Origin of the sequence: Paenibacillus pasadenensis, from assembly GCF_002864175.1 — a bacterium.
GTDB classification, from domain to species: domain Bacteria; phylum Bacillota; class Bacilli; order Paenibacillales; family Paenibacillaceae; genus Paenibacillus_O; species Paenibacillus_O pasadenensis.
This window is the reverse complement of sequence record NZ_NFEZ01000002.1, coordinates 57672-114643: the sequence shown is the minus strand read 5'-3', so window position 1 is coordinate 114643 and position 56972 is coordinate 57672. Positions and strand designations below refer to the sequence as shown.

Below are 56972 nucleotides of genomic sequence, written 5' to 3'. Positions count from 1 at the left end.
TCGCCGTCTGGCGAACGAAGCTGCGCCGCTCGCCGAGCCGCGACTCCGGCAGGAACAGGTCGAAGACGATCCACTGGAGCTCGACGCCCTCGATCCCCTCCGGCTCCAGCCGCGGGGCTTCGCCGGGAGAGAGCAGCAGCGCCGAGTCGCCCTTCAGCCGCATGGGCGGCAGGCCGTCGTCCGGCTGCCAGAGCGCTTCGCCGCGCACGGCGGCGATGAGCGCGAAGTGGGAGAGCGGGTCGGAGGAGCCGGCCCAGTCCGGTACGGAAGCGGAGGAGCCGGCCTCCTCGATTTCATAGATGGCGCCTTTCAGAAACGATTTGCTCCATCGGGGAAGCATGGCTTGCACCTCCAGACGGCTTCGGCGAGCCGGATTCGTTGCTTCCATCTTAGCATATCGCATGCCCGCGAGCAGGCGGGCGCATGCCGCGTCCGGCGCGGAGCGGCCGGAGCCGGCGGCCGCGGACGAAACCGCTTCCGCCAATCTCCGATTTCTATCTGATTTTCGCTCCGATCCGTCCGGTAGGAAGCGCATTCTGTATGCGTTACCATTAGGGCATGAGGTTGGCGGATGAACGGAAACCGGTCGAGCGGCGCTTGCGATGAGCGCTTGTCGGGCGGCCGTCCGGCGAGCCGCGAAGCCTATGGAGCCAGCCGCCCGCGGCGCCGGTGTCCATCGGCATTCGCGCTTGCGTCACGCCAGCCAAGAGAGCCCGCTGGCGAGCCGAAACGGCACGCAGCAAGGAGGTCGAAAGCAGCCTTGGAAGCATACACAGACAAGACGCCCGGCAAGCAGACGGCTGCGGCCGCGGCCGAGCAGAGCGGACTCTCCCGCTTCTGGCGCAAGATGAAGTCGCAGAAGGTGCTTTATTTCATGGCGATCCCGTTCGTCCTCTGGGTGTTCGTGTTCAGCTACCTGCCCCTCTGGGGCTGGACGATGGCGTTCCAGGACTTCAAGCCGGGACGCACGTTCATGGAGCAGGACTGGGTCGGCTTCAAGCACTTCGCCGACCTGTTCACGGACGAGCGGTTCTACCTGGTCATGCGCAACACGCTGGCGATGAGCTTCATGGGGTTGATCGTCGGCTTCACGGTGCCGATCCTGTTCGCGGTGCTGCTCAGCGAGCTGCGGGGCAAGTACTTCAAGCGGACGGTGCAGACGGTGTCGTATCTGCCTCACTTCGTCTCCTGGGTCGTCGTCGCCGGCATCGTCACCAAGATGCTGTCCACCGAAGGCGGCGCGGTGAACGACCTGCTGCTCGGCCTGAACCTGATCGACCAGCCGATCCAGTTCCTCGCCAAGGGCGAATGGTTCTGGAGCATCGTCACCGCCTCCGACCTGTGGAAGGAGCTCGGCTGGAACGCGATCATCTACCTCGCCGCCATCTCCGGCATCGACCCGGAGCTGTACGAGGCGTCCCGCGTCGACGGGGCGAACCGGCTCAAGCAGATGTGGCATATCACGCTGCCGGGCATCCGCACGACGATCTCGGTGCTGCTCATCATGAGCATCGGCCATCTCATCAGCATCGGCTTCGAGAAGCAGTTCCTGCTCGGCAACAATCTGGTCATGGACTATTCCGAGGTGCTGGACCTGTACGCCTTGAACTACGGCCTCAACTTGGGCCGATTCAGCTTCGGCACGGCGATCGGCATTTTCAACTCGGTGGTCAGCATCCTGCTCCTGTTCGCCGCGAACGGCGTGCTGAAGAAGGTCGCCAAGGAAAGCATCATGTAAGGAGGGGTATCCATGGCAAGGGCAACGGCGGGCGGCTTCAACGCCACCCGCGGCGAAAAGACATTCGACGTCATCAACATCATCATCATGCTGATACTCCTCGTCATCACCCTCTATCCATTCCTGAACGTGCTGGCGATCTCGCTCAACAACTCCCAGGATACGGTGCGGGGAGGCATCACCATCCTCCCGAGGGAGTTCACCTTCGAGAACTACCGCGTCATCTTCGCCTACGAGGGGCTGCTGCAGGGCCTCCAGGTGTCGGTGCTGCGGACGGTGGTGGGCACCGTGCTCGGCCTCGCCAGCGCTTCGATGCTGGCGTTCACGCTCAGCCGCGTCGACTTCCAGGCGCGCCGCTTCGTCTCGGTGTTCCTGGCGCTGACGATGTACTTCTCCGGCGGACTCATTCCGGTGTACCTGCTCATGCGGGACCTGCATCTGATCGGCACGTTCTGGGTGTACGTCCTGCCCGGCATGGTCGGCGCGTTCAACGTGTTCATCATCCGCTCGTTCATCGACGGCCTGCCGTACGCGCTGCAGGAGTCGGCCAAGCTCGACGGCGCGAACGACTTCACGATCTACTGGCGCATCATCCTGCCGCTGTGCAAGCCGGCGCTCGCCACGATCGCGCTGTTCCTGGCGGTCGGGCAGTGGAACTCCTGGTTCGACACCTACCTGTACAACGGCTCGAACGAGACGTGGACGACGCTCCAGTACGAGCTGATGAAGGTGCTCCAGAGCACGCAGCAGGGCGGGGCGAACATGCGCGGCAGCAACGAGGACCTGTCCAAGCTGATGAACCAGGTGTCGCCGGAGTCGATCAAGATGGCGATCACGATCGTCGTCACCGTGCCGATCCTTGTCGTGTATCCGTTCCTGCAGCGGTACTTCGTCGGCGGCATGACGCTGGGCGCGGTCAAAGCATAGCCTGACGGTTAGCCGGGCCGCCTTACGCGGCCCTTCTAATAAAAGCAAGATTGTATGCGCTTCATCTTTGCAAGACGGCATGATCGCATCCGGTTAGGGTCATACAAAGAATGGGAGGCAACGACATGAAGGTATTGCAGATGAAAAAGACGCGGACGGCGGCGATGCTCGTGCTGGCCGGCGCGCTCGCCGTGACGGCGGGCTGCAGCGGCAGCGGCAACAACGGCAACGGCAACGCTCCGGCGGCGAACTCCGCCGCGAATGCGGGCACGGATGCGGGCGGAGAGGCGAAGGCCGATCCGATCACGTTCAGCTTCTTCGGAGCGGACGCGAGCCCGAACTGGAACAACATGCAGGACGAGGTCGGCAAAGCGATCACGGAGAAGACCGGCGTCACGATCAAGGCCGAATACGCGGTATCCGGCGGCGGCACCGACAAGATCGCCCTGATGGCGGCGAGCGGCCAGTATCCGGACATGGTGTTCGCCAAGGGCGACATCAACAAGCTCGTCGACGCCGGCGCGGTGCTCGACCTGACCGACCTTATCGAAGAGCATGCGCCGAACCTCAAGAAGGTGTACGGCAAGTACATGCAGCGCCTCAAGTACAGCAAGGAGGACCAGGCGATCTACGTGCTGCCGACCAACGATTCCATCGACCAGACGTACTTCGACGCCGGCGGCGGCTTCGAGCTGCAGCAGCGCGTGCTCAAGGAGCTCGGCTACCCGCAGATCAAGACGCTCGAGGACTACGAGAACGCGCTCAAGACGTATTATGCCAAGCATCCGACGACGGACGGACAGCCGACGATACCGCTGACGCTCGACGCCGACAACTGGCGGATCATGATTACGGTGACGAACCCGGCCTTCCTCGCGACGGGCTTGCCGGACGACGGCGAGTACTACATCAATCCCGAGACGTACGAGGCTTCCTTCCATATCAAGCGTCCCGAGGAGCGGGAATACATCCGCTGGCTGAACAAGATGTTCAACGAGGGACTGCTCGACAAGGAAGCGTTCGTCCAGAAGAGCGACCAGTACAAGGCCAAGATCGCCAGCGGCCGCGTGCTCGGCCTGATCGACCAGGAATGGGGCTACGCCGACGCGGAGAACGCGATCAAGACCAAGGAAGACGGCGCGTATACGTACGCCCATCTGCCGGTGACGATGTCCTCCGAGTTCAAGGACGCCAGCTTCGCGCCGACGGGCTTCATGGCCGGCTACGGCATCGCCATCACCGAGAGCTGCAAGGATCCGGTGCGCGCGATCAAGTTCCTGGACTGGCTCGCCTCCGATGAAGGCCAGGTGCTGCGCAACTGGGGCATCAAAGGAAAGCATTACGAGGTGCAGGACGGCAAGCGCGTCATTCCGGCCGACATCCAGAAGCAGAAGACGGAAGACAACGCCAACTTCACGAAATCGACGGGCATCGGGCTGTACTACGCGATGGGCCCTCACTACGGTGACGGCGTGAAGGATCCGTCCGGCAACTACTACACGACCAACTTCCCGGAGCAGATCATCGAGGGCTATACGCCGGCGGAGAAAGAGACGCTTCAAGCATACGGCGCGTCGACGTGGATCGACCTGTTCCCGAAACCGAGCGAGTTCAAGGAGCGTCCTTACGGCGCGGCGTGGAACATTCCGGCTCCGACCGATCCGGACTACAACGTCATCTTCAAGAAGGCCGAGGACATCATCTGGAAAAAGGTTCCGGAGGCGATTCTCGCCAAGCCGGAAGATTTCGACAAAGTCTTCGACGACATGCTGGCCCAGCTCGACAAGGTCAACCTCAAAAAAGCCGAGGAGATCTACACCCAGGCGGTCAAGGACCGCGTGGAGCAGTGGTCGGCGAAATAAGGCTTCCGCAAGGCAGCGCGACCGCGGCCTGAGGCAGGGCTTCCTGTTCCTTTCGGAACAGGGAGCCCTTGGCGATTGTGCGGCTGGAGCGGCTGTCTTACGATAGAGGAAAAGCTTGCGGGGCGTCGGGGCGGCGCGTCCGGCAAGCGGGCAGAGAGAAGGAACCGCATGCGCGCACTCGCATCCCGCATCATCCGGAGCTTCAACAACCTCCGGCTCAAAAACCAGCTGTTCATCGCGTTCCTCATCGTCGTGCTCGTGCCCGTCCTGATCGCGGGCCTGTTCCTGACGGCGGCGTATCGGAGCAACGTGCTCGAGCAGGCGACCCGGCAGACGACGAATAACGTGGACAAGATCGTGACGCAAGTGTCCGACGTCCTGCGCGTGCCGATCGACCTCTCCGACGACTACATGATCAGCGAGCCGCTCAAGGAGACGGTCGCGGGCAGGTACGAGACGGTGTACGAGGCGACCAAGGCGCTGTGGGACTTCACGAGCTTCACCGATGCGTCCAGCCTCTACCGCGAGGTGTCCGGCATCCGGATGTACCATTCGAACGAGACGCTGCTGAACAACGGGGAGTTCGTGCTGGAGACGCCGGAGATCCAGCGCCAGCCTTGGCATCGGGCCGCGGCGGAGAAGGACGGCATCCACTGGAGCTATGTCTCCGGCGAGTCCGTGCTGAGCGGCAGGCAACTCAGCCTCGTGCGGCGAATTCCGTTCCCGGAGTACCGCTCGAGCGGCATCCTCGTCATCGAGGTCAACTCCGACCTCTTCAATGCGATGCTGAAGCAGGAGCCGTACGACACGGTGATCGCGGACGCCGACGGCATGATCGTCGCGGCGCGCGACAGCGGCTGGGTCGGCCGCAACCTGCGGGAGCTGGACATGCCCGATCTGGCCGAGCTGGGCGCAGGAACGTACGAGCAGCAGATCGACGGCGCGGCGTACCGCGTCTTCATCGAGGATCTGCTGCCCCGCTCCAGCGTCAGCGGGCTGCGCATCGTCAGCCTGTTCCGCGTCGAGAGCATCGTCGGCGAGGCGAACCGCGTCGCCCTGCTCGGCCTCGGCGTGCTTGCCGCCAGCATGGGCGTCGGGCTCGTGCTCATCTGGATCGTGTCGAGCGTGCTGACGCGCCGCACGCTCGTGCTGTACCGCAACATGTCGCGCATCAGCAAGGGCGATTTCAACGTGTACTCCGACATCCAGGGCACGGACGAGATCGGCCTGCTGTCCCGCCAGTTCAACCTGATGGTCGCCAACATCCGCGAGCTGATGGCGGAGGTCGAGGAGTCGCACCGCCAGCGGGTCGACATGGAGCTGCGGCAGCGGGACATCAAGCTCAAGATGATGGCGAGCCAGATCAACCCGCATTTCCTGTTCAACGCGCTGGAGTCGATCCGGATGCGCATCCATATGAAAGGCGAGAAGGAGATCGCCTCGGTCGTGCGCATGCTCGGCCGGCTCATCCGCAACAACATCGAGATCGGCTCCCGGCATATCGCGCTCGCCGAGGAGCTGGAGATCGTCCGGTATTACTTGGAGATCCAGAAGTTCCGCTACGGCGGCGAGCGGCTCGCCTACGAGCTCGTCGCGGGCGAGGCGGCCGCAGCGATGCCCGTGCCGCCCCTGATCGTGCAGACGCTCGTCGAGAATGCCGTCGTGCACGGGCTCGAGGGCATCGGCGAGGGCGGCCGCGTCACCGTCCGCGCCAGGCTGACGGAGGACGGAGAGCTGGAGGTCGAGGTGGCCGACAACGGCGTCGGCATGGCGCCGGAGCGGCTGGAGCAGGTGCGGCAGGCGCTCGACGACGAGGCCGAGGACAAGGGCCACCGGATCGGCCTGCGCAACGTGCATCAGCGGCTCGCGCTCGGCTTCGGCCGCGAGAGCGGGCTGACGATCGAAAGCAAGGAGGGGGAGGGCACGCGCGTCTTCTTCCGCATCCGCGACAAGGAGGGATGAACATGTTCAAGCTGCTGATCGTCGACGACGAGCCGGCGATCCGGGAGGGGCTGCAGACGCTGGTCGATTGGGAAAGGCACGGCTTCCGCGTCGCCGGCCTCGGCGTGGACGGCGAGGACGGACTGCGCCTGTTCCGCGAGCTGGAGCCGGATCTGGTCGTCGTCGACATCCGCATGCCGAAGCGCAGCGGACTCGAGCTGGTCGAGGAGATCCGCCGCTCGGACCGTGCCTGCCGCGTGCTCGTGCTGAGCGGCCACGCCGACTTCGCCTACGCGCAGCAAGCGATCCGGCTCGGCATCGAGGGCTATCTGCTCAAGCCGGTCGACGAGGAGGAGCTCGAGGCTTACGCCGAGCGGATCTCGCAGTCGCTGCGGGAGGAGCGCCGGGAGACGGGCGGCGGGCCGGACGGGCCGGACCGCGAGGCCGCGCTGCTGGCGCTGCTGGACGGCTCCGCGGACGCTCCGGACGAGGCGGAGGCGGCGGAGCTTGCCGGCGGACCCGGTCCGTGGCGCGTGCTGCTCGTCGAGCCTCCGGAGGGCGACGCCGCCGGGGCGGAGCGGCTGCGCGAGCGGCTGTCCGCCCATGCGGCCGGCGCCGGGCTGGGCCCGGCCGTACGGTCCGCCGGAGCGGCGGCGCTGCTCGTGCCGGGCGGAGACGCGGGGCGGCGGCTGGCGCGCCGGCTGCTGGAGGCCGCGCTGCCGGAGGCCGGCTGCACCGCCGCGCTCGGCGCCGACGCCGGCGCTGCCGAGCTGGCCCGCTCCTGCCGCGAGGCGGCGGAGCTGCTGCGGCATCGATTCGCGCTGGAGCCGGATTTCGTCCACGAGCGGCTGCCGCAGCCGCTGGCGGCCCGGCTCGGCGCGGACGGAGCGGGCGGCGGCCCGCCGGGGCCGGAGGAGACGGCTCAGCTCGCCAAGCGGCTTGTCCAGTCGATCGAGACGGGCAATCGCGAGCGGCTGCGCGAGACGCTGGCGGAGGCGGCGTGGAGCTTCGCCGCGGCGGACAGCTCGCGGCCGGCGCTGGCCGGAGCGATGGCCGAGCTGTGCGGGCTGGCGCTGGCGGAGCTCGCCTCGGCGGTCGACGGCTTCGCCCCGGCGGCGCATGCGGGGCTCGCGGCGGGCGTCTACCGCCAGGCCCGGCTCGGCGGCCTGCTGGCCGAGCTGGAGCGGCAGCTCGCCGAGCTCTCCGCGAAGCTGGACGCCGGAGACAGCGGCTCCGTGATGCGGCGCATGCTCGCCTACATGGAGCGCCATTACGCCGAGCCGCTGCGGCTTGAGATGCTCGCCGGCCTGTACGGCTACAACAGCGGGTATCTCGGCAAGCTGTTCAAGAGCCATACCGGCCTGTCGTTCAACGCCTATCTCGACCAGCTGCGCATCGAGCGCGCGATCGCCATGCTCGAGGGCGGCATGAAGGTGCGCCAGGCCGCCGAGAAGGTCGGCTACGGCAACGTGGACTATTTCCATGCCAAATTCAAGAAAGCGACCGGAAAGCCGCCCTCCTCCTACAAGAAATCGTCCGGCGCCGACCCCGGCCTGTCCTGAGGGCCGCGAATTTGGTAGAATAGGTTCCGTCCGGGAAGCCGGGCGTCCCCGAGCGGGCGCCCGGCCTTCCCTTTTAATCGGGGCGCAAGGCCCCTCAGGCAGGAGAGATGGTTCGATGCAGGATATGCCCGTCATGACGTTCCGCTGCCCGCCGCTGCCGTTCCTCGTGGACGCGCGGCGGCGGACGTACGGCGCGGGAGAGGAGCATCCCGGCCGGATCGACCTGGGATGGTTCGAGCTGCTGTACGTGCGCCGGGGCAGGCTGAGGATCCGCGAGGCGCAGCGGCTGTGGACGGCCGAGGCCGGCCAGGCGCTGCTGCTCCCTCCGGGAGCCGCCCGCTGGAGCGGCGGGGCGTGCGCCGAGGAGACGGAGGTCGAGCTCGTCCACTTCCAGAGCTCCGGCGCTTGGGAGGAGACGGCCGCCGGCAGCGAGCCGGGACTGCTCGGCGACCATTACACGCACGCGATCCGGCTGCCGCGGCTGATCGAAGCCCGCGAGGCGGAGGACGCGTTCGTCCGGCTCGCCGCGGCCGCGGCCGATGCCGGGCCGGACGGCTTCTGGCTGCGCCAGCAGCGCTTCGGCGAGCTGCTGCGCGCGCTCGAGGCGGCCGGCCGTCCGGCGCTGCCGGAGGCGGCCGCGCGGGCGGTGGCCGAGCAGGCGGCCGCCTACATGAAGCGGCGCTGGCTCGAGCCCGCGAGCAACGCCGAGCTGGCGGAGGCGCTCGGCTTCCACGCGGTGTACATCGCGCGCTGCATGGTCGAGGTGTACGGCTGCACGCCGCAGCAGTATTTGCAGTTCTACCGCCTCGACCAGGCCAAGCTGCTGCTGCTGTCGACCGACTGGCCGATCGCCGAGGTCGCCGAGGCATGCGGCTTCCGGCAGCTGCCGCATTTCACGCGCCTGTTCGCGGCGCATGCGGGCCTGCCGCCGCTGCGCTTCCGCAAGCGGTTCACGGCGGAGCCTCCTCGCCATGAATAATATTCCACCTCCTGCGGATGCTAAGGGCAGCAAGCCATCATCCGGGAGGTAGACCCCATGTGCATCCGTTTTTCCCTCGCCACCGACATCGGCGAGCTGAAGCAGCAGTTCCGCATCCAGAAGCATGAGCCGCTGGAGGCGACGCGCTACAACATCGCGCCCACGCGTCCGATCCCGCTCGTCCGCAACGACCGCCACGGCGTACGCATCCTCGACGAGGGGCGATGGGGCCTGTTTCCGTTCTGGGCGCGGGATTCGGTCAACGCCGACGCCTCCTCGCTGGAGGCCAAGCCCTACTTCAAGCGCATGCTGGCCGGAGGACGCTGCGTCATTCCGTGCAGCGGCATGTACGGCTGGGAGCGTCTCGAGGAGGAGGGCAAGGCGGCGCGGCGCGAGGAGGGCCGCCAGCGGCAGCCGCGCGCGATGCATATCCAGGTGCAAGGCCGTCCGCTGTTCGGCATGGCCGGCCTGTACGAGGAGTGGCGCTCTCCGGACGGACGGCTCGAGCGGGCGGCGACGATCGTCACGGTGCCGGCGTCCGGCAGCCTGACGCAGTGGCAGGAGCGTCTGCCCGTCGTGCTCGACGAGGAGGGCATGGAGGAGTGGCTGCATCCGTCGATCCGCGACTTCTCGTTCCTGCGGCGGCATCTGCAGCCGCTGGAGCCGTTCCAGCTGCGCATGTACCCGGTCAGCAACGCCGTCGACGACGAGCGCTACGAGGCGCCGGACTGCATCCAGGAGATCCGCTGGGCGTGACGCCGGCGGTCCCTGTCGCCCTTGTGCAAACAGCCCCGCGCGGAGCAATCCGAGCGGGGCTGTTTGACGTTCCGCCGTACGTACGGCCTGCCTCCGGCGCAGCCGGTCAGGCGGACGCGATCCTCGGAGGGAGTCGCCGCCTCCAGCGCAAATAAAGACGAAAAAACCCGGCTTATAGCGAAAGATAGGTTCTCTTTTATTATTGGAGGAAATGGAAAGGAAAAGGAGAATAGTATCCCTTCTGCAAGTGTTTCCGAGGAAAGCGAGAAAAGGGGACAACCAGCTGCAGAACGGGAACGAGGAGGGACAGCCAGTGTCGCGTAACAACCCCGAGCCGGCTCAGGAAGCAACGATGGCGAAGTTCGGCGAACCGGTCCGCGTCGTAGGCATCGGAGCCTCGGCGGGAGGGCTCGAAGGCCTCAAAAGCTTCTTTCAGCATACGAGCGCCGAAAGCGGACTCGCTTTCGCGGTCATCCAGCATCTGTCGCCTGACCATAAGAGCCTGATGAATGAAATTCTGTCTCTGTACACGCCGATGGCCATCCATGTGGTGAGGGACGGCATGGAGGTGGAGCCCAATACGATCTATCTGATCCCTCCGCGCAAGACGATGACGCTGCGCAGGGGCCGGCTGTGGCTGGCGGAGCCCCATCCCGACGAGATCCATTATCCGATCGACCACTTCTTCTACTCGCTGGCGTCCGACGCCGCCTCGCAAGCGATCGCGGTCGTGCTGTCCGGCACGGGCACGGACGGGACGCGCGGCATCTCCACGGTCAAGCGGGCGGGGGGCATCGTGTTCGCCCAGAGCGGCGAGACGGCCAAATTCGACGGCATGCCCCGCAGCGCGATCGAGACGGGCTATGTGGACTACGTGCTCGCGCCGGAGAAGATTGCGGCGAAGCTCCGCATGCCGCAGTCGCTCATTCCGAGCGTGACGCATGTGCTCTCCTCGTGCAGCGGCGACGGGGACAAGTCCGAGGCCGCGGTCGCCCTCATCCTGGAAAAGGTGCGGGAGCGGACGAACATCGACTTCAGCTTTTACAAACGGAACAGCCTGCTGCGCCGCATGGAGAAGCGGATGGCGGAAAAAAGCTGCTCCTCGCTCGAGGCCTATGCCGAGTACATCCAGGAGGAGCCGGACGAGATCTACGAGCTGCGCCAGGATCTCCTCATCCATGTGACGCATTTCTTCCGCGATCCGGAGGCGTTCCAGATCATCCGGGACACGGTGCTGCCCAAGCTGCTGCGGCAGAAGAGCGAGGCCGCCGCGCCGGAGCTGCGCGTCTGGACGGCCGGCTGCTCGACCGGGGAAGAGGCCTATTCCATCGCCATGCTCGTCTCGGAGGCGCTCGCCGCGGAAGGACTGGCGGACCGGATCGCCGTCCGGATCTTCGCCACGGACGTGGACAAGCAGTCGATCGACTATGCCAATCACGGCGTCTATCCGCTGACCATCGAGTCCACCGTCGGCAAGGAGCGGCTGGCCCGCTTTTTCGTCCGGCACGGCGATACATACCAGGTGACGCGCGAGCTGCGCCGCATGATCGTGTTCGCTCCCCATAATCTGACCAAGGATCCGCCGTTCAGCAACCTCGACCTCATCGCCTGCCGCAACATGCTCATCTACCTGCAGCCGGAAGTCCAGCAGAAGGTGCTCTCCCTGTTCCATTTCGCGCTGGGGGCGGGAGGCTATCTGTTCCTGGGGCCGAGCGAGACGATGGGCAGGCTCGACCATCTGTTCGAGACGACGAGCGGCAAGTGGAACATCTTCAAGCAGAAGATGCGGCCGCGCAAGCTGACGGCGGCTGCGCAGCTGCTGCTCGAGGGCGGCCGCAGCCTGCACGGGGGAGCGGACGGACGGGAACGCCGGCGGGCGTCGATGACGTCGGACTTCCAGGAGAGCCAGCGCCAGAACCAGTTCTACAGCACGTACGTCAACGAGCATATGCTGCCCTCGCTGCTCGTCGACGAGCAGCTGGAGGTGCAGCATGTGACGGGCAGCATCCAGCCGTTCCTCTCGCCGGCCGAGGGCAAGCCGTCCTGGAACCTGCACAAGATCCTCGATCCGGCGCTCGCGATCTCGATCGTGACGGCGCTGCAGCAGATTCGCCTGGACCGCGTCCAGGAGGTGCGCTTCCGCGATCTCGTCATCCAGACGCCGCAAGGGCAGGAGCGCGTGCATGTCGTCGTCCGGCCGTTCACCCGTTCGGTCTCGGCGTTCAGCACGTACAGCCTCGTCGTCTTCCAAAAGTCGGACGAGCAGGATCGGGAGGACGTCAAGCAGATCGATCTGGACGAGAGCGTCCGCCGGCAGATGGTGTGGCTCGAGCAGCAGCTGCGGATGACCGAGGAGAAGCTGCAGACGGCGATCGAGGAGCTGGAGGCGTCCAACGAGGAGCTGCAGAGCACCAACGAGGAGCTGATCGCCTCGAACGAGGAGCTGCAGAGCACGAACGAGGAGCTGCAGGCGGTCAACGAGGAGCTCGTCACGATAAACTCCGAGTACCAGTTCAAGATCCAGGAGCTGACCGAGCTCAACAACGACATGGACCTGTTCCTCGTCAGCACGAAGATCGGCACGATCTTCCTCGATACGCAGTTCTGCATCCGGCGCTTCACGCCGGCGGTGACCAAGGAGATCAACCTGCTCGACGTCGACATCGGGCGGCCGTTCCACCATATCTCGCATCAGTTCTACTACGACGGCTTCATCGAGGACGCCTCCCGCGTGCTGCAGTCGCTGCGCTCGCTGGAGAAGGAGATCAAGAGCCGGGGCGGCAAATGGTACAAGATGCGCATGATGCCGTACCGGACGCTGGAGCATCTGACCAAGGGCGTCATCATCACGCTCGTCGACATCACCGAGCTCAAGGAGATGAACGAGGAGCTGCTGCGCCTCTCCTACGCAGTCGAGCAGAGCCCGAGCCTGATGGTCATCTCCGATCTCGGGGGCAAGGTCGTCTACGCCAACAGCCCGTACCTGGATCTGGCCCTGGACACGCCGGAGGGGGTGCAGGGACGCCATCTGGAGCAGCTGGACGACTGGCAGGCGAGCGGCGCGGCGTTCTCGGACATCTGGAGGCGGCTGCAGGAGGGCGAAGTATGGGAGGGCGAGCTCGCCGGCCTCCGCACCGACGGGGAAATCTACTGGGAGCAGGCGAAGTTCCTCCCGATCGTCAAGCGCGGCGAGGTCATCCACTACATGAAGCTGTCCGAGAACATTACCGACCGCAAGGAGACGGAGGAGATGCTGCGCAAGTCGGAGATGCTCGGAGCGGTCGGCCAGCTCGCCGCGGGCATCGCGCACGAGATCCGCAATCCGCTCACCTCGCTCAAGGGCTTTACGAAGCTGATGCAGGAGGACAACCGCCGCAACTATATTTCGATCATGGCGATGGAGCTCGAGCGGATCGAGCAGATCGTCAGCGAGCTGCTCGTGCTGTCCAAGCCGCAAGCGGTCGATTTCCATGCCGTCTCGCTCGGCGCGGTGCTGCGCGACGTCATCATGCTCATCGAGGCGCAGGCGATCATGAACAACGTGCAGCTCGTGCTGGAGCTGCCGGAGGAGGAGCTGTACGTCCTCGGCGTCGCCAACCAGCTCAAGCAGGTGTTCATCAACCTCCTCAAAAACGCCATCGAGGCGATGGGCTCGGGCGGTACGATCCGGGTCGAGACGTCGACCGACAGCGGCATGATCTGGACCCGCGTCGCCGACGAGGGCGGAGGCATCCCGCAGGAGAAGCTGGCCAAGCTCGGCGAGCCGTTCTTCTCGACGAAGGCGAAGGGCACGGGGCTCGGCCTCGTCATGACGTATAAGATTGTCGAGAACCATCACGGCAAGCTCTATTACGAGAGCGAGCTCGGCAAAGGCACGGTCGGCCATGTCGGCCTGCCGCTGCTGCAGGCGGACGAAAGCGTCGGCTGAGACGATCGAACCGCAGGCGGCGCAGCGAAAGCCGCCCGGAAAGCCGCCGCGCGGCGGCGGACAAGACGCCAGGCCGAGGCCGGAGGGAGCGCCCTCCGGTTTTTTTTGGCGTCCGCGCTCATACACTGGGGGTAGCCGCCGGGAGGAGCGGCGAACAAGCTTGATTGAGGAGCGGATATTTCGGGTAATGGGCTGAAAAGCTTGTCCTTTTTCGCCGATACTCCTAAGAAGAACGAGGAATGCCAGCTGCCTGCCGCACAGGGCTCGAACAGGGGGAATGGAAGGAAGCCGCACGGTTGTAAGCGCCTCTTCCGATACGCTATACTTCTCTGGATGGGAGTTATTGGAGAAGCGAAGGGAGGCGGCGCGGATGGTGGTCAAAGGCTGGGTGACAGCGGTTACCCTTGGATTCGGAGTGCTGGTCGCCATCGTCGTCGTGATCGCTTATCTGCGTCTCTACACCCGTCAGCGTCAGGATGGAACCGTCGAGCAGGCCGGAGACGGCCGGCCGCGATCGGGGCCGGACCGTCGGTCCGATCCGAACGATCCGCCGGATCAGGCGGACCAATGATTGGAATTTTATTTCCTATCCGTGCATCAAGTGCTATAATAGTGTGAAAAATAAAAACATTCACTCATCTGCCGTGGAGTGCCTGCAGCGTAGGGGAGCGGCCGGACGCCGCTGTTTTCTCGATTGGGATGTTTCGGACTGACCATCCACTGTAAGAGGAGGAGATTTCATGGCCAAGCACAGCCAGAATGAAGTCAAGGAAAGCCTCAAGGAACTCACGAGAATTTTTCAGCCCAAGGATCCGCGCAAGTTCGTCAAGGACTACATCCGCAAGTATCGCATCACCGGCGGCTATGAGGACGAATTGACCTCTCTGGTGGAGCATGAAATGGGCAGAATGAAGTCTTCCGTCAGCTGATCGGACATGAGATGAACATACCGGCCCGCCCTTCCTTCGCGGAAGGCGCGGGTCTTTTTTTGCGTCTCCCCCGAATAAGATGTAGCAAGCTTTAGGAAGCGGGGGTGGCGCCGGATGGCGGAATGGAAGTCGGAAGAAGAGATCGCCTGCATCCGCAGAGCCGGACAGATCGTGGCCGAATGCCACGAGGCGATCGGGCGGAGGATCGCTCCGGGAGTGACGACGCTGGAGATCGACCGCTTTGTGGAAAGGCTGATGGCCGAGCGCGGGGCGAGGCCGGCGCAAAAAGGCTATTGCGGCTATCCGTTTGCGACATGCGCGTCGGTGAACGAGGTCGTCTGCCACGGGTTCCCGGACTCGATTCCGCTGCAGGAGGGAGATCTCGTCACGATCGACATGGTAGCCGATGTCGACGGCTGGAAAGCCGACTCGGCCTGGACGTACGCGATCGGCCGGCCGCAGCCGGAGGCCGCGCGCCTGATGGAGGCGGCCAGGCGGGCGATGCTGCGCGGCGTCGCCGAATGCCGCGCCGGGCGGAGAATCGGCGACATCGGCGCGGCGATCGTCAAGGAAGCGCGGGCGCATGGCTGCTCGGTCGTCGCGACGTTCGCCGGCCACGGCATCGGCCAGTCGATCCACGAAGCGCCGGAGGTCGGCCACACCGGGCTGGCCGGCAGCGGCGCGCGGCTCGAGCCCGGCATGGTGCTCACCGTCGAGCCGATCCTCGCCGCCGGCGACGGCGCCGTGTGGATCGACCGCGACGGCTGGACGGCGCGGACGCGCGACCGCTCCTGGTCGGCCCAGTTCGAGCATACGGTCGCGGTGACGGAGCAGGGACCGGTCATCCTCACCTGCCTGCAGGGCGCGGCGGGCCATGCGGTTATCCCCTGAATTGTCCACATATGCACAAAAAATACCCCCAGTATCCACAACTGACCTGGGATAAGGGAAAGCTTCTCCTTGCGCGCGCTTCCATGCGGGCAGGAGCGGCTTTTTTGGGCTTGCCTTTCCCCATGTGGACAACTTTTGCGAGCTTTTCGGAAGGAAATGAAGCGCCGGGCTGTGGATAAACGGTTGACGATCGGACGGGACGGATGAGACAATGAATCCGGTTATCATGGGGAGGGAATGGTCGAATGCTGAACAAGTTGAGAGTGACCGCCGCGGTCGCGGAAGCGGGCGTCGTGGCGGTGCTGCGCGCCGACTCCGCCGAGGAGGTCGTCCGCATGGCGCGCCATGCGGTCAAGGGCGGGATCAAGGCGATCGAGATCACGATGACGGTGCCGGGCGCGCTGCGCGCGATCGAGCAGCTGGCCGCGGAGTATTCCAGCAAAGCTGATCCGGCCTCGGACAAGCATGCGATCATCGGCGTCGGCACGGTGCTCGATCCGGAGACGGCGCGCGCGGCGATTCTCGCCGGCGCGGAGTTCGTCGTCGCCCCTGCGTTCAATCCGGACACGATCAAGCTCTGCAACCGCTACGCGGTGCCGATCCTGCCGGGCGCGATGACGATCCACGAAATCCAGAGCGCGCTTGAGCTCGGCGTCGACATCGTCAAGCTGTTCCCCGGCAGCGTCTACGAGCCGAGCGTCATCTCGGCGATCAAAGGGCCGCTGCCGCAGGCGAACGTCATGCCGACCGGCGGCGTGTCGCTCGGCAACCTGCGCGAGTGGGTCAAGGCCGGAGCGGTGGCGGTCGGCATCGGCGGCGACCTGACCAAGGAAGCGGTCAAGACGGGCGATTTCTCCTTGATCGAGCGGCAAGCGGCGGCGTACGTGCAGGCCTATCGCGACGCCAAGGCGCAGTAAGTCCGAAGAAGCGGCTCCCGCGGTGGCGGAGGGCCGCTTTTTCCGTTAAAATGGATAGCGGCAAACCAAACGGAAAGCGGTTCAACGAGTTCAAGGAGGCGGAGAAACGAATGACGGAATATCGGATTGAAAAGGATACGATGGGCGAGATCAAGGTTCCGGCGGACAAGCTGTGGGGCGCGCAGACGCAGCGCAGCCGCGAGAACTTCAAGATCGGCTGGGAGAAGATGCCGCTCGAGATCGTGAAGGCGATGACGATCGTCAAAAAGGCGTCCGCGCAGGCGAACGCCAAGCTCGGCGTGCTGGAGCCGGAAAAGGCCGAGGCGATCTGCCGCGCGTCCGACGAGATCCTCGAGGGCAAGCATGACGAGGAGTTCCCGCTCGTCGTCTGGCAGACGGGCAGCGGCACGCAGACGAACATGAACTGCAACGAGGTCATCGCCCGCCGCGCGAACCAGCTGCTCGAGGCAGCGGGCTCGTCTACGCGCATCCATCCGAACGACGACGTCAACCGCTCCCAGAGCTCCAACGATACGTTCCCGGCAGCGATGCACATCGCGGCCGTCCTCGCCGTGCAGACGCGCCTGCTGCCTGCGCTCGAGACGCTGAAGGCGACGCTGCACGACAAGAGCGTGCAGTTCGACGACATCGTCAAGATCGGCCGCACGCATCTGCAGGACGCGACGCCGATCACGCTCGGCCAGGAGATCAGCGGCTGGGAAGCGATGCTGGAGAAGTCCAGCTGGATGCTGACGAGCAGCACCGATGCGATCCGCGAGCTCGCGCTCGGCGGCACGGCGGTCGGCACGGGCATCAACGCCCACCCGGACTATGCCGTGCAGGTGGCGGCCGAGGTGGCCGAGATTACCGGCCACAACTTCGTCACCGCCTCCAACAAGTTCCACTCGCTCACGTCGCATGACCAAATCGTCTGGGTGCACGGCGCGATCAAGGGCCTCGCGGCCGATCTGATGAAGATCGCCAACGACGTGCGCTGGCTGGCGAGCGGCCCGCGCAGCGGCATCGGCGAGATTACGATTCCCGAGAACGAGCCGGGCAGCTCGATCATGCCGGGCAAGGTCAACCCGACGCAGGCGGAAGCGATCACGATGGTCGCCTGCCAGGTCATGGGCAACGACGCGGCGATCGGCTTCGCGGCCAGCCAGGGCAACTTCGAGCTGAACGTGTTCAAGCCGGTCATCGCCTACAACTTCCTGCAGTCCGTCGTGCTGCTGTCCGACTCGATGCTGTCGTTCAACGAGCACTGCGCCGTCGGCATCGAGCCGAACCGCGAGACGCTGCAGCGCAACCTCGACCAGTCGCTCATGCTGGTGACGGCGCTCAACCCGCATATCGGCTACGAGAACGCCGCCAAGATCGCCAAGCAGGCGCATAAGGACGGCACGACGCTCAAGGAGAGCGCGCTCAAGAGCGGCCTGCTCACCGCCGAGCAGTTCGACGAGTGGGTTCGTCCGGAGAAGATGACCGGCAAGCGCTGAGCAGGCGCAGAAAAGAAGGACGCCAGCGTCCTTGCAGCTCGATGCAGCCCTTGCAGACGCCAAAAAGCTCGCCCCGCGAATGATTCGCGGAGCGAGCTTTTTGCCATGCGAACGTTTCGTCCCGTCAAGCGTCGGGACCGTCTGCCGCCGGCTCGGCCGCGTCCGGGCTCTTGGCCTTGCGGCGGCTGCGCCCGAGGCGGACATGGCTGGCCAGGATGCGGATGAAGCCGAACATGATGCCGATGCCGGCGAACACATAGACGATCGTGAACGCCTTGCCGAAGTCGGTCGCCGGCTCGAGGCTCGAGCCGACTGTCGTGAGCGTCGTCACGCAGAAGTAGAGCGCGTCGATCGTACGCCATCCCTCGACGCCGCGGTAGAACATCGTCCCGGACAGCAGCGTCACGGCGAGGATGAAGAACAGCCCTTGGAACTCCTTGTCCTTGAAGGCATGGAAAAAGGCGGTAAGCAGCCGCTTGCTCGTCACGATAAAGGAAAACATCGATCCCTCCGAAGCCTGGACGGGGCGCGCCCCGCCGGAATGCTCCATAGTGTACCACGCTTTGCGGCGGTCTTCAAAAAAGCGAGGCAGCGGGAAAGAGCGAAGCCGCTGCCGGACGAAGGCCGATCTGCGGCGGACAGAGCTTGGCCGCTGCCGAAGGGAGCCCGGCCGCTGCTGGCGTGCCCCCGGCCGTGAACCGGGCCAACCAAGGCAGAAATGTGCCTTGGATCCGGCGTGACGGCCGGAAGCCGTGCCAACCAAGGCAGAAATGTGCCTTGGATTCGGCGTGACGGCCGGAAGCCGGCCCATCCAAGGCAGAAATGTGCCTTGGATCTGGCGTGACGGCCGTGAAACGGCCCAACCAAGGCAGAAATGTGCCTTGGATCCGGCGTGACGGCCGTGAACCGGCCCAACCAAGGCAGAAATGTGCCTTGGATCCGGCGTGACGGCCGGAAGCCGGCCCAACCAAGGCAGAAATGTGCCTTGGATCCGGCCCGCCGGCCGGAAGCCGTCCCATCCAAGGCAGAAATGTGCCTTGGATCCGGACCGCCGGCCGTGAGCCGGCCCATCCAAGGCAGAAATGTGCCTTGGATCCGGCGTGACGGCCGGAAGCCGTGCCAACCAAGGCATAAATGTGCCTTGGATCCGGCGTGACGGCCGGAAGCCGTGCCAACCAAGGCAGAAATGTGCCTTGGATCCGGCCCGCCGGCCGGAAGCCGGGCCAACCAAGGCAGAAATGTGCCTTGGATCCGGCGTGACGGCCGGAAGCCGGCCCATCCAAGGCATAAATGTGCCTTGGATCCGGCCCGCCGGCCGTGAGCCGGCCCAACCAAGGCAGTGTGCCTTGGATCCGGCCCGCCGGCCGAGGCCGCATGAACGCCTGTCGCCGCCTGTGGTATGATGGGAGGACGAACGTCCGGCCCGTCACGGGCCGGATCCGCGACCACAAGGAATGAGGAAAGAGGACTGCCATGCATCTGTTATCCATCGAGCATCTGACGAAGACATACGGAGAGAAGAAGCTGTTCGAGGACGTCAGCTTCGGCATCTCCGAAGGCGACAAGATCGGCATCATCGGCGTGAACGGCACGGGCAAGTCGACCTTCCTCAAAGCGATCGCCGGCATCGAGCCGGCCGATTCCGGCAAGGTTGTCATCCCGCCGCGCGTAAGCGTGCGCATGCTGCTGCAGAATCCCGAGTTCGATCCGGAGGAGACGGTGCTGGAGCATGTGCTTGGCGGCGATACGCCGCAGCTGCGCGCCGTGCGCGAGCATGCGGCGGCGCTGGAGGGGCTGGAGCTGCATCCGCAGAGCGAGGAGCTGCAGCAGCGGCTGCTGCGGGCGGGTGCGGCGATGGACGAGCTGGACGCCTGGCAGCTCGAGAGCGACGCCCGCACGGCGCTGTCCAAGCTCGGGCTGCGCGATCCCGAGGCCCGGCTCGGCACGCTGTCCGGGGGCCGGCGCAAGCGCGCGGCGATGGCGGCGGCGCTGCTGTCGCCGTCGGACGTGCTCATCCTCGACGAGCCGACCAACCATATCGACAACGAGTCGGTGGCGTGGCTGGAAGGCATGCTCCAGAAGCGGCGCGGCGCGCTGCTCATGGTGACGCATGACCGCTACTTCCTCGACCGCGTGAGCAACCGGGTCGTCGAGCTGGACCGGGGGCGCGCATTTTTCTACACGGCCAACTACAGCCGCTTCCTCGAGCTCAAGCTCGAGCGCGAGGAGCGCGAGGCGTCGAGCGAGGCCAAGCGGCAAAATCTGCTGCGCAACGAGCTCGCCTGGATCCGGCGCGGGGCGAAGGCCCGCTCGACCAAGCAGAAGGCGCGCATCGAGCGCTTCGAGGCGCTGAAGGCGTCCGGGCCGGACAAGACGTCCGGCAAGCTCGACCTGTCCGTCGCCTCGTCGCGGCTCGGCCGCAAGATCGTCGAGCTGGACGGCGTGGCCAAGCGCTACGGCGAGCGGACGCTGATCGCGGACTTCAGCTACATCGCCGTGCCGGAGGACCGCGTCGGCATCATCGGACGCAACGGCAGCGGCAAGTCGACGCTGCTCAAGCTGATCGCCGGCCGCCTGCAGCCGGACGCCGGCGAGGTGGCGATCGGGCCGACGGTGCGGATCGGGTACTTTTCCCAGGAGCATGAGGAGATGGACGAGTCGATGCGCGTCATCGAGTACATCCGCGAGCAGGCCGAGCAGGTGCGCACGGCCGACGGCACGACGATCTCCGCGGGCCAGCTGCTGGAGCGCTTCCTGTTCCCGCCGGCGATGCAGTGGTCGCCGATCGCCAAGCTGTCCGGCGGCGAGAAGCGCCGCCTGCAGCTGCTGCGCATCCTGAGCGGAGCGCCGAACGTGCTGCTGCTCGACGAGCCGACCAACGACCTGGACATCGCCACGCTCGGCGTGCTGGAGGACTACCTGGAGGACTTCCCCGGCGTCGTGCTCGTCGTCTCCCATGACCGCTACTTCCTCGACCGCACCGTCGAGCGCATCTTCGCCTTCGAAGGCGGCGGGACGATCGTCGAGCATACGGGCAACTACTCGGAATACGAGGAGAGCCGCGGCAAAAAAAGCCTCGCCGAGCCGGAGCAAGCCGGCGCGGGCGGACGCGGCGGGGCCGGAGCGGCCCCGGGAGGCAAGGGCGCTTCGGCCGCTGCCGGAGGGGACCGGCCGGCCGGCGGCTCCGCGCCGCCTGGCGAGCCGGCCGACGCCGCAGCCGGGGCGGCCCGCCGCGAGCCGAAGCTGCGCATGTCCTATCAGGAGCAGAAGGACTTCGAAGCGATCGACGGCCGGATCGAGGAGACCGAGGCCAAGCTCGCCCGCGTGCACGAGGAGATGGGCGAGATCGGCAGCGACTCCGTGCGCCTGCAGCGGCTGATGGCCGAGCAGGCGGAGCTGGAGGCGCGGCTCGAGGAGCTGCTGGAGCGCTGGACGTACTTGAACGAGCTGTCCGAGCAGATCGAAGCCCAAAAAACGAAGCCGAGGAGCTGACCCGATATGAGCGAAAAAGAGTTCGACCTGGAATCCGTACGCAACATCTACTGCATCGGCCGCAACTACCGCCTGCACGCCCTGGAGCTCGGCAACGAGGTGCCGAAATCGCCAATGGTGTTCACCAAGCCGACCCACGCGCTCGTCCCGATGGACGGACGCGAGGTCGAGCTGCCGGGTGCGGAAGGAGAGGTGCATTTCGAGCTGGAGATCGTGCTGCGCGCCGGCCGCGACTGGGAGCCGGGGCTGCCGGCGGACGAGCTGTTCGACGCGATGGCGCTCGGGCTCGACCTGACGCTGCGCGACGTGCAGAGCCGGCTCAAGGAGAAGGGCCATCCGTGGCTCGCCGCCAAAGGCTTCCTCGGCTCGTCGCCGCTCGGACCGTGGCGGCCTTATCCGGGCCTTGAGGGACTGAAGGGCGCGGACTTCTCCTTGCTGCGCGGAGCGGAGGTCGCCCAGCTCGGCAATGCCGCGGACATGATCTTCGCGCCGGATGTGCTGGCCGAGCATATCGGCTCCCGCTACGGGCTGCGCCGCGGCGACATCCTCTACACCGGCACGCCGGCCGGCGTGGCGGCGCTGCTCGACGGCGAGACGCTGACCGCGCTTTGGAACGGAGAGCCGGCGGGCTCGCTTCAGGTGAGGCTGCGGCCCTAGGCTTTCCTTGGCCGCTTGCGGACGGGCGGACCTGCCGCCATTCGCTGCCAGGCGGGGGAGCGGCGGCTTCCCTTCTTCGCTGACGAAAAGGCTGCTGAGACAGGCAGCCTTTTTTGCTTTCTCGGCAAAAGTGCGTCCGCCGCCCGCCGAGCCCTCGTTCATAGCCTTCTCCGTCCCCGCATAAGCTGTTCGAGAGGACCCGAGCACCAAAGCAGCAGCGAGGACGGTGAGTTGGTGACGAAGTTCAAACGAAAGCCGGAGGCGCATGACCGGGCCAACCGGCTGCGGTTCCACAACGTCAAGGAGCAGCATCTTTCGGTAGGAGACGTAGCCGACCGGCTGCTGCGCTTTGTCGCGGAGGACCCGCGGGCGAGCTATCACTTCGCGATCGGGACGGACTGCCAGGTGCACCCGAGCCATACGAAATTCATCACCGGGCTCGTGCTGCATCGGGTGGGCCGAGGGGCCTGGGCCTGCTACCGGCCGTACGTGCTCGGCCGCGAGCTGGATTCCATCCGCGAGAAGCTGGCGCTGGAGACGTCGCTGTCGCAGGAGATGGCCGCCCATCTGGAGGAGCTGAGCGTCGTGCCCCGCATGGAGGAGCTGCTGCTGCCGCATCTGTACCAAGGCGCGGAGCTGCGCGCCTTCATCGACATCGACGCCGGCACCGAGCCGTGCCTCAACCCGACCGCGCTGTACGTGCAGGAGATGATCGCCCGCGTGGAGACGATCGGGAGCTACGTGCCGCGCGTCAAGCCGGAGGCTTACTGCGCCTCCAGCTACGCCAACCGCTATACGAAGCGGCCGGCGAAGTTCGTCATGTAGCGCCGCCGGAAGCGGCGGAGCCGTGCTCAAAAGCCGTTTGCGGGCAGCCGCAGACGGCTTTTCGGCATGACGGGGCTTTCGGACTTCCGACCTTTCGGCGTCCGACCTTTCGGGGGCGAAACGCTCCGCCGAGCCGCCATGCCGAAAAGCGTTTTCGCGAAAACGCTTCATAAAAAAGAGTTTGACAACCAAAACAAATCCCCGTAAAGTTGAACCGTTGTTTTAAACAACCGTTTAAATCAAAGGATAGGGGATCGAACGAATGAATCAAGCCTTCAAGGCCTTTCTGCAAAGGCCGACGACAAAAGCGGGCATCGCCACGGCGCTGCTCATGCAAGTGGTGTTCTCCATCATCTGGATGACCGGATACAGCGGCGTGAACGATCGGATCGGCCAGCTGGCGATCGCCGTCGTGAGCGAGGATCGTCAAGCGGGCGACCAGCTGGCGCAGCAGCTCGTGCAGCAGCTGCCGTTCCGCATGGAGCAGTCGGACAGCCTGGCGGCGGCGAGGCGGGAGCTCGACGAGCGCGAGGTGCAGATGGTCGTGCACATTCCGGCGGACTTCACGGCGAGCGTGTCGGATCCGCAGGGCAAGGCTTCGCTGCACTACTTGCTCAACGAGTCCAACCCGGTCATGATCAAAAACGTGATGAGCTCGGTCGCGGCGCAAATTACGGCCGAGGCCAATGGCCGCGCCGCCGCGCAGGGCATCCAGGGCGCGCTGGCCGCGCAGGGCATGCCGCAGGAAGCGGCGGCGGCCGCCGCCGGCAGCCTCGCGCAGCGGGTCGAGGCCCAGCTGGAGTCGCTGCATGCCGTGGACGGCATGAACAACCAGATGGTGCCGATGATGCTCGTGCTGGCGTCCTGGGTCGGAGCGATGATCATGGCGCTGAATTTCTTCCAGTCCGGCATGGCCGTCGCCCATTCGACGACGAAATGGCAGCGCTTCGGGGTGCAGGCGTCGCTGACGGTCGTCATCGCCTTCGTCGTCTCGCTCGTCTCGGCAGGGCTGCTGGCCGCGCTGGGCGGCCAGATGGAGAGCGGCTTCCTGAGCGTCTGGCTGTTCATGCTGCTCATCCTGCTCAGCTTCATGTTCGTGTCGCAGATGGTGCTGCAGGTGCTCGGCATGGCCGGCATGTTCCTCAACATCATCCTGCTGTCGATGCAGCTGGTGAGCTCCGGAGCGATGCTGCCGCGCGAGCTGCTGCCGTCGTTCTACCATGGCATCGGCGAGTGGCTGCCGGCTACGCGCGCCGTCGAAGGCATGATGAATCTGCTATTCGGCGGCTCGTCGACCGGTCCGGACGTGCTGGCGCTGGCGCTGACCGGCGCGGGGGCGCTGCTCGTCAGCGTGGCGGCCGTCGCGCTCAAGAAGGCCGGAGCTCCGGCGCAGCGCGCCGCTTCGCAGCCGGCGCTGCAGCCGGAGCCGTCGGCCCGCTGAGCGGGAACAGACGGACAGGAGGCGGCTTATGGGCAAGGTAGACGTGCGCGTCCGCATGCTGCGGGCCGCCAAGAAGCTGTTCGCGGAGCATGGCTTCGAAAAGACGACCATCCGGCAGATCTGCGAGGAGGCCTGCGCCAACGTAGCGCTCGTCTCCTATCATTTCGGCGGCAAGGACGGCGTCTTCGCCGCGATCTTCAACGAGTACTTCCCCGACCGGGACATCCGGTCGCTGGCGCCGGGCCCCGATCCCGAGGCCGATCTGAAGGTCATCATCCGCGAGATGACGCGGTTCCGCCGCCGCGAGCCCGAGCTGATCGCGATCATCCAGCAGGAGATGGCGCTGCGCTCCCCGCGCCGCGAGATCATCCAGTCGCACAAGTCGCTCATCCAGGTCCGCCTGCGGGAGTGCCTGGAGCGCGGCCGGGCGGAAGGCTGCTTCCGCTTCCGCTCGCTCCATACGACGCAGCTGTTCGTGATGGGCGCGCTTCTCGCCAACATGAGCATGATCGACATGCACGGCGTGCCGGAGATCGAGCGGCTGACCGCCGACGAGGTCGTCGCGGACTTGACGGCCTTCATCCTGGCCGCGGTCCGAGGGCAGACGGATGCCGACAGGAGCTAAAGGCGCAGCAAAAGGGCCGCTTTCGAGCAAGCCGGCATCGACCGGCTTCTCGAAGGCAGCCCTTTTTGGCATTCGACAGGGGAGGCGGGAGGAGCTTGAAACGATCAGGCGGAGGCGAACGCGTCCAGCATCCAGGCATGCTTCTCGATGCTTTCGTGGATCCCGAGCAGCAGGTCGGCGGTCGCGTCGTCGCCCGCCCCCTCGGCGTCGGCGATCGCTTGGCCGAGCTCCTGCGCGAGCGTCCGGTAGTCGGAGGCGACGGAACGGACCATCTCGATCGCGGACTCGTCGCCGGAGCCTTCCTGCAGCGTCGCCGCGGCCAGGAACTCGCGCATCGTGGACAGCGGGCGGCCGCCCGTGGCGAGCACGCGCTCGGCCAGCTCGTCGACGCGGGCCGCGGCTTCCCGGTACAGCTCCTCGAACTTGACGTGCAGCGTGAAGAAATGCGGCCCTTTCACGAGCCAGTGGAACTGGTGGAGCTTGGCGTACAGGACGCTCCAGTTGGCCAGCTGGAGATTGAGCGCGGCGTGGACGGCGGCGGCATCGACGGCTTTCGTGTTCGTTTGGGTCATGAGGGAACAGCTCCTTTGATTTATTTTTGTATTTGTTATTACATTAAAATTATTATAAATAAGCTGATTTGTCAAGGACATCCTCCGCATGGAGCCGGTTATTCTTTTTGAAGAGATGGCCGTCCTCCCTTTCAACGAAGCGCCGTCGGACCGATAACGTAATCAAATCCGTTAGAGAGACAGATGAGGACAAGAGGGGGAGAACGCCATGTTTGACTGGCTTGGCTTTCGAACGGGGCTGCCGCTGTGGATATCCTGCCGCCTGAACCGCGGCCGGACGGAGGACGTGAAGGAGATCTTCGAGGGCATCGCGGCCACGCGGGCGGCGCTGCTGCAGGATTGGGCGGAGGAATATTGGGGCCATATGAAGCGGCTGCGCCAGCAGCTGCAGCAGGAGGCCGGGGACGGAGGCGTGCAGGCGCTGCTGGCGGGCGGAGGCGGCGTCGATTCGCTGCGGGCGGCATATGGACGGGCGGGCGATTTCACGGAGCTGTTCTTCCTCGACCGGGAGGGATTCGTGACGGCATCGACTTTACCGCGGCACAGCGGGACTGCCTACTCGGAGGAAAGCGGAGAGGGGCTGGGTCTCGGGCTCGCGTATGCGAAGCGCATCGGCGGGCGCTGCCTGTTCGGCCCGTACCGGGACGAGCGGACGCTCGAGGCCGGGCCCCGTTCGTCGAGCTTCCACGACCGCATCACGCTGCTGTTCATCGAGCCGGTGCTGGAGGACGGGCGGTGGAGCGGAGCGCTCTGCGGACGAGTGCCGGGGGATGTGCTCGGCGATCTGATCCAGCGCGAGTCCGGGCATGTGTATCCCGATTCGGGCGACAACTATCTGTTCATGGCCAAGCCGGAGATCGACCGCAGGATCGAGCCCGGCACGGCGCTGTCGCGCAGCCGCTTCGAGGATCGGACCTTCACGCATGGGGACAACCTCAAGGACGGAGTGCGGACCGATTATGGCGTCGTCGGCATCCGGGAGCATACCGAGCTGGAGCTGCGGTTCACCGATCCGGCGACGGGGGAGCTGCATCCCGGCGTGGCGAATACGATCCGGAACGGCTCCAACCTGTTCGTCGAGTTTCCAGGCTATTCGGACTACCGGCATATCCCCGTCATCGGCAAAGGCGTCACCTTCCGGCTGCCGCATCACCCCGATCTGTGGGGGATGATGTGCGAGGGCGATCTGGAGGAGGTGTACCGGATCCGGGGCATCGACTGGCAGCACCGGCGGAGCTCGGCGCTGTCGCTGCTGGCCGGGACGGCGCTGTTCGCGCTGCTCCTGGCCGTCCTGCTCAGGCTGGGCGCGGATCCGCTGACGCAGGCTGCCGCGGCCGTCGCGGCGTACGTCGTGCTTGGCGCCGCCGGCTCGCTGGCGGCCCGCCGCCGGGTGACGAGGCGGACGGCGGAGCGCCTCGGGGCGATCGCCCGCTTCATCCGGCTCAACGCCGAGGGCGGGGGCGATCTGACCCAGCGGCTGCGGACCGAGACGTTCGCGGGAGACGAGACGCGCGAGCTGGCCAAGTGGATCAACAACATGATCGACTCGCTCGAGGGCATCATGCTGCGCGTGCGGACCGCCTCCGGCGACGTCCGCGTCAGCCAGGGCGAGCTGAGCCGCAAGGCGGCCGAGCTGGCCGAGCGGACGGAGCGGGTCAGCGGCTCGATGGGGCAGATGATCGCCGGCACGGCCGCCCAGCTGGGCGACATCGAAGGCGCCAAAGCTTCGGCGCGGCAGATGCGGGAGCAGCTGCAGGAGCTCGAGGAGCAGGCCAGCCGCGAGATCAGCGTGGCGCGGAGCGAGGTGGAGCGCATCGGAGAGGCGATGGGCGCGATATCGGGTCGCATGGAGCAGTCCGGGCAGACGCTGGACGGGCTCGTGCAGGCGGTGCATCAGGTCGGCGAGGTGCTCGGAGCGATCGAGCAGATCTCGGCGCAGACGCATCTGCTCGCGCTGAACGCCTCGATCGAGGCGGCCCGCGCGGGCGAGAGCGGCCGCGGCTTCGCGGTCGTCGCCGGCGAGATCCGCAAGCTGTCGGAGATGACGCGCCAGTCGACGGAGCATGTCCGCTCCATCATCGGGGGCATCCAGGGCGAGGCGGAGCGCGCGACGGCCTCGATGGCCGAAGGCAGCCGCGCCGTCGAGACCGGACGGCAGCTGGCCGAGGCGGCCGGCGCCATGCTCATGGCCGCCGCCGCAGGCGACGGCCGCAAGGGCGAGGTTGCCGGCGAGGTCGCGCGGCTGATGGAGAGCATCGCGGAGGTGAGCCAGCACAACCGCCGGATCAGCGCCGAGGCGGAGCGCCAGATGCAGGAGCTGCAGAGGGAGATGGCCCAGGTGCAGGCGACCGCCGGCGAGGCCGAGGCAATCACCGGCCAGCTGCAAGGCATGGTCGGCCAATTCCACCTGACCGAATCGCGCGTGCGCTGAGACCGGTCGGCAGGAGGCGCCGCAGCGCGGCCATTTGCCCGTAAAATGTTCAAGGCCCGACCGGATCTCGCGATCCGATCGGGCCTTGCTGCGTTTCAAAAGCGCTGGCCGCCGCTAGAGTCGGTAGAGCCGCCACGAAGTCCCGGCTGCCTCGAAGCGGCTGCCGGGAGCGAGCGCGGTCGCGCTATGGAGCGGCGCCGGAGCCTAGCGGTCGCCGGTGATGCGGAGGCGGTACTCGCGCGTCCTGGGGCCGTCGAACTCGCAGAAGTAGATGCCTTGCCAGCGTCCGAGCGCAAGGCGTCCGCCTTCGATCGGGACGAGCTGGCTCGTGCCCGTCGTCAGCGCCTTCAGATGGGCGGCCGTATTGCCCTCGGCATGCCGATAGCCGGGATGCTCCCACGGATAGATCTCGTCCAGACGGAGCAGGATGTCGTGCTTGACGTCCGGATCGGCGTTCTCTTGGATGGTTAATCCAGCCGTCGTATGGGGACAGTATACCAGGACTTCTCCGCTCTGAATGCCGGCTGCCTGCACATGGGACTGGACCTGCCGGGTAATGTCGATCATTTCATCGCGCCGCAGCGTGCGCAGCGTTTCGGTGATCCGCATGGGCCTCGCTCCTATCCTTATTTGGCTTTCCAAAACCAAGCATCGCTGCCATCATAACCTCTGGTGGCGCGATCCTTCAACAATTGGTAAACTTATGGAACAAGCGGCGAATCCGTCCCGGGACCTTCCGGTCCGATCCGGCGCCAGCCGCCGGAAGGTCTGCCGCCTCATGTCCGATCTTACATATCTTGCATCTCTTAAGGAGTGGTTCAATCTTGACGCATATCCGCAAAGCCATTATTCCAGCCGGCGGGCTGGGCACTCGCTTCCTTCCGGCGACCAAGGCGCAGCCGAAGGAAATGATGCCGCTGATCGACAAGCCGGCGATCCAATACATCGTCGAAGAGGCGGTCGCCTCCGGCATCGAGAGCATCATGATCGTGAGCGGCCGCAACAAGCGGGCGATCGAGGATCATTTCGACAAGTCCGTCGAGCTGGAGGCCGAGCTGGAGGAGCGGGGCAACGAGGAGATGCTCGAGCTCGTCCGCGGCATCTCCAAGCTGGCCGACATCGTCTACGTGCGCCAGCGGGAGCCGCTCGGGCTCGGCCATGCGGTGCTGTGCGCGCGCAGCTTCATCGGCAGCGAGCCGTTCGCGGTGCTGCTCGGCGACGACATCCTGCGCTCCGAGCAGCCCTGCCTGGGCGAAATGATGAACTACTACCGCGATACCGGCTCGTCGGTCATCTCCGTCATGGAGGTTCCGTGGGACCAGACGCATAAATACGGCATCGTCGATCTGGAAGGCGACGGCCTGTTCCCTCGCATCCGCAATCTCGTCGAAAAGCCGGCGCCCGGAGAAGCGCCGTCCAACTGGGCGGTCGTCGGCCGATATGTGCTCGATCCGGCCATATTCCGCCTGCTCGAGCGCGCCGAGCCCGGCAAGGGCGGCGAGATCCAGCTGACGGACAGCCTGCAGAAGCTGAACTCCGTGCTGCCGATGCACGCCTACAAGTTCCAGGGCCGCCGCCACGACGTCGGCGACAAGCTCGGCTTCGTGCAGGCGACGATCGACATGGCGCTCGAGCGGGACGATCTGGCCGAGGCCGTGCGCGACTACATGCGGAGCAAGCTGCATCCGGAGCCGGCCGCAACCTGATCCTCAGGCGGCATTCGCGCCAAGCCATCTTTGCGGATGGCTTTTTTCGGTTGGACCAAGGCTTTTTCCCCGGGATGATCGTCCTAATCGGGTGGATTGGAAACAAAACGCCGGCAAGCGGCGTATGAACGGAAGACGCTCCGAACCTCCGAGGAGGGCGGGCGAACGGAAAGATGGCGGAGGCATGAAGCGATGAGCAGTGGACCGGAATCGACGGAACGGGAATCGGGCGGCATCCGCACCCCATGCCCTTATTGCGGCTTCAAGACGCTGGACGACGAGGCCAGCTTCTGCAGCCGCTGCGGCAAGCCGCTGCATACGGCGGCTCTGCTCGTGCGGCGCCGCGAGCGGGTGGAATGGCTGGAGCAGATCCAGGAGATCGGGACCGCGCCGGCAGGAGGGACCCCGGATGCGCGGGAGCTGATGGAGCGCATGCGCGAGGACGAGCGGCTGGATCAGGCGGAGGAGAGCTCCTCCGAGCGGCCGCGTCTCGCCTACGCTCAAGCGGAGCGCCCTGCCGCCGGCTGGCGGGAGTCGCTGCGCCGCACGCGCAGGCAGTGGCTGCCGCCGGCGCTGGCGCTGCTGGTCGGCTGCGCGGGCATCGCGGGCGTGCTCGTCCGCGAGCTCAGGCTCAACGAGCGGGCCGAGGCGTGGCAGCAGCAGGCTTCGCGGGAAGCGCTCGCCGGCCGCTACCCGCAGGCGGAGCAGCTGCTCGAGCGGGCCGCGGAGATGCGGCCGGATGGAGCGGGGCTGCTGCGCGATCTCGATATTACGCGGCAGGCGCGGCGGCTCGACGATCAGGTCGAGGAAGCGGCGCGCCTGCTCGAAAGCGGCCGGCTCGAGCAGGCCGAGGGCGAGCTGAGGCAGGTGCAGGCGGCGGTGGCGAACCGCCAGGAGCGGGTGTTCGACCCTGTGCGAGGCCGCATCGGAGACGAGGCGGCGCGTCTCGCCGTCAAGCAAGTCTCGCAGGAGCTGGACGGGCTGGACAGCGTGGCGGAGCTCGCGGATCGGCTGCAGCGGCTGCGCGGCCTGCAGGATGCCGGCGCTTCCCAGCTGCGGCAGCGCATTCTCGACCTGATCGTCGAAACCGGCTCCGCCCAGGCGGAGGCGCTGCTGCGCGGACGCGACTATTCGGCGGCGCTCGCAGCCGTGGCGGAGGCGCGAGAGCATGCCGGAGCGGTCGAGCCGCTCAAGGAGCTGGAGGCGCGGATCGGACGCGAGCGGGAGAACTATGAGCGGCAGGAGCAGCAGCGTCTGGATGCGGCGCGCCAGATCGCGTACGACGAGCAGCTGCGCAACCGCACCGCCGCCGTGGCGGTGCGCGGCGTCAAGGTCAGCCGCGACGAGGAGGGACGGGCCGTCGTGTCCGGCGAGGTCGAGAGCAAGGCGACGCGCGGCATCCATTCCGTGCAGCTCGAATACAAGCTGCTCGATGCCGAAGGCCGCGCCGTCGGCACGGTCACGGCAGGCACGGAGCCGGGCGTCTCGATCGAGCCGGGCGGCAGGGCTGCCTTCCGCGGCGCCGCATCGCTGCCTGCGGGCGAGCTGACCGCCATCATTACGAAGGCGACGTGGTACATTGAGTAGCCCGCCGGAAAGGAGATCCCGCATGAAATGGAAGACGAGCTGGCCGGCGGCCCTTGCCGCCCTGCTCCTGCTGGCCGGCGGGACGGCTTCGCTGGCGATCCACCTCGATTTGCCTCAGCGGGCGGGGGCGGAGCCGCTGCTGGCCGTCCTCCCGAGCGGAGGAGCGGGCAGCGCCAGCGCTTTGAAGGAAGTCATTTTCAACACGCAGAAAAAGGTGTTCACGATCCAGAGCGACAGCGGCCTCGGCTCGGGCTTCCTATACAACGACCGCGGCGACCTGCTGACGAACGCGCATGTCGTGGCCGGCTCCCGCACGGTGCGGGTGATCGCCTCCGACGCCAGAGAGCTGACCGGGGAAGTGATCGGCATCGGCAGCGAGCTCGACGTCGCCGTCGTGCGCGTGCCGGAGCTGTCCGGCTCCCAGCCGCTCAAGCTGGAGCGGACCGGACGGGTGGAGGTCGGCGATCCGGTGCTGGCGGTCGGCAGTCCGCTCGGCCTGCAGAGCACGGTGACGACCGGCATCGTCAGCGGCCTCGGGCGCAACTTCGCGATGAAGCCATATATCTACCGCAATCTGTACCAGATCTCGGCGTCGATCGCTCCGGGCAACAGCGGAGGGCCGCTCGTCGATCAGCGTACGGGAGCGGTGCTCGGCATGAACTCGGCGGAGATGCAGGACGGGGAAATCGGCTTCAGCATCCCGATCGCGGACGTGCTCGGCATCGCCGAGGGCTGGTCGAACAGTCCGATGGAGGAGCTGCCCGGCGTCAGGGACGACGAGGCGGACACGGCGACGGGCAAAAAGACGATTACGGACTACGCCGGCTACCTCGTGTCCCGCTTCTACGAGAGCCTGAGCAACGGCGACTACTTGTACGCCTATTCGCTGCTCGGCTACAGCTGGAAGGCACAGGACCCGTACGAGGACTTCCGCAAAGGCTATCTGCCGACGAAAAACGTCGTCATCAAGAGCTTGAACGTGACCCAGAACGGCGAGCGCAGCGCGACCGTCAAGGCGGTCATCGAGGCCGAGGAGCATGGTCAGGACGGGGCGAGCGTCAAGCGCAACTTCGAGGTGACATACAAGGTCGGCTACGAGAACGACCAGCTCAAGCTGATCGACGGCAAGGGCAAGGAGCTGGATGCGGCAGGAGAGAAAGCGTCTAAGAAAAAAGGCTGAGGAGCAAAGCTAGAGGAACAAAGCTTGAGGAGCAAAGCCTGCGAGCAGAGCTTGGGGAGCAGGCTTGCGAAAAGGAGAAAGCAGCCCAGGACCAGCAACGATGCTGGCTCCGGGCTGCTTTTTGCATGCGGCGCGGCGGGAAAGGCTAGCCGGCGGAGGATTCGAGCTGGGCGGACAGCGCCTGCAGCCGCTCGCGGATGAGCACGACCTCGCCGATGACGACCAGCGAGGGATTGGCGGCTCCGGCGGAGGCGGCCAGGACGGGAAGCCCGGCCAGCGTACCGACGTGGGTGCGGCTAGCGGCCGTCGTGGCGCGCTCCACGATCGCGGCTGGGGTGCCAGGCGGCTTGCCGTGGCGGAGCAGCTCCGCTGCGATCGCCTCCAGCCGGGCCATGCCCATGTAGACGACGAGCGTATCGACGCCGTGGGCGAGCAGATCCCAGCGCGGCTCCGGGGAGTCCGCGCTCGCGCGCGTTCCGGAGACGCAGGCGAAGGAGGCGCTGACGCCGCGGTGGGTGAGCGGGATGCCCTCGGCTGCGGCGGCGCCGGAGGCGGAGGTGACGCCGGGCACGAGCTCCCACGGGATGCCGTGCCGCGCCAGCTCGAGCGCCTCCTCGCCGCCGCGTCCGAAGACGAGCGGATCGCCGCCCTTGAGCCGCACGACGGCCAGTCCCTGCGAGGCGAAGCGCACGAGCAGGGCGTTGATCTGCTCCTGGCTCATGGCGTGGCGGCCGGGCGCCTTGCCGCAGTAGATGCGCCGTGAGGAGGGGGAAGCCTCCTCCAGCAGCTGCGGGCTGACGAGCCGGTCGTACAGGATGACGTCCGCCTGCTGCAGGCGGCGCAGCGCCTTGACGGCGATCAGCTCGGGATCGCCCGGGCCGGCTCCGACGATCGAGACCAGGCCCGGCTTCATGACCGCTCCTCCAGTCCTGCGCAGGCGGGAGGGACGGCCGCCGCGGCGGCCGCGTCCGGGCGCTCCCCCGTCTCGATCCAGACGCTGCCTTCCGCATCGACATCCGCCGCATAGGTGCGCACGGAGCCCTCGTCGGGCGCCTGCGCCTGACCGGTGCGCAGGTCGATCTTCCAGTCATGCAGCGGGCAGTGCACGGCGGAGCCGCACACCATGCCCTCCGACAGTTTGCCGCCCTTGTGCGGGCAGCGATTCTCGACGGCCAGAACCTCGCCGTCCGTCAGCTTGAACAGCGCGATCTCCTCGCCGCCGCCGACGACGGCGATGCGCGAGCCGAGCGCGTCGATCTGTCCGGCCCGGCCTACCCGATGCCTGCTCATGGCTGTTCCCTCCCTGCGACCGCGAGCGGCTCGAAATTTTTGCGCAGCTCCGGATCGTCGACGATCTCCTGCCAGGGGTCCTCCAGCGTGGCGAGAGCTTCCTGCAGGCGCTCGTTCAAAGCGATCCGCTCCTCCGCAGAAGCCAAAGCCTCCCGGATGGAGCCGATCCCTACGCGCTCAACCCAGTGGGCGGTCCGCTCGCCCCATGCCGCCGTTTCCCGATAATATTGAAGAAAAGCGCCGGACCACTCCATCACTTCCTCTTCCGTTCGCACGACGCCGATCAGGTCGGTGGCCCGCACCTTGACGCCGCCGTTGCCGCCCGCATGCAGCTCCCAGCCGCCGTCGATCGCGACGACGCCGAAGTCCTTGATCGTCGCCTCGGCGCAGTTGCGCGGGCAGCCGGATACGGCCATCTTGAACTTGGCGGGCGTGCTGATGCGCTCGTAGGCTTTCTCCAGCCGGATGCCCATGCCCATTGCGTCCTGCGTGCCGAAGCGGCAGAACGTGTCGCCGACGCAGGTCTTGACGGTGCGCAGAGCTTTGCCGTATGCGCTGCCTGACGCCATGCCGAGCTCTTCCCACATGCGGGGCAGATCCTCCTTGCGCACGCCGAGCAGGTCGAGCCTCTGACCGCCGGTGAACTTGACGAGCGGGACCTGGAAGCGCTCCGCCACGTCTGCGATATGCTTCAGCTCGGCGGGACTCGTCACGCCGCCGTAGATGCGGGGTACGACGGAGAACGTGCCGTCCTTCTGGATGTTGGCGTGGTAGCGCTCGTTCGCGAAGCGGGATTCCTTTTCGTCGCGATGCGAGCCGGGCTGCAGCATGCCGAGGTAGTAATTGAGCGCGGGCCGGCATTTGGAGCAGCCCTCGGGCTGGCTCCAGCCGAGCACATGCATCGTCTCCCTCACGCCCGAAAGGCCCATCGAGGATATGGCCTCGACGATTTCCTCGCGGCCGAGCGAGGTGCAGCCGCATATGCCCTCCCTGACTTGGACGACAGCGTCTCCGGCGGTCAGCTCCAGCAGTCCCTCGACGAGCGGCTTGCAGCCGCCGCAGGAGGCGGACGCCTTCGTGCAGGCCTTGATGGCGCCAAGGCTCGTGCAGCCGCCGGAGACGATCGCCTGGATGACCGCCTCCTTGCTGACGCCGTTGCAGCCGCAGACGATCTCGTCGCTCGGCATCGCGGCGAGCCTCTCCAGCAGCGAGGAGGCGGCCGCGCCGCCGGAGCCTGGGGCATAGCCGAGCAGCAGCTCCTTCTCGCGTCCGGCGATCGGCTCGCCGCTCTTGATCAGGTTGAACAGCATCGCTCCGTCGGAGGTGTCGCCGAACAGCACCGCGCCAGCCAGCCGGTCGCCGCGCACGACGAGCTTCTTGTAGACGCCGTCCATCTCGTCCTGCCAGCGGAGGGATCGGGCGCCTGCTCCGCCCATGTAGTCTCCCGCCGAAAAGACGTCCACGCCCGAAACCTTCAGCTTGGTCGACGTGACCGAGCCCCTGTAGCCCTCCGTCGGCACGCCGGCCAGATGCTTGGCGAGCACGGCGCCCTGCTCGTAGAGCGGGGCGACGAGGCCGTAGGCGATGCCGTCATGCTCGGCGCACTCGCCGAGGGCATAGATGCCGGGAGCGCTCGTCGCCAGCTCGTCGCCGACGATGATGCCGCGCCGCGTCTCGATGCCCGCGCTTGCGGCCAGCTCCGCGTTCGGCACGATGCCGACGGCCATGACGACGAGGTCGGCGTCTAGACTGCTGCCGTCCTTGAACTTCAGCCCGGCGGCGCGCTTGCGGCCTGTAATCTCCGCCGTCTGGGCGTTCAGCCGGAACGTCATGCCTTGCCGCTCGAGCTCCTGCTGCAGCATGAGGCTGGCTGCGGGGTCGAGCTGGCGGTTCATGAGCAGGGCCGAGTTGTGCACGACCGTGACGTCCATGCCGAGGTTCAGTAGGCCGCGGGCGGCTTCCAGCCCGAGCAGGCCGCCGCCGATTACGGCCGCCCGGCGGTACGTCCGGGAAGCCTCCAGCATCGTCTGGCAGTCGCGGATGTCGCGGAACCCGATGACGCCTTCCTTGTCGGCGCCGGGCACCGGCAGGATATAGGCGCGCGAGCCGGTAGCCAGCAGCAGCGCGTCATAGGAGGCGCTGACGCCTTGATCCGACGTGACCGTGCGCGAGGCGGTGTCGATGGCCGTGACGGCATGCCCCGCGTGGAGCGTGATGCCGTTGTCCTCGTACCAGCTCCAATCGTTGAGCACGATATCCTGCAGTCCCGCGCCGCCGTCCGCGAGCACGGAGCTGAGCTGGATGCGGTTGTAGTTCGGATGCGGCTCCGCGCCGAAGATCGTGATCGAGTAGGCGTCCGGCGCCAGCTTCAGCAGATGCTCGATGCAGCGGATGCCGGCCATGCCGTTGCCGACGAGGACTAGCTTTTTGGGGATGGTCATCGTGAAAGCTCCCTTCAGGTCGGCGGCCTGCGCCGCCGAGAATCGGATGAAGACAGAAAAAGCCTGCGGGAAAGCCGGGCTGGACGGGGAAAAGCGCCGTCGACCGGGATTTCCTGCAGGCTTCGTTGCCGCGGGATGGATACGCCATTGTATCCGGAACTGCGATTCGATTGGTTAGGGCAACTATACGGTACGGCTGCAATTGTGTCAATATAGCTTACATAAATTCCGGATTATTTTCTCTTGAATGAAATTTTGGCGGATCTATCGACAATTCGAAAAGCGTTGTGTTATAAAATTTTACACAAGATGATCCAAGTCGCTGAAGCGGAAAGGAGCGGATGTCCATGCGCGCGATCGTCGTGATCGCCCCGAGAGAACGCGGAGCGGAGCCGGCAGTCAGAGCCGCGGAGGCCGGGCCGAAGCCGGAGGCGCTGCTGCGCGACTGCGGCTATGCCGTGCTGCGCGCGGCGACGGCGCAGCAGGCGGAGACGGTGCTGCCGGAGGCGGATGCGGCCGTGCTGCACATGCCGCTGCCGGAGGTGATGAGCTGGCGCGGCGCGCTGGCCGGAGGGCGGCCAGTGCCGCTGCTCTGGTGGTGCAGCGCCGAGGCGATGGGCCGCTCGGCGACGGCTTGCGAGGATGACGTGCGGCTCGACGGCCTGCTCGTTCCCGGCATGAGCGCGGGCGAGGTGCACTGGGCGCTGCAGCTGGCCGGCAAGGCCTGCATGGAGCGGCGGCAATGGGAGGAGGAGCGCAAGCGGCTCATGGCCCGGCTGGAGGAGCGCAAGTGGATCGACATGGCCAAAGGCATCCTGGCGGAGACGCGCGGCCTGAGCGAGGCCGAGGCGTACGAGCTGCTGCGCTCGCAGGCGATGGAGGAGCGGCGGCGCATGGTCGACGTCGCCACCTCGATCGTCAAGGTGTATCAGCTGCTGCAGGACAACACGAAGAAGGGGGCGAGGCGCCCATGATCGAGCTGCTCAAGGAAGTGGGACGAGGCAAGCGGGGGGCCAAGGATCTCGGCTACGAGGATGCGGCGAGGGCGGCGGAGGCGATCCTCGGCGGGAGCGCGACGCCGGCGCAGGTCGGCGCGTTCCTGATCGCGGAGCGGATCAAGATGGAGAGCGTGGAGGAGATCGAGGCGTTCGTCCGCGTGTGCCGCTCCTATGCGGAGCGGGACGGACAGCAGGGCGGCGTCGATCTGGCCGGACCGTACGACGGGCGCAAGCGCTCGTTCATGGCGACGTTCCCGACGGCGTTCGTGCTGGCGGCGGGCGGATTGCCGGCGACGCTGCACGGCGCCGCCCCGCTTCCTCCCAAATGGGGCGTCACCCTGCACTGTCTGCTGGAGGCGGCGGGCCTGCGTCCGGACCGGCTGCCGCGCGCCGCGCTGCGGGCGGCAGCCCGCCGCACGGGCGTGCTCTACGTCCCGTCGGAGAGCTGGTGCCCGCCGCTCGCGCGGCTGCGCCCGATCCGCGAGCAGCTCGGCCTGCGGACGGTGCTCAACACGGCGGAGAAGCTGCTCGACTACGGCGGCTCGCCGCATCTCGTGTTCGGCGTCTACCACAACACCGTGCTGGAGCGGATCGCGCGCCTGCTCACGGGGCTCGGCTACGGGCGCTCTCTCGTCATCCAGGGCGCCGAGGGCTCTGAGGACGTGCATGCGGGCCGTCCGACGCGCATGTATGTCGTGGAGAACGGAGAAGCCCGCCTGCAGGTGCTCGATCCGGAAGCGCTTGGCTTCGAGCTGGAGGACGAGGAGTGCGATTGGACGGCAGAGCAGCAGCTGGCGGCGGCCGAAGCGGTGCTCGCTGGCGAGGGCACGGTCGCCCATGCCGGGGCGGTGCAGCTCAACGCCGCGCTGCGCCTGCAGCTGGCCGGCCGAGCGGGCTCGCTGGAGGAGGGCGTGTACATCGCCAAGGCGCTGCTCGACGACGGCTCGGCGCTGGCGGCCTACCGCGCATGGCTGGGGATGCTGGCGGCACCGGCAGCGGAGGCGGTGGAGTAGGAGGTCGCCTCGCGCGGCTTTCGGAATTCCGCCGCCATGCTCTCTGCCTTGACAAGCCGAATCAGGCCGTGATATATAAACGTTGCTGGCACTCGAGCGAAGAGAGTGCTAAGATTCAGGCACGAAGAGGAGAGAGTCGAAGTGGAAAAGAAACCGTTCCTGGCGGAATCGAAGCGTCTTCTGGACATGATGATCAACTCGATCTACACCCAGAAAGAGATCTTTCTGCGCGAACTCATCAGCAACAGCAGCGACGCCATCGACAAGATCTACTATAAAGCGCTTACCGACGACAGCCTGACGTTCGATCAGGACAGCTATTTCATCGAAATCAAGCCGGACAAGGCGGCCCGCACGCTGTCGATCGCGGACACCGGCATCGGTATGACGCGCGAGGAGCTCGAGACGAATCTCGGCACGATCGCCAAAAGCGGCTCGCTCGCGTTCAAGCAGGAGAACGAGTCCAAGGACGGCCGCGACATCATCGGCCAGTTCGGCGTCGGCTTCTACGCGTCGTTCATGGTCGCCGACAAGGTAACGGTCGTCTCCCGCGCGCTCGGCGAGGAGCAGGCATGGCGCTGGGAATCCGAAGGCGCGGACGGCTACACGATCGAGCCGGCCGACAAAGCCGCCATCGGCACGGAGATCACGCTGCACATCAAGCCGGACACCGAGGACGAAAGCTACGAGGACTACCTGAACGAGTACCGGCTGAAGGCGCTCGTCAAGAAATATTCGGACTTCATCCGCTATCCGATCAAGATGGAGCTGACCTCCAGCCGTCCGAAGGAAGGCGCCGAGGGCGAGTTCGAGGAATTCTCGGAGCAGCAGACGATCAACAGCATGGTGCCGATCTGGCGCAAGAACAAGTCCGAGCTGAAGGCGGAGGACTACGAGAGCTTCTACCACGAGAAGCGCTACGGCTTCGACAAGCCGCTCGCGCATGTGCATGTGAGCGCCGACGGCGCGGTCGTCTATCAGGCGATCCTGTACGTCCCGGAGACGATCCCGTTCGACTACTACACCAAGGAGTACGAAAAAGGGCTCGAGCTGTATTCCCGCGGCGTGCTCATCATGAACAAATGCGCCGACCTGCTGCCGGACTACTTCAGCTTCGTCAAGGGCATGGTCGACTCCGAGAGCCTGTCGCTCAACATCTCCCGCGAGCTGCTGCAGCATGACCGCCAGCTCAAGCAGATCGCCAAGAACATCGAGTCGAAGATCAAGGGCGCGCTCCAGGGCATGCTCAAAAACGAGCGCGAGAAGTACGAGAAGTTCTTCGGCTCGTTCGGCCGCCAGCTGAAGTTCGGCGTGTACAGCGACTACGGCGCGCACAAGGAGACGCTGCAGGACCTGCTGCTGTTCACCTCGTCGAAGGACAAAGCGCTCGTGACGCTGGCCGAGTACGTCTCCCGCATGCCGGAGGACCAGAAGTACATCTACTACGCGAGCGGCTCCTCCGCCGAGCGCATCGAGAAGCTGCCGCAGACCGAGCTCGTGCTCGACAAGGGCTATGAGATCCTGTACTTCACCGACGACATCGACGAGTTCGCGATCCGCATGCTGACGAGCTACAAGGACAAGGAATTCCGCTCCGTATCGAGCGGCGACCTGGGCATCGAGGATGAGCGCAAGCCGGAGGACGAAGCGGCCGACGAGGAGAACAAGCCGCTGTTCGAGGCGATGGCGGGGCTGCTGGGCGGCAAGGTGAGCGCGGTCCGCGCCTCCAAGCGCCTGCGCAAGCATCCGGTCTGCTTCGCGACCGAGGGCGACCTGACGATCGAGATGGAGAAGGTGCTGGCGGCGATGCCCGACAGCTCCGGCGTCAAGGCGCAGAAGGTGCTCGAGATCAACACCGGCCACGACGTGTTCCGCGCGCTCAAGGAAGCCCACGCCGCCGACCCGGCCAAGCTTGAGCTGTTCACCTCGCTGCTGTACAGCCAGGCGCTGCTCATCGAGGGGCTGCCGATCGAGGATCCGGTCGAGTTCACGAACCAGATCTGCCAGGTGATGGCGTAGTCCTTCTTTGCCTTGAATTCCAAAAGCCCCGGAGCCGCTATTCAGCGGACCCGGGGCTTTTCGCTATGCGGACAAGGGGGGATGCGGGGAGGAGACTCTGCTACAGCTCGGCGGAGACGGGAGCGGCGGCCGCCTCGGGCGACGCTCCCGGAGCGACCTTGCCGCCATAGCCCATCCAGCTATGCCGCCAGCGCAGCTGCATGAAGACGATGAGCGCCATCGCCGCCGCCGCGACGAGGCTCAGGACGAGGAAGCCCGGCGTGTAGCTCCCGCTGGACTGGTACAGCCGGCCGAGCACGAGCGGCAGCGCATAGCCGCCGAGGCCGCCGGCCGCGCCGACGATGCCGGTCATGAGGCCAAGCTCGCGGCCGAAGCGCTGCGGCACGAGCTGGAACACCGAGCCGTTGCCCGCGCCGAGGCACATCATGCCGACGAATAGCAGCGTCAGCGTGACAGGCAGCGGCGGCAGCGCCGAGACGGAGGCTAGCATTAGCGCCGCGCCGCCGTACAGGATCGTCAGCATGCGGGCACCTCCGAAACGGTCGGACAGGTAGCCGCCGATCGGGCGGAACAGGCTGCCTCCGATGACGCAAAGCGTCGTGAAGTCGGCGGCCCTAACGGGAGCGAGGCCGTATTGGGCGTTGAAGAAGATCGTCAGGTAGTTGGAGAGCCCGACGAAGCCGCCGAACGTGACGGCGTAGAGCGCGCAGAACACCCAGGCGTCGCGCTGCTTCATGATGCCCGCGTACTCCGCGGGACGGCGCGGAGCCGGGCGGTCCGGGCTGTTGCGGGCGAGCAGCGTGAACAGGACGAGCACGACGGCGATCGGGATGAGGGCGAGGCCGAATACGATTTCCCAGCTGCCGTAATGCGCCGCGAGGCGGTTGGCGAAAAGCGTGGCGAAGACAGTGCCGCTGTTGCCGGCGCCGGCGATGCCCATCGCCAGCCCCTGATGCTCCTTGGGGTACCATTGTCCGGCGAGCGGCAGGGCGGCGGCGAATGAGGCGCCGGCGACGCCGAGCAGCAGGGCGACGACGTACAGCTGCTCGAGGCTGTCCACAGCCAGCCAGCCGAGCAGGAGCGGGACGAGCGAGACGAGCATGCCGATCTGTCCGGTCCGCTTGGGGCCGATATAGTCGGCGAGGAAGCCGAACACGAGCCTCAGGATCGACCCGCCGAGCACCGGCAGTGCGACCAGGTTGGCTTTCTGCACGGGGGTCATCGGGAAGTCTGCCGCGATGACGACGGCCAGCGGCCCGATCATCACCCAGATCATGAAGCTGACGTCGAAGTACAGGAATGCGCTCAGCAGCGTCTTTTTGTCTCCGCTTTGCCAGAAGCTTTTTCTCTCCATCGTAGGATCCTCTCCTTTGTCGACCTTCAGCCGCGATGCGGGTCCGAAGTCCGAAGCGCAAAAAGCCGCAGTCCTTCCCAGAAGAGGGGGGGACTGCGGCATCATTGCCGGCGCATCGGCCCGTACGGCGTTGTACGGTCGTGGTTGACAAGTTCGAGTATAGGGAGACATCGGCCGTCATGTCAATATAGCTGACGTAATTTTATTTATCGGACGGATGAGTCAGCTATATTGACATCGATATCCGGCTCCGCTAAGCTGGAACCAAACCTGCCGGCACAATGGCGTGCCGCTGGACCGAGAGCAACGAAGCCCTCTTCTTCTTCGCGCATGCAGCTTGCGCGGATGGAAGCGGGCTTTTTTTCTTCTTGAAGCGGGAGCAGTCGTCGATCAGGACGGACAGAGGGGGCGGACGGATGGAGAGGGGCGCGCGTGGCGAAGGATGGGGCGGACAGAGCGTGGCGGAACGGAGGGCGCGGCAGAAGGAGGCGCTCGGAGCAGGAAGGGCGGCGGGAGAGCCGGAGGAGTCGGCGGCGGAAGCCGCTTCCCGGGACTGCCCGCATGAGCTTGGGGGGGAGCCGGCGGATGCGGCTGAGCTGCCGCTGAAGCTGGCGGAGGTCGCGGATGCGGTGCTCCTGCTGGCGGACGGTCTCGCTCCGATCGGCATGGAGCGTGTCCCGCTCGCGGATGCAGGCGGGCGCGTGCTGGGGGAGGCGCTGCTCGCCCGGCAGCCGCTGCCGCCGTTCCGCCGGGCCGCGATGGACGGCTATGCGGTGCGGGAAGCCGACCTGGCGCCGCTGGACAAAGGAGATGCGGTGCATCTCGCCGTGGCCGGCGAGCGGCGGCCTGGCCGGGCTTGCGGACAGCAGGACGCGCCGCCGCCCGGATCGGCGCTGCGCATCTTCACCGGCGCGCGGGTGCCGGAGGGTTATGACCGCGTCGTCATGCAGGAGCGGACGCGTCGGCTGCCTGGCGGCGCCGTGGAGCTGGACCGCCCGCCCGGCCAGCCGACGCACATCGCCGAGATCGGCGAGGACGCGCCGGCGGGAGCCGTGCTGCTGGAGGCCGGCGCGAGGCTGCGGGCGCGGCAGGTCGCCCTGCTGGCGGCCGACGGCCGGGGCGAGGCGCAGGTCCGCCGCCGTCCGGTCGTAGCCGTCGTGCCGGTCGGCGACGAGCTTCGCCGGCCGGGGCAGCCGCTGGGGAGCGAGGGCATCTACGATTCCAACAGCGCGATGCTGGCCGCCCGGGTGCTCGAGCTCGGAGGCATCCCGGCGGCGCTTCGCCCCGTGCCGGACGATCCGCGCCGTCTGGCGGAGGCAATCCGGGAGGCGGCGCTGTCCGCCGATCTCGTCGTGACCGCCGGCGGCGTGTCGGTCGGCGACTGCGATTACGCTCATGAGGCGGCGCGCTTGGCGGGAGGCCGGGTCCGTGTCGACAGGATGAAGATGAGGCCCGGCACGCCGACCTCGGCTTACCGGATGCCGGACGGGACGCTGCTGGCCGCGCTGTCGGGCAACCCGTCCGCCTGCTTCGCCGGCATGGAGCTGCTCGTCCGCCCGCTGCTGCTGCGGCTCGCCGGGCGCGCGGACTGGATGCCGCGCTGGCGGACCGGGCGGCTCGCGGCGTCCTTGTCCAAGCCATGTCCTTATCCGCGCTACATCCGGTCGGCGGTCGGGGAGGCGGAGGACGGCATGGCGCTGCTGCTGCCGCTTGCCGGAGACCGCTCGGGCAACGTCGCCGCCTTCGCCCGCGCCGACGCGCTCGCCTGCGTTCCGGCAGGAGGGAAGGGCGCGGCGGAAGGGACGCTTGTCCGCTGGCTCGAGCTCGACGCCGACTAGCGTGCCGCGAAGCGCGAGCGCAGGTCCAGGATGACGGGCAGAGGGCACAAGCTGTAACTGTAAAGAGAGCACGAGCAGGAGCAGGAGAGAGAGCACGAGCTGGAGAGGGAGTGGGAGGCCATGGCGGAACGAAAGGAAAGGCTGGTCGTCGCAGGAAACGGCATGGCGGGCTTGAAGCTGCTGGAAGAGCTGGCGAGAGCCGCGCCGGGCCGATATGAGATTGCCGTGTACGGCAGTGAGCCGGTGCCAGCCTACAACCGCATCCTGCTGTCCAAGGTGCTGCAGGGAGGCGCGCGGCGGGAGGAGATCGAGCTGAAGCCGCGGAGCTGGTACGAGGAGCAGGGAATCGAGCTGCGCACGGGCGAGGCGGTCGCCAGCCTCGATCCGGCCGCGCGCGTACTGCGCACGTCCGCCGGACGGACCGACCGCTATGACCGGCTCGTGCTGGCGACGGGCTCCTCCGCCTTCATCCCGCCGATCTCCGGCGCGGACAAAAAGGGCGTGATCGCCTTCCGCAGCCTGGCGGACGGGGAGGCGATGCTGGAGGCGTCTCGCTCGGGCCGCAGCGCCGCCGTCATCGGCGGAGGACTGCTCGGCCTCGAGGCGGCGAGAGGCTTGCTGCATCTCGGCATGGAGGCGCATGTCGTGCACAACGCCGCTTATCTGATGAACCGCCAGCTCGACCGGCAGGCGGCCCGGCTGCTGCAGGCGGAGCTGGAGCGGCAGGGGATGCGGTTCCATCTGGCGCGGGACACGTCGGAGGTGACCGGCATCGGCCGCGCGAGCGGCCTGCGCTTCCGCGACGGCAGCCGCCTGCAGGCGGATCTGATCGTGCTCGCCGTCGGCATCCGTCCGAACGTCGAGCTGGCCCGGGCCGCGGGCCTGGCCGTGCGGCGGGCGGTCGAGGTCGACGACCGGATGCGCACGAGCGATCCGTCCATCTACGCGGTCGGCGAGTGCGCCGAGCATCGCGGCATCGCCTACGGCCTTGTCGCTCCGCTTTACGACCAGGCGAAGGTGCTGGCGCGCGAGCTGGCAGGAGCGGGCGGAGCGCCCTATGAAGGCTCCATCCCCTACTCCCAGCTGAAGGTGGCCGGCATCGAGGTGTTCTCGGTCGGCGATGCCGCCGGACATGGCGAGGAGGAGACGGTGCAGCAGGCCTACGACGGCTTGCGCGGCACGTATCGCCGCGTGCTGGCCCGGGACGGGAAGGTGACGGCGGCGGTGCTCTACGGCGACGCTTCGGAAGGTCCCGCGCTGCTGGAGCTGGTGCGGCGCGGCGCGCCTCCGGAGGAGCTGGCCGCATCGAAGGCCTCCCGCAAGCAAGCGGAGGGCGGCGGACTGTCGCCGCGGGAGGCGATGGCGGCCGCCCTGCCGGACGCGGCGACCGTCTGCGAGTGCAACGCCGTCGCCAAGGCCGCCATTCTGGAGGCGGTGGCGGGCGGCTGCGGCACGGCGGAGGAGGTGCGGGCCTGCACCGGGGCCTCCGGCTCCTGCGGCGGCTGCCGGCCGGTCGTCGAGGCGCTCGTCCGCTTGGGCGCCGCAGGCAAAGCCCAGGCGCGGCCGGGCGGAGCCGCCTCTCCTGCCGCTGGCGCCGCTGCTGGCGGAACCGCCGCCGCGCCGCCGCTATCGCTGCCGGTCTGCGGCTGCACGGAGCTGGCGGCAGCCGAGCTGCCGGCTGCCGCGGCGAGGGTCGCGGAGCAGAGCGGCGGCATCGGGCTCTCCCCGCGCGAGCTGCGCCGGCGGCTCGACTGGGGCAGGGAGGACGGCTGCGGCGAGTGCCGGCCGGCGCTTGCTTTTTATGCGGCGCGGCACGGCTGGGCGGCTGCTTCCTTGGCTTCGGCACAAGGGAGAGGGCCGAGCTTCGTCGTCCAGGCCGGACGCTCCGAGCGCCGGATCGGCATGGAGCCGCCCGTGCCGGTCGTGCGCGAGGCGGCTGCGGCGGCCGAGCGCATGCAGCGGCGCTGGCGGCGGCTGGCCTGGCCGTCGCCGCTGCGGGCGGCGGTGTCGCCCGGGCCGGATGCGCCGGCAGGAACGCTCGTCGCCGACGTCGGGCTCGCGCTGTCGCCGGCCGGCTGGGAGCTGACTGCCGGCGGCAGCGCCGAGGGTGTCGTGCGCGGCGGGCGGCTGCTCGCCGTCGCCGAGACGCTGGAGGAGGCAGCCGAGGCGGCGGACGCCTGCCTGCAGCGGTACCGGTCGGAGGCCAGGTGGGGCGAGCCGCTCTGGCAGTGGCTGGAGCGGACCGGCGAGGCCCCGCTGCAGGAGCTCCTGGCGGACGCTTCCTCGCGGCGGGAGCTGGCCGGAGCGCTGCGCCTCGCGGCGGCGGAGAGGAACGGGGACGAGGGCGGGGAGTTCGAGCCGGCGCGACAGGAACAACGGGAAGTGGAGGAAGAGGCATGTCCATGACGACGATTCCGCTTGCGGGACGGGAGCTCGACTCCCAGTGTCCCTATTGCAGCGTGCAGTGCAAGCTGCGGCTGACGCCGGAGCCGGCCTCCGGCGGCGAACCTGGCGAGCCTTTCCGCTACCGCGCCCAAGGGGCTCCCAATGCCGCCTCTCAAGGGCGGGCATGCGTCAAAGGGCTGAACGCGCATCAGCACGCGTTCAGCTCCGAGCGGCTGCTGCAGCCGTTGATCCGGCGGGAAGGGCGGCTCGAGCCATGCGGCTGGGACGAGGCGCTGGATGCGGTCGCGGAGCTGTGGCGGAGCCGGATCGCGGCCGGAGATCCGGACTCGATCGGCTTTTACGGCGGGGGGTCGCTGACCAACGAGTCGGCCTACTGGCTCGGCAAGTTCGCCCGCATCGGCGTCGGCACGCGGCACATCGACTACAACGGCCGCTTCTGCATGTCGGCGGCGGCTTCGGCCGGCGTGCGCGCGTTCGGGCTCGACCGGGGGCTGACGTTCCGGTTGTCGGACATTCCCGAGGCCAAGTGCATCCTGCTGGCCGGCACGAACGTGGCGGAGTGCCAGCCGACGCTGATGCCGTATTTCAATGAAGCGAAGGAAAACGGGGCGTATCTGATCGTGGTCGACCCTCGCCGCACGAAGACGGCCGAGGCCGCCGACCTGCATCTGCAGCTGCGTCCGGGCACCGATGCGCTGCTGGCCGTCCTGCTGCTGCGGCTCGTGCTGGACGAGGGGCTGGAGGACCGCGCCTTCATCGAGGCGCGGACGGAGGGCTTCGACGAGGCGCGGCGGCAGGCGGAGGCGCTCGATCCCGCCGAGGCCGCCGCCCGCTGCGGAGTGCCGCTCGAGGACGCGCGGAGCGCGGCGCGCGCTTACGCAAGCGCGGAGACGGCGATCCTCTGCACGGCGCGCGGGGTGGAGCAGCAGACGGACGGCCACGAGGCGGTGCGGCAGCTGCTCAACCTCGTGCTGGCGACAGGCCAGATCGGACGGCCGGGCTGCGGCTACGGAGCGATCACGGGCCAGGGCAACGGCCAGGGCGGCCGCGAGCACGGGCAGAAGGCCGACCAGCTTCCGGGCTACCGCTCGATCGAGGATCCGGCCGACCGGGCGCATGCCGCCGCCGTATGGGGCGTTCCTCCGGACTCGATTCCGGGCAAGGGCGTCTCCGCCTTCGACATGATGCGGCTCGTCCACGAAGGCCGCATCCGCGCGCTGCTGGTCATGGGCTCCAATCCGGTCGTTTCCAATCCTCATGCGGGATTCGTCGAGGAAGCGCTCGGCCGGCTGGACCAGCTTGTCGTGGCGGATCTGTTCCTGACGGAGACGGCGCGGATGGCGCATGTCGTGCTGCCGGTCGCCTCCTATCTGGAAAACGAAGGCACGCTCACCAATCTGGAAGGCCGCGTGCTGCTGAGGGAAGCGTCGATGCCGCCGCCGGGCGAGGCGTGGGCGGACTGGGCAGTGCTGAACGCGCTCGCGGAGCGCCTGGACCGCCAGGAGCGGTTCCGCTGCGGCTCGGCGGAGGCGATCTTCGAGGAGCTGCGCCGCGCGAGCCGCGGCGGTGCCGCCGATTATGCCGGCATCTCTTACGAGCGGCTGCGGAAAGAGGGCGGCGTCTACTGGCCCTGTCCATCGGAAGAGGAGGACGGGCAGGGACTGCTGTTCGCGGACGGCTTCGCCCGTCCCGGCGGACGGGCGCAGTTCGCCGCCCGGACGGAGGCCGGCACCGGCGCGGTCGACGAGACGGACGGCGGCTATCCGCTGCTGCTTACGAACGGCCGCGTGCTCGCCCACTATTTGACCGGAGCGCAGACGAGGCGCAGCCCGGCGCTTGCGTCCCGGGAGCTGGAGAGCTTCCTCGAGCTGCATCCGCGCACGGCGGCCGCGCTGGGGATCGAGGAAGGCGAATGGGTGTCCGTCGTCTCCCGTCAGGGAGAGTTCGCGGCGCGCGGCCGGCTGAACGCCGGCATCCGCGAGGATACGGTTTTCGCGCCGATGCACTGGGGAGGTAGGCAGAACGTCAACCGGGCGACGAGGCCGGAGCTCGATCCGGTCTGCCGCATGCCCGGCTTCAAGACGACGGCGGTGCGCGTCCGGCCGCTGCGGGGAGGCGGAGCCTGATGCATGACTCGGCAAGGCGGGGACGCCAGACGTCTGCGGATCCGGACAGGCATGCGGAAATGGATCGCGGCGCGGCGGCCGCCGCGATGGATGGATTCATCCTCGCCGGCGGCCTCTCCAGCCGCATGGGCAGAGACAAGCATGCCCTGCTCCTGGAAGGGCGCACGCTGCTCTCTCGCATCGCGGAGCGGATGGCCCCGGCCTGCCGCTCCGTCCGCACGGTCGTCGCCGGTCCCGAGCAGGCGGAGCGGGTGCGCGCCGCCGCGCCGGAGCTCGCGGCGCCGGTGCTGGAGCCGTATGCGGGCGAAGGACCGCTCGCCGGCTTGCACGGCGCGATGCTTGCCGCCGAAGCCCCGCTCGTCTGGCTGGCCGCATGCGACATGCCGTTCGTCTCGGCCGCTGCCGCTAGGCGGCTCGCGGCAGCGCTGGAGCGCTGCGGCTCCGCCGGCTGCGCGGCGCCCCGGATCGGCAGCCGGCTGCAGCCGCTGCATGCGGTGTATCGGCGGGACATCGCGCTTGCGGCGGCGGATCGGCTGCTGCAAAGCGGGGAGCGCCGCCTGTCGGCGCTGCTGGAGGCGCTGGATGTGCTCGTCCCGGTCGGCGTCGAGATGGGCGTGCGGGACGCGGCGATGCCGATCTCCTTCAATGTGAACACCCCGGCGGACTATGAGGCCAGCCTGCGGCTGGCGGCGGAAGGAGGAGGCGAATGACCGCGGTCATGCAGCTGGTAGGCGGCAAGAACGCCGGCAAGACGACGCTGCTGTGCCGGCTGACGGAGGAGCTGGCCGGCAGGGGGCTGTCGGTCGCGACGATCAAGCACGACGGCCATGAGCTCGAGGACGAGCGTCCGGGCTGCGACACGCGGCGGCACCGGGAGTCGGGAGCCGTCTGGTCGGCGGTCAGCTCGGCTTCGCGAGCGATCGTGGTGGAGGAGCGGGGCCTCTCGCTGCCGGAGCTGATCCGGCTCGCTCCTCCGGTCGACGTCCTGCTCGTCGAAGGGTTCAAGCGGGAGCCGCTGCCCAAGCTGCTGGTCGCCCGCTCGCTCTCCGATCTGGAGCTGCTGCCGCAGCTTGCGGCGGTGGCCGGCATCGCGCTGCGGGCGGAGCTGCATGTCCGCCGCGGCAGCCTCGGCTTGCCGGACGGAATTCCGGTGCTCGGCGCCGACGAGGCGGCGGCGCTAGCGGAGCTCGTGCTGACGGTCGGACTTCAGGTAGGCTTCGACCGTTGAGCGGCGGGTCGTGCGTTCATCGGGATCGGAGAGGGGGAATTCTGGTACGGAGCCGGACGGTCGGAGGGCGCAAGGTTCAGCCACAGGGGGCTGGACGCTGGCGCAAGAACCGGACGCTTGGCGTAGAATTCCGCCAAAGGGGCGAACGGCAACAAAAGGCTCTTCCGGATCGTCCGCAAAGGGCGGCGATCTGGAAGAGCCATGGCGTGCTGGCGCTGTGCTGTTGCGGAAGTCCGGCCCGGCCGCCCTAGCTCTGGCCGATGACGATCAGCTCGATCCCGATCACGTCGCGGCGGTGGACGGGGAAGCTCAGCAGGGAGTGGGGGATCTGCCGCCCGTTGAGCCTCAGCACGTACTGGACGCCGTTCCCGATCCGCACGTCGTCGGTCGTATCGTTGCGGACGCCGCCGACGGCCTGCACGCCGCTCGTCGTCGCCCGGACGACCCCGGTGTAGTCGAGCGCCTGGGCGATGTTCATGCCTTCATAAAAGGGAATCTGGTAGTCCTCCGTGACGTAGGGGAACGACTCCCCGCCGTCGATCCGCACCGTCACGGGCGGAGCGGGAGCATTCGGCGCCACCGTCGGCCCCGGCGGAACCGAGCCGACCGGCGCCATGGCGGAGACGGCCGCCGTCTCCGCAGGGCTCGCGGCCAGCGCTGGCGCCGCCGCCCCGGGGCCGAACGGGAACGGCCCGGGTCCGGGCGGCCAAGGCCCTGGCCCCGGAGGGAACGGCCCGGGTCCGGGCGGCCAAGGCCCCGGCCCCGGAGGGAACGGCCCGGGTCCGGGCGGCCAAGGCCCCGGCCCCGGAGGGAACGGTCCCGGTCCGGGCGGCCAAGGCCCCGGCCCCGGAGGGAACGGTCCCGGTCCGGGGAAGCCGCCGCCCGGGCCAAGCGGCGGAAACAGGCCGCCGCCGAACGGCGGGAAGAGCGTCGGCGGCGTGGGAGGGATCGGCGGCGGCGCGGGCTGGAACGCGCGAGGACTGCCGCATCCGCAGTCGCCCCCTGCCTGGACATAGCGATAGGCGCTGTTGGGAGCGTAATACAAGTAAGGCTGTGACATACCGGTCGAACAGCTCCTTCCGTCTGGCGCATGGCTGAAAACGCAGGATGCATTAGCCTATGCGGCAGGAGCCTATCCTCTTGACCGACGTCGGAATATTTTCTGGCGGTTCGGCCGAATCGCGATTGATCCGAACGATACTCACAAGCGCTATCGAGCCGGAAAGCAAAGGTTTGTAATTTTAACGAACCTGAGGCAGCGGGCAGCAGACAGCGGACAACGGCGAATATCGGACAGCGGACTTGGAGAGATCGATCGCGCTCGAAATCGAAAAAGCCCGCCCGCAGCATAATGCTGCAGGCAGGCTTGTCCAAGGGCAAGAAGGCTTACTTCGCGACCGCTTCGTAGCGCTTGCCGACTTCGTCCCAGTTCACGACGTTCCAGAACGCCTTGATGTAGTCGGGACGCTTGTTTTGATACTTGAGGTAGTAGGCATGCTCCCACACGTCCAGGCCGAGCAGAGGCGTTTCGCCTTCCATGATCGGGCTGTCCTGGTTGGGCAGGCTGTATACTTTCAGCTTGCCGGCTTTGTCGGCGGCGAGGAAGGCCCAGCCGCTGCCGAAGCGCGTCGTAGCCGCTTTGGCGAAGTCTTCTTGGAACTTGGCGAAGCCGCCCAGCTCGCTCTCGATCGCTTCAGCCAGCTTGCCCGTCGGAGCGCCGCCGGCATTCGGGGCGATCGTCGTCCAGAACAGGCTGTGGTTGGCATGTCCGCCGCCGTTGTTGCGGACGGCCGTGCGGATGGACTCCGGCACGCTGTTCAGGTCGGCGATCAGGTCCTCGACGGACTTGGAAGCGAGCTCGGGAGCGGACTCCAGAGCGGCATTGAGGTTCGTCACGTACGTGTTGTGATGGCGGTCGTGGTGGATCTCCATCGTCTGCGCGTCGATATGCGGCTCCAGAGCGTCGTTTGCATACGGAAGTGCTGGAAGTTCATGTGCCATGATCAAAAAACCTCCTCGAATGATATGTAGCGATTCCAGATCATTATCCCTCAAGCCCTTGAATAAATCAACATTTTTCTTTCAAAAGTCGGGCGGACTTCGAGCCGACATCTAGAATGCCACAAAAACGATCGTTTATGCTTACCCGTGCGCTATAAAGTTCAAACGGTCGGGTAAGCGTTATCAATAAAGCGCTTTCAACGAAATGTAAGCGCAATGTTAAATTTAATGCGGTTTTTTGGACAAAAAGCCTAGCTTTCCTTTACTTTTGTCGTATAATCAAACTTAGCTTTTACCAATGACATTGAATGTAAGGGAGCTAAGCATTCATGCATGTTCGTTCTTTCCAGCTCGCCGACTACCACGGCGCGACCTCCTTGCTGCAATCGGTTCTGTGCGAAGAGTGCTACGAGGAGACGAAGGAAGCTCTCAGCAGGCAGCTGTCCTGGGACAGCGATCTCGTGCTCGTCGCATCGGATGGAGATCAGCTCGCCGGCATCATCATCGGCACGATCGACAACAACCGAGGGTACTACTACCGTGTCGCCGTCCACAAGGACTACCGAGGACGCGGCATCGCCAAGGGCCTCATCTCCCGGCTGCGCGCCCGCTTCGAGCAGCGCAACGTCTCCAAGATTCTCGTCACGGCGGACAGGCATAACGAACCCGTACTTACGCTCTACAGCTCACTCGGCTTCGAGCCGAGCGACTTCTATCATTCGTTCCAGAAACTCAGCATCGTGGCGGGCTAGGACGAGCCCTGGCCGGATTTTTTCCGGACAGGCGCTCGCCGGTCAAGCCGCCCTTTCCTTCAAGCATGTCCGGCGTCCATTGATTTTGGCGCCCGGATATGCTTTTCTTATTACTATGATGGTTAAGTCAGGGAGTGCGTAAGTGGACACGTATCGGCGCTGTTATATCAAAAGCTTCAAGCACGACGGCCATCTTCACCGCCAGTGGCAGAAGAACTGGCTCGTTCCCGACCGCTTGCTGCTGCCGCAGCAGGCCGAGGAGAACATGATCGTGCTGATCAACAACCAGACTCCGATCACGGAGGCGGACGGCTCGGTATGGGTCAGCCGCGTGCCGGCCGTCTCCTTTTTCCTGCCTGGCAAGTGGTACAACGTCGTCGCGATGATGGAGGACTTCGGCATCCGCTACTACTGCAACCTCGCCTCGCCGCCGTACCTGACGGGAGACGTGCTGACGTACATCGACTACGACCTCGACGTCATCCGTACGGCGAACGGCGACCTGGCGGTCGTCGACCGCGACGAGTACGAGCGCCACAAGACGGACTACCGCTATCCGCCGATCGTCGACGCCAAGGTCGGCCAAGGGCTGCGCGAGGTGACGCAGCGGATCCGCGCCGGCGAGCCGCCGTTCGAGGACGAGATCGTGCTGCGCTATTACGAGGCCTGGGCGAGCCGTCCGGACCGGGAAGAGGAGGGGCCGGCATGACGGAGCCTGTCGCGGCCGGGCTGCCGGCCGAGCCGCAGCCGCAGCCGCGTCCAGCCGCCCGCAGGCGAGAGCTGTCCGCGCTGCTGCGGACGGCCGTCGTCGTGGCGGCGGTCGTGCTTTTTTTGAACCGCTTCGTGCTGAACCTGTCGATCGTCGAGGGCGACTCGATGCAGCCGACGCTTCATCCGGGCGACTGGCTGCTCGTCAGCCGGCTCGCCGGCGACGCGCTGCCGATCCATCTGGGCGATGTGGTCATCCTGCGCGATCCGCGACCGGAGGACGGCAGTCCGGGGTACCTCGTGAAGCGCGTCGTCGGACTGCCCGGAGACGTAGTCGAGCTGCGCCAGGGACAGCTGCTGCGCAACGGGCTTCCGGTGCCGGAGCTTTACGCCGACCGGGCGCCGGCGCTCGAGAATTTCCAGGCGGTGCAGGTGGAGCCGGGGCATTATTTCGTGCTCGGCGACAATCGGCAGTGGAGGGCGAGCCGCGACAGCCGCACGTTCGGCGCCGTCGACGCGAGCGACATCACGGGCCGGGCCGAGCTGCTGCTCTGGCCGTTGGACCATGCCGGACGCCTGTAGGCGGCCGGCGAGAGCGGCGGAGCCGCCGTCCGCCATTTACCGTGGAAGAGGAGCGATAGCATGAAGGAAGTGACCGTATACACCGACGGCGCGTGCTCCGGCAATCCGGGTCCCGGAGGCTGGGCGGCCGTGCTGTTCTACGGCGACAAGCGCAAGGAGATCTCCGGAGCCGAGCCGCATACGACGAACAACCGCATGGAGATCCAGGCGGTCATCGAGGCGCTGGCGCTGCTCAAGGTGCCGTGCCGCGTCACCGTGCACAGCGATTCGGCATACGTCGTGAACTGCTTCCAGAACAACTGGATCCGGGGCTGGCTGCGCAACGGCTGGAAGAACAGCAAGGGCCAGCCGGTCGAGAACAAGGAGCTCTGGCAGCGGCTGTGGGAGCTCATGGGCATCCATGAGGTGGCTTACGTCAAGGTCAAGGGCCATAGCGACAACGAATGGAACAACCGTTGCGACGAGCTGGCCGTAGGCGCCATCAAGGCGATGCGGGCCGGCGGCAAGGGGTAGAGGAGCGGGGGCTGCGCGGCTAGCGCGGCCCCGCTTCCGTTTCGCGACAGGCAGACGACGGCTGGGGCGAGGGAAAGGAGGAGGAGCAGATGGATCGAATCGCAGCAGACGCCGGCTTCTGGAGCCGGCTCAAGTCCGAAATGAAGGAAGCCGCCTACGGGCTCGGCATCGACGATATCGGCGTGGCGTCGCCGGAGCCGTTCGCGGCGCTCAAGGGGCGGCTCATCCGCCATCGCGAGCTCGGCTACGAGTCCGGCTTCGAGCCGAAGGACATCGAGCGGCGCGTCGATCCGTCGCTCCTGTTCGACGAGCCGCTGTCGATCATCGCGATCGCGGTCGGCTACCCGTCCAAGCTGCAGGATCCGCCCAAGTCGGAGCCCGGCGCGCGCCGCGGCATCCTGTCCCGCTCCTCCTGGGGAGAGGACTACCATACGGTGCTGCGCGACCGGCTGGCGCGGCTGGAGGCGTGGCTGCGCGAGCGCGTGCCGGAGCTGCGGGCCGAGTCGATGGTCGATACGGGCGAGCTGAGCGACCGGGCGGTCGCCGAGCGGGCAGGCATCGGCTGGAGCGGCAAAAACAGCTTCATCCTGAACCGCAAGCATGGCACATACATCTTTCTCGCCGAAATGATCACGAACCTGCCGCTCGAGCCCGATTCGCCGGTCGAGGACGGCTGCGGCAGCTGCACGAAGTGCATCGACGCCTGCCCGACGGGCGCGCTTGTCGGACCGGGTCAGCTCAACGCGCAGCGCTGCGTCTCGTATTTGACCCAGACCAAGGAGATGGTGTCGGACGAGCTGATGCGCAAGATCGGCAACCGGCTGTACGGCTGCGACACCTGCCAGATCGTCTGCCCCGTCAACCGGGGCGTCAACGTGACGCGGCATCCGGAATTCCAGCCCGACCCCGAGCAGGTCAAGCCGCTGCTGGAGCCGCTGCTGGAGATCGGCAACCGCGAGTACAAGGAGCGGTTCGGCCGCAACGCTTCGTCCTGGCGCGGCAAAAAGCCGATCCAGCGCAACGCGGTCATCGCGCTCGGCAACTTCAAGGAGAAGTCGGCCGTGCCCGCGCTCATCCGCGTGCTGCAGCAGGATCCGCGGCCGGTGCTGCGCGGCACGGCCGCCTGGTCGCTCGGGCGGATCGGCGGGCCCGAGGCCGAGGCCGCGCTCGCCGAGGCGGCGGAGCGCGAGAGTGACGAGGAGGCCCGCTCCTGGGCGGCACGCTCGCTCGCCTCGCTGCGGGAGCAGGCCGAGGCCGGCGGAGCCGCCGCTGCGAAGCCGGAGGCAAAGGCGGCGGACGCTGCCGGGACCGCGATTGAAATTGCGCGGCCCCCCCGATAATGCTAAGATGGAAGAGCTTTATCGACCTTGATTAAAGGACAGGTGAATGGCGCGTGGAATGGTATAATATCGTCATCCCGATCGTTACGTTGATCGTCGGCCTGGTCGGCGGCTTTTTCATCGGCGTGTTCTATCTGCGCAAGCAGATGGAGAAGATGCAGTCCGATCCGGAGATGCTTCAAAAGATGGCCAAGCAGATGGGCTACAACCTGAACAACAAGCAGATGCAGAAGGCCCAGCAGATGATGAAGGGCCAGCAAGGCGGACAGCAAAAATTCATCCCGAACCAGCGTGGCGGCAAGCGCAGATAACACGGCAGCCGCCCGCTCCTCAAGGAAGCCAGGGAGGCCGCGATGGCAGGTTTGAAAGATTACTCCAACTCGATGGTCGCGCGCAATCGCGATCAGATCGAATATCATCTCCGCGAGATTCTTAAGCTGGTCGGCGAGGACGTCGAGCGCGAAGGGCTGCTGGACACGCCCGCTCGCGTCACCCGCATGTACGAGGAGATCTTCGCCGGATACGAGGTCAATCCCGCCGACGTGCTCGGCGTGACGTTCGACGAGAACCATGAGGAGCTCGTCATCGTCAAGGACATCGTGTATTACAGCCAGTGCGAGCATCATATGGCGCCGTTTTTCGGCAAGATCCATATCGGCTACCTGCCGAACGGCCATATCCTCGGCCTGAGCAAGATGGCCCGCCTCGTCGAGGCGGTCACCCGCAAGCTGCAGGTGCAGGAGCGGATCACGTCGCAGCTCGCGGACATCCTCGACGAGGCGCTGTCGCCGCAGGGCGTCATGGTCGTCGTCGAGGGCGAGCATCTGTGCATGTGCTCCCGCGGCGTCAAGAAGCCCGGCAGCAAGACGATCACCTCCGGCGTGCGCGGCGAGTTCCGCTCGAACAGCGCGCTGCGCGCGGAGTTCCTCTCGCTGCTCAAGCAGTAGCGCCGAGAGCTCCGGCAGCCTGCGCCAGCGAGCCTGCGTCAGCGAGCCCGCCAGCGGGCCGGCGAAGCGCGAGGCGGCATGAGCACGGAGCACGGCAAGCCCTCCACCCTGAATTCAGGCTGGAGGGCTTTTTTGCGTTGTTTTTCGGTCAAGAGACGAAGCGCTCCGGACGACAAGGCCGATATTTTTCAAACGACGGCGCTAGTAAGGCTCCCAGGCCAGCGTCCGCGCTTTGTCGAACCGCTCGCTCACGTACGGCCAGTTGACGACGTTCCACCAGTCCTTGATGTAGTCGGGCCGCTTGTTCTGATGCTTGAGGTAGTAGGCATGCTCCCAGACGTCGAGCGGCAGCAGCGGAATCGCATCCCATTGGGACAGGTTCTGGTGCTTCTCCGCCTGCAGGATCTCGAGCCTGCGGCTGCGCGGGCTGTAGACGAGGATCGCCCAGCCGCCGCCCTCCACCTTGCCTGCCGCCTCGGAGAACTGCTTCTTGAACGCGTCGAAGCTGCCGAAGCTGCGGTCGATCTCGTCGGCCAGCGTCCCGACCGGCTTGCCCCCGCCCTGCGGCGACATGGCGGTCCAGAACAGCGTATGCAGGTAATGCCCCGCGCCGTTGAACGCCAGCTCCCGCTCCCAATGCTTGACGAGCGCGAAGTCGCCGCTCTTGCGCGCCGCCTGCAGCTCCTTCTCCGCCTTGTTGAGGTCGTCCACGTAGGCCTGATGATGCTTGTCGTGATGGATCCGCATCGTCGCCTCGTCGATGTACGGCTCCAGAGCGTTGTACGCATAGGGTAAAGGAGGCAGCTGGTGCCAGCCGATCGGAACCTGCTGGTGCGCGCCGGCGGCTTGGCCGGTGCGGGGAGGCGATTCCGCGCGGGACGTCTCTATCTGCGCCGTCGCCGCTGCAGCCGGAGGGGCCGCCGCGTCCGTCGCCGTGCCAGCCGTCGCACTCGGCTGCTCCGCCGCGCGCC

The 56972-nt window shown here is 66.7% G+C and carries 48 protein-coding genes and 2 pseudogenes (2 of these 50 cut by a window edge); 39 read left to right on the top strand and 11 right to left on the bottom strand.

Translation table 11 applies throughout. The annotated features are described in order from the left end of the window. A protein-coding gene (locus tag B8V81_RS03650) for a helix-turn-helix domain-containing protein (RefSeq protein WP_180968374.1) crosses the window boundary here: on the bottom strand, positions 1–340 show its beginning. 1328 nt of this gene lie to the left of the window's left edge; the window shows 340 of its 1668 coding nt (coding positions 1–340); its start codon is at positions 338–340; the stop codon falls past the left edge of the window. 420 nt (positions 341–760) lie between these two features. On the opposite strand from B8V81_RS03650, the gene B8V81_RS03645 reads away from it, so the two are divergent. From B8V81_RS03645 to fumC, 13 genes are all read left to right on the top strand, one after another. After that, entirely contained in the window at positions 761–1738 is a 978-nt protein-coding gene (locus tag B8V81_RS03645) for an ABC transporter permease (protein ID WP_425320480.1), read from the top strand. 12 nt (positions 1739–1750) lie between these two features. Continuing rightward, a complete protein-coding gene (locus B8V81_RS03640; protein WP_028598575.1) occupies positions 1751–2665 on the top strand; it encodes a carbohydrate ABC transporter permease in 915 nt (304 codons plus the stop codon). A 140-nt stretch (positions 2666–2805) separates the two neighbouring features. Continuing rightward, positions 2806–4527, top strand: coding sequence for an ABC transporter substrate-binding protein (locus B8V81_RS03635; RefSeq protein WP_101807775.1), 1722 nt, complete (start codon positions 2806–2808; stop codon positions 4525–4527). A gap of 168 nt (positions 4528–4695) precedes the next feature. Next, a complete protein-coding gene (locus B8V81_RS03630) occupies positions 4696–6489 on the top strand; it encodes a sensor histidine kinase (RefSeq protein ID WP_101807750.1) in 1794 nt (597 codons plus the stop codon). Between the two features lie 2 nt (positions 6490–6491). Then, a complete protein-coding gene (locus tag B8V81_RS03625) occupies positions 6492–8030 on the top strand; it encodes a response regulator (protein ID WP_180968373.1) in 1539 nt (512 codons plus the stop codon). A gap of 115 nt (positions 8031–8145) precedes the next feature. Then, positions 8146–9009 carry a helix-turn-helix transcriptional regulator gene (locus tag B8V81_RS03620; protein ID WP_101807748.1) on the top strand — a complete coding sequence of 288 codons (864 nt, stop codon included), beginning with the start codon at positions 8146–8148 and terminating at the stop codon, positions 9007–9009. Positions 9010–9066: 57 nt separating this feature from the next. After that, complete coding sequence (locus B8V81_RS03615) at positions 9067–9765, top strand: SOS response-associated peptidase (protein ID WP_028598580.1); 699 nt, start codon at positions 9067–9069, stop codon at positions 9763–9765. A 313-nt stretch (positions 9766–10078) separates the two neighbouring features. Then, positions 10079–13693: a chemotaxis protein CheB gene (locus B8V81_RS03610; protein WP_240478995.1), complete on the top strand. Its 3615-nt coding sequence runs from the start codon at positions 10079–10081 to the stop codon at positions 13691–13693. A 370-nt stretch (positions 13694–14063) separates the two neighbouring features. Beyond that, positions 14064–14264, top strand: a complete 201-nt coding sequence (locus tag B8V81_RS03605) for a hypothetical protein (protein ID WP_028598582.1) — start codon at positions 14064–14066, stop codon at positions 14262–14264. A gap of 169 nt (positions 14265–14433) precedes the next feature. Next, entirely contained in the window at positions 14434–14622 is a 189-nt protein-coding gene (locus tag B8V81_RS03600) for a hypothetical protein (protein ID WP_028598583.1), read from the top strand. Between the two features lie 114 nt (positions 14623–14736). Continuing rightward, complete coding sequence (gene map / locus B8V81_RS03595; protein ID WP_028598584.1) at positions 14737–15513, top strand: type I methionyl aminopeptidase; 777 nt, start codon at positions 14737–14739, stop codon at positions 15511–15513. Positions 15514–15758: 245 nt separating this feature from the next. Then, on the top strand, positions 15759–16430 hold the full coding sequence (locus tag B8V81_RS03590; protein ID WP_101807747.1) for a bifunctional 2-keto-4-hydroxyglutarate aldolase/2-keto-3-deoxy-6-phosphogluconate aldolase: 672 nt from the start codon (positions 15759–15761) through the stop codon (positions 16428–16430). A 110-nt stretch (positions 16431–16540) separates the two neighbouring features. Next, entirely contained in the window at positions 16541–17929 is a 1389-nt protein-coding gene (gene fumC, locus B8V81_RS03585) for a class II fumarate hydratase (protein WP_101807746.1), read from the top strand. 124 nt (positions 17930–18053) lie between these two features. On the opposite strand, the gene B8V81_RS03580 is transcribed toward fumC, so the two are convergent. After that, positions 18054–18431: a potassium channel family protein gene (locus B8V81_RS03580; protein ID WP_101807774.1), complete on the bottom strand. Its 378-nt coding sequence runs from the start codon at positions 18429–18431 to the stop codon at positions 18054–18056. 971 nt (positions 18432–19402) lie between these two features. Between B8V81_RS03580 and B8V81_RS26225 the strand changes: the two are divergent. The 7 genes and pseudogenes from B8V81_RS26225 to B8V81_RS03555 all read left to right on the top strand — a co-directional run. Continuing rightward, positions 19403–20239: pseudogene (locus B8V81_RS26225) on the top strand (ATP-binding cassette domain-containing protein); the annotation flags it as partial. Positions 20240–20434: 195 nt separating this feature from the next. Then, a pseudogene (locus B8V81_RS26220) lies at positions 20435–20749 on the top strand (ATP-binding cassette domain-containing protein); the annotation flags it as partial. A gap of 429 nt (positions 20750–21178) precedes the next feature. Continuing rightward, positions 21179–21421: an ABC transporter C-terminal domain-containing protein gene (locus B8V81_RS26215; RefSeq protein WP_425320481.1), complete on the top strand. Its 243-nt coding sequence runs from the start codon at positions 21179–21181 to the stop codon at positions 21419–21421. 6 nt (positions 21422–21427) lie between these two features. Beyond that, positions 21428–22078, top strand: a complete 651-nt coding sequence (locus B8V81_RS03570) for a fumarylacetoacetate hydrolase family protein (RefSeq protein ID WP_101807744.1) — start codon at positions 21428–21430, stop codon at positions 22076–22078. Positions 22079–22312: 234 nt separating this feature from the next. After that, positions 22313–22903, top strand: a complete 591-nt coding sequence (locus B8V81_RS03565; RefSeq protein WP_101807773.1) for a ribonuclease H-like YkuK family protein — start codon at positions 22313–22315, stop codon at positions 22901–22903. Between the two features lie 262 nt (positions 22904–23165). After that, complete coding sequence (locus B8V81_RS03560; protein WP_101807743.1) at positions 23166–24344, top strand: YhgE/Pip domain-containing protein; 1179 nt, start codon at positions 23166–23168, stop codon at positions 24342–24344. A gap of 28 nt (positions 24345–24372) precedes the next feature. Continuing rightward, on the top strand, positions 24373–24969 hold the full coding sequence (locus B8V81_RS03555; protein ID WP_101807742.1) for a TetR/AcrR family transcriptional regulator: 597 nt from the start codon (positions 24373–24375) through the stop codon (positions 24967–24969). 104 nt (positions 24970–25073) lie between these two features. Here the strand turns inward: B8V81_RS03555 and B8V81_RS03550 are convergent, their stop codons facing one another. Next, positions 25074–25541, bottom strand: coding sequence for a Dps family protein (locus B8V81_RS03550; RefSeq protein WP_101807741.1), 468 nt, complete (start codon positions 25539–25541; stop codon positions 25074–25076). A 208-nt stretch (positions 25542–25749) separates the two neighbouring features. Between B8V81_RS03550 and B8V81_RS03545 the strand changes: the two genes are divergently transcribed. Continuing rightward, positions 25750–27972, top strand: a complete 2223-nt coding sequence (locus B8V81_RS03545) for a methyl-accepting chemotaxis protein (protein ID WP_101807740.1) — start codon at positions 25750–25752, stop codon at positions 27970–27972. A gap of 204 nt (positions 27973–28176) precedes the next feature. Here the strand turns inward: B8V81_RS03545 and B8V81_RS03540 are convergent, their stop codons facing one another. Further along, positions 28177–28581 (bottom strand): secondary thiamine-phosphate synthase enzyme YjbQ, encoded by a 405-nt coding sequence (locus B8V81_RS03540; protein WP_101807739.1) that lies wholly within the window; start codon positions 28579–28581, stop codon positions 28177–28179. 215 nt (positions 28582–28796) lie between these two features. Here B8V81_RS03540 and galU point away from each other — a divergent pair, with 215 nt between their 5' ends. From galU to B8V81_RS03525, 3 genes are all read left to right on the top strand, one after another. Beyond that, the gene (galU, locus tag B8V81_RS03535) at positions 28797–29678 is read left to right on the top strand and encodes a UTP--glucose-1-phosphate uridylyltransferase GalU (RefSeq protein ID WP_146000452.1); all 882 of its coding nucleotides are present in this window, start codon (positions 28797–28799) and stop codon (positions 29676–29678) included. A gap of 192 nt (positions 29679–29870) precedes the next feature. Next, positions 29871–31265, top strand: a complete 1395-nt coding sequence (locus B8V81_RS03530) for an FxLYD domain-containing protein (RefSeq protein ID WP_101807738.1) — start codon at positions 29871–29873, stop codon at positions 31263–31265. Positions 31266–31287: 22 nt separating this feature from the next. Next, a complete protein-coding gene (locus B8V81_RS03525; protein ID WP_101807737.1) occupies positions 31288–32445 on the top strand; it encodes a S1C family serine protease in 1158 nt (385 codons plus the stop codon). Positions 32446–32590: 145 nt separating this feature from the next. On the opposite strand, the gene cobA is transcribed toward B8V81_RS03525, so the two are convergent. Genes cobA through nirB form a run of 3 tightly spaced genes read right to left on the bottom strand, consistent with a single transcriptional unit; the run spans position 32591 to position 36176 of the window. Next, positions 32591–33358 carry a uroporphyrinogen-III C-methyltransferase gene (gene cobA, locus B8V81_RS03520; RefSeq protein ID WP_101807736.1) on the bottom strand — a complete coding sequence of 256 codons (768 nt, stop codon included), beginning with the start codon at positions 33356–33358 and terminating at the stop codon, positions 32591–32593. Next, on the bottom strand, positions 33355–33735 hold the full coding sequence (nirD, locus tag B8V81_RS03515) for a nitrite reductase small subunit NirD (RefSeq protein ID WP_101807735.1): 381 nt from the start codon (positions 33733–33735) through the stop codon (positions 33355–33357). Before nirD ends, cobA begins: the two co-directional genes overlap by 4 nt. Next, positions 33732–36176, bottom strand: a complete 2445-nt coding sequence (gene nirB, locus B8V81_RS03510; protein WP_101807734.1) for a nitrite reductase large subunit NirB — start codon at positions 36174–36176, stop codon at positions 33732–33734. Before nirB ends, nirD begins: the two co-directional genes overlap by 4 nt. 347 nt (positions 36177–36523) lie before the next feature. Between nirB and B8V81_RS03505 the strand changes: the two genes are divergently transcribed. The 3 genes from B8V81_RS03505 to htpG all read left to right on the top strand — a co-directional run bounded on the left by B8V81_RS03505 (position 36524) and on the right by htpG (position 40206). Beyond that, a complete protein-coding gene (locus B8V81_RS03505) occupies positions 36524–37150 on the top strand; it encodes an ANTAR domain-containing response regulator (RefSeq protein WP_101807733.1) in 627 nt (208 codons plus the stop codon). Then, positions 37147–38187, top strand: coding sequence for an anthranilate phosphoribosyltransferase (locus B8V81_RS03500; RefSeq protein WP_101807732.1), 1041 nt, complete (start codon positions 37147–37149; stop codon positions 38185–38187). The genes B8V81_RS03505 and B8V81_RS03500 overlap by 4 nt, the downstream gene beginning before the upstream one ends. Before the next feature lie 141 nt (positions 38188–38328). Beyond that, entirely contained in the window at positions 38329–40206 is a 1878-nt protein-coding gene (gene htpG, locus B8V81_RS03495) for a molecular chaperone HtpG (RefSeq protein ID WP_101807731.1), read from the top strand. Positions 40207–40306: 100 nt separating this feature from the next. Here htpG and B8V81_RS03490 read toward each other — a convergent pair whose 3' ends face one another. Further along, positions 40307–41560, bottom strand: coding sequence for a nitrate/nitrite transporter (locus B8V81_RS03490; protein ID WP_101807730.1), 1254 nt, complete (start codon positions 41558–41560; stop codon positions 40307–40309). A 416-nt stretch (positions 41561–41976) separates the two neighbouring features. Here B8V81_RS03490 and B8V81_RS03485 point away from each other — a divergent pair, with 416 nt between their 5' ends. The 5 genes from B8V81_RS03485 to mobB all read left to right on the top strand — a co-directional run bounded on the left by B8V81_RS03485 (position 41977) and on the right by mobB (position 49158). Beyond that, positions 41977–43398 (top strand): molybdopterin molybdotransferase MoeA, encoded by a 1422-nt coding sequence (locus tag B8V81_RS03485; RefSeq protein WP_180968372.1) that lies wholly within the window; start codon positions 41977–41979, stop codon positions 43396–43398. A gap of 120 nt (positions 43399–43518) precedes the next feature. Then, complete coding sequence (locus tag B8V81_RS03480) at positions 43519–45804, top strand: FAD-dependent oxidoreductase (protein ID WP_101807728.1); 2286 nt, start codon at positions 43519–43521, stop codon at positions 45802–45804. After that, a complete protein-coding gene (locus B8V81_RS03475; protein ID WP_101807727.1) occupies positions 45795–47930 on the top strand; it encodes a molybdopterin oxidoreductase family protein in 2136 nt (711 codons plus the stop codon). The genes B8V81_RS03480 and B8V81_RS03475 overlap by 10 nt, the downstream gene beginning before the upstream one ends. Then, positions 47930–48640, top strand: a complete 711-nt coding sequence (mobA, locus tag B8V81_RS03470; protein ID WP_101807726.1) for a molybdenum cofactor guanylyltransferase — start codon at positions 47930–47932, stop codon at positions 48638–48640. The genes B8V81_RS03475 and mobA overlap by 1 nt, the downstream gene beginning before the upstream one ends. After that, complete coding sequence (mobB, locus tag B8V81_RS03465) at positions 48637–49158, top strand: molybdopterin-guanine dinucleotide biosynthesis protein B (protein WP_101807725.1); 522 nt, start codon at positions 48637–48639, stop codon at positions 49156–49158. Before mobA ends, mobB begins: the two co-directional genes overlap by 4 nt. A gap of 247 nt (positions 49159–49405) precedes the next feature. Here the strand turns inward: mobB and B8V81_RS25100 are convergent, their stop codons facing one another. Further along, positions 49406–49774, bottom strand: coding sequence for a hypothetical protein (locus B8V81_RS25100; protein ID WP_180968371.1), 369 nt, complete (start codon positions 49772–49774; stop codon positions 49406–49408). Between the two features lie 770 nt (positions 49775–50544). After that, positions 50545–51159 carry a superoxide dismutase gene (locus B8V81_RS03455; RefSeq protein WP_101807724.1) on the bottom strand — a complete coding sequence of 205 codons (615 nt, stop codon included), beginning with the start codon at positions 51157–51159 and terminating at the stop codon, positions 50545–50547. Between the two features lie 329 nt (positions 51160–51488). Here B8V81_RS03455 and B8V81_RS03450 point away from each other — a divergent pair, with 329 nt between their 5' ends. The 7 genes from B8V81_RS03450 to folE all read left to right on the top strand — a co-directional run bounded on the left by B8V81_RS03450 (position 51489) and on the right by folE (position 56001). Further along, on the top strand, positions 51489–51911 hold the full coding sequence (locus tag B8V81_RS03450) for a GNAT family N-acetyltransferase (RefSeq protein WP_101807723.1): 423 nt from the start codon (positions 51489–51491) through the stop codon (positions 51909–51911). A gap of 142 nt (positions 51912–52053) precedes the next feature. Continuing rightward, positions 52054–52620, top strand: a complete 567-nt coding sequence (locus B8V81_RS03445) for a DUF402 domain-containing protein (protein ID WP_101807722.1) — start codon at positions 52054–52056, stop codon at positions 52618–52620. After that, complete coding sequence (gene lepB / locus B8V81_RS03440) at positions 52617–53201, top strand: signal peptidase I (protein ID WP_101807721.1); 585 nt, start codon at positions 52617–52619, stop codon at positions 53199–53201. Before B8V81_RS03445 ends, lepB begins: the two co-directional genes overlap by 4 nt. Positions 53202–53261: 60 nt before the next feature. Next, positions 53262–53714 carry a ribonuclease HI gene (gene rnhA / locus B8V81_RS03435; RefSeq protein ID WP_101807720.1) on the top strand — a complete coding sequence of 151 codons (453 nt, stop codon included), beginning with the start codon at positions 53262–53264 and terminating at the stop codon, positions 53712–53714. A gap of 89 nt (positions 53715–53803) precedes the next feature. Beyond that, entirely contained in the window at positions 53804–55054 is a 1251-nt protein-coding gene (gene queG, locus B8V81_RS03430) for a tRNA epoxyqueuosine(34) reductase QueG (protein ID WP_101807719.1), read from the top strand. Positions 55055–55107: 53 nt separating this feature from the next. Further along, positions 55108–55365, top strand: coding sequence for a YneF family protein (locus B8V81_RS03425; RefSeq protein ID WP_028598616.1), 258 nt, complete (start codon positions 55108–55110; stop codon positions 55363–55365). A 42-nt stretch (positions 55366–55407) separates the two neighbouring features. Further along, positions 55408–56001: a GTP cyclohydrolase I FolE gene (gene folE / locus B8V81_RS03420; protein WP_101807718.1), complete on the top strand. Its 594-nt coding sequence runs from the start codon at positions 55408–55410 to the stop codon at positions 55999–56001. 201 nt (positions 56002–56202) lie between these two features. Here the strand turns inward: folE and B8V81_RS03415 are convergent, their stop codons facing one another. Beyond that, positions 56203–56972, bottom strand: partial view of a superoxide dismutase gene (locus tag B8V81_RS03415; RefSeq protein ID WP_219623303.1) — the 3' portion only. The gene runs 265 nt beyond the window's last position; only the last 770 of its 1035 coding nucleotides appear in the window; its start codon lies beyond the right edge, outside the window — the gene reads right to left on this strand; it ends in the stop codon at positions 56203–56205.

Excerpts from the sequence above, each read along its gene's own strand:
- B8V81_RS03640 (WP_028598575.1), top strand. The coding sequence starts at position 1,751 with ATGGCAAGGGCAACGGCGGGCGGCTTCAACGCCACCCGCGGCGAAAAG.
- B8V81_RS03635 (WP_101807775.1), top strand. The coding sequence starts at position 2,806 with ATGAAAAAGACGCGGACGGCGGCGATGCTCGTGCTGGCCGGCGCGCTC.
- B8V81_RS03630 (WP_101807750.1), top strand. The coding sequence starts at position 4,696 with ATGCGCGCACTCGCATCCCGCATCATCCGGAGCTTCAACAACCTCCGG.
- B8V81_RS03625 (WP_180968373.1), top strand. The coding sequence starts at position 6,492 with ATGTTCAAGCTGCTGATCGTCGACGACGAGCCGGCGATCCGGGAGGGG.
- B8V81_RS03620 (WP_101807748.1), top strand. The coding sequence starts at position 8,146 with ATGCAGGATATGCCCGTCATGACGTTCCGCTGCCCGCCGCTGCCGTTC.
- B8V81_RS03615 (WP_028598580.1), top strand. The coding sequence starts at position 9,067 with ATGTGCATCCGTTTTTCCCTCGCCACCGACATCGGCGAGCTGAAGCAG.
- B8V81_RS03605 (WP_028598582.1), top strand. The coding sequence starts at position 14,064 with ATGGTGGTCAAAGGCTGGGTGACAGCGGTTACCCTTGGATTCGGAGTG.
- B8V81_RS03600 (WP_028598583.1), top strand. The coding sequence starts at position 14,434 with ATGGCCAAGCACAGCCAGAATGAAGTCAAGGAAAGCCTCAAGGAACTC.
- map (WP_028598584.1), top strand. The coding sequence starts at position 14,737 with ATGGCGGAATGGAAGTCGGAAGAAGAGATCGCCTGCATCCGCAGAGCC.
- B8V81_RS03590 (WP_101807747.1), top strand. The coding sequence starts at position 15,759 with ATGCTGAACAAGTTGAGAGTGACCGCCGCGGTCGCGGAAGCGGGCGTC.
- fumC (WP_101807746.1), top strand. The coding sequence starts at position 16,541 with ATGACGGAATATCGGATTGAAAAGGATACGATGGGCGAGATCAAGGTT.
- B8V81_RS03580 (WP_101807774.1), bottom strand. The coding sequence starts at position 18,431 with ATGTTTTCCTTTATCGTGACGAGCAAGCGGCTGCTTACCGCCTTTTTC.
- B8V81_RS26215 (WP_425320481.1), top strand. The coding sequence starts at position 21,179 with ATGTCCTATCAGGAGCAGAAGGACTTCGAAGCGATCGACGGCCGGATC.
- B8V81_RS03570 (WP_101807744.1), top strand. The coding sequence starts at position 21,428 with ATGAGCGAAAAAGAGTTCGACCTGGAATCCGTACGCAACATCTACTGC.
- B8V81_RS03560 (WP_101807743.1), top strand. The coding sequence starts at position 23,166 with ATGAATCAAGCCTTCAAGGCCTTTCTGCAAAGGCCGACGACAAAAGCG.
- B8V81_RS03555 (WP_101807742.1), top strand. The coding sequence starts at position 24,373 with ATGGGCAAGGTAGACGTGCGCGTCCGCATGCTGCGGGCCGCCAAGAAG.
- B8V81_RS03550 (WP_101807741.1), bottom strand. The coding sequence starts at position 25,541 with ATGACCCAAACGAACACGAAAGCCGTCGATGCCGCCGCCGTCCACGCC.
- B8V81_RS03545 (WP_101807740.1), top strand. The coding sequence starts at position 25,750 with ATGTTTGACTGGCTTGGCTTTCGAACGGGGCTGCCGCTGTGGATATCC.
- B8V81_RS03540 (WP_101807739.1), bottom strand. The coding sequence starts at position 28,581 with ATGCGGATCACCGAAACGCTGCGCACGCTGCGGCGCGATGAAATGATC.
- B8V81_RS03530 (WP_101807738.1), top strand. The coding sequence starts at position 29,871 with ATGAGCAGTGGACCGGAATCGACGGAACGGGAATCGGGCGGCATCCGC.
- B8V81_RS03525 (WP_101807737.1), top strand. The coding sequence starts at position 31,288 with ATGAAATGGAAGACGAGCTGGCCGGCGGCCCTTGCCGCCCTGCTCCTG.
- cobA (WP_101807736.1), bottom strand. The coding sequence starts at position 33,358 with ATGAAGCCGGGCCTGGTCTCGATCGTCGGAGCCGGCCCGGGCGATCCC.
- nirD (WP_101807735.1), bottom strand. The coding sequence starts at position 33,735 with ATGAGCAGGCATCGGGTAGGCCGGGCCGGACAGATCGACGCGCTCGGC.
- nirB (WP_101807734.1), bottom strand. The coding sequence starts at position 36,176 with ATGACCATCCCCAAAAAGCTAGTCCTCGTCGGCAACGGCATGGCCGGC.
- B8V81_RS03505 (WP_101807733.1), top strand. The coding sequence starts at position 36,524 with ATGCGCGCGATCGTCGTGATCGCCCCGAGAGAACGCGGAGCGGAGCCG.
- B8V81_RS03500 (WP_101807732.1), top strand. The coding sequence starts at position 37,147 with ATGATCGAGCTGCTCAAGGAAGTGGGACGAGGCAAGCGGGGGGCCAAG.
- B8V81_RS03490 (WP_101807730.1), bottom strand. The coding sequence starts at position 41,560 with ATGGAGAGAAAAAGCTTCTGGCAAAGCGGAGACAAAAAGACGCTGCTG.
- B8V81_RS03485 (WP_180968372.1), top strand. The coding sequence starts at position 41,977 with ATGGAGAGGGGCGCGCGTGGCGAAGGATGGGGCGGACAGAGCGTGGCG.
- B8V81_RS03480 (WP_101807728.1), top strand. The coding sequence starts at position 43,519 with ATGGCGGAACGAAAGGAAAGGCTGGTCGTCGCAGGAAACGGCATGGCG.
- B8V81_RS03475 (WP_101807727.1), top strand. The coding sequence starts at position 45,795 with ATGTCCATGACGACGATTCCGCTTGCGGGACGGGAGCTCGACTCCCAG.
- mobA (WP_101807726.1), top strand. The coding sequence starts at position 47,930 with ATGCATGACTCGGCAAGGCGGGGACGCCAGACGTCTGCGGATCCGGAC.
- mobB (WP_101807725.1), top strand. The coding sequence starts at position 48,637 with ATGACCGCGGTCATGCAGCTGGTAGGCGGCAAGAACGCCGGCAAGACG.
- B8V81_RS25100 (WP_180968371.1), bottom strand. The coding sequence starts at position 49,774 with ATGGCGCCGGTCGGCTCGGTTCCGCCGGGGCCGACGGTGGCGCCGAAT.
- B8V81_RS03455 (WP_101807724.1), bottom strand. The coding sequence starts at position 51,159 with ATGGCACATGAACTTCCAGCACTTCCGTATGCAAACGACGCTCTGGAG.
- B8V81_RS03450 (WP_101807723.1), top strand. The coding sequence starts at position 51,489 with ATGCATGTTCGTTCTTTCCAGCTCGCCGACTACCACGGCGCGACCTCC.
- lepB (WP_101807721.1), top strand. The coding sequence starts at position 52,617 with ATGACGGAGCCTGTCGCGGCCGGGCTGCCGGCCGAGCCGCAGCCGCAG.
- rnhA (WP_101807720.1), top strand. The coding sequence starts at position 53,262 with ATGAAGGAAGTGACCGTATACACCGACGGCGCGTGCTCCGGCAATCCG.
- queG (WP_101807719.1), top strand. The coding sequence starts at position 53,804 with ATGGATCGAATCGCAGCAGACGCCGGCTTCTGGAGCCGGCTCAAGTCC.
- folE (WP_101807718.1), top strand. The coding sequence starts at position 55,408 with ATGGCAGGTTTGAAAGATTACTCCAACTCGATGGTCGCGCGCAATCGC.